We start from the raw sequence: 56,752 nt of genomic DNA, 5'->3' as shown, positions 1-56,752 counted from the left end.
ATCGTCCCGTGGTCGCTCGAGCCGTGGAATCCGGATTCGACCGACGAACTTAAGAATCGTAATCGTGTATTATTGGGTGAAATGGACAATACTAATCTCTATCCGGCGGAGGTCGCTCGACGTATCGACGAGGACGATGCGAAGGATCTCTTCGTTCTCGACGTCAGGAGCGAAGACGACTACGAAGAGCGGCGGATCGACGGGAGCACGAACATCCCGGTCTACGACGAACTGCTGGAATACGACTACTCGACGCTCGAGGAGCACCTGGACGAGCTCCCGAAAGACACGGAGATCGCGGTCGTCTGCGTCGCCGGCGTCACGTCGGCGCGGGCCGCGGAGTTCCTCCGCGAGCACGGATTCGACGCGAAGTCGGTCGACGACGGGATGAACGGCTGGGGTCGCGTCGACCGCTAGCACCGACCTCGAGGAGAGCGCGGCTTTCGACGGCGTCGTTCAGATCGTCCGACCCGACCTACGACTGGAGTCGTAGGCTCGTCCGTGGAACTCTGGTTTTAGCCAAAATTTGGCCGATGAACGGTGTAATACTGCAATTTCGCGACACTGAGTACTAAACCAGTTCCCACTGAGTTCGATCGAAGTTGATTCCGCTGGACGCACGGATTCTCGAGCCTCCATTCAGTCGAGCGACGCTGAACGCGCGTCTCGTCGCACACTGAGCCTCCGCTCGACTGCCCAGACGAGTACCGCGCACAGTCCGGAAACGAGCGCCGGCCAGCGGTCGGAACTCATGTAGAGCCCGCCCGACGGCAGTCGGTACTCGGTTAGCGGCCAGAACACAGCGTAGGAGTATCCCGTCGGCGTCATGAGCGCCAGATCGAGGACGTGGTGTGAGGCCGCACCGATCGCGACGAGCACGATTATGTCTCGCCGGTACTCGGGTGCGAACAGGAGCGATCCGAAGAGCGTCACGACGATCGTCCCACCGAGAACGTGTAGCGGCGCCCACGAGAAGGGGATGCCGAGCAGGTACCCGACGAACTCGTCCGGGAGCACGAGGTCGATCTTCGTGAAGTCGGGCGAGAGCGCGCCGACCATCACGAGCGTTACGTGCGCTCGTCGCAGCCGCTCGTATCGAATCGAGAGGAGCGTTCCGATGACGTACCCGACGATGACGTGCGTGAGGACGTCAGTCACCGCGATCACCACCGCTTGCGTCCCCTCGAGTCCCGGGGAGCACGTCTCGGAGCGAAAGCGGACCGTCCCGTCGGACGAACGCGAGCCGGCTCCAATCGAACCGCCAGTCGCGGACGAACCGGCTGACGACCCACAATCCGCCGACGAACGAGACGAGGAGCATGTACCTCGTCCCGGCCGCGTCGCCGACCGTCGTTCGGTCGACGACGAGGGTCGACTCGTCCTCGAGGGTACCGAACGCGGTCACGTGATCGCCCCGCTCGAGAGACACGTCCGAGTTCTGGAGCCCCTCGTTCGCGTTTACGAGGGTGAACCTGCCGTAGCCGCTGGCGCGAGTCGCGATAACGACGGGGTCCGTGTCGACGACTCGACCGCCGAGGGCGACCTGCTCGCCCACGTAGGCGTCACGGTTCGGTGTCACCTCGACTTCGTTCGGATGACCGCTCTCCATCAGGTCGGAGGGAACCGCGCCCGCCCACAACACGAGTCCGGCCAGAACGGCGAGGAGGACGGCACCTGCGGCGAAGCGACCGCGTTGGCCGAAAGGTTCCTGCATGCATCTCTAGGGACGTCCCGAGTGGCAAGAATACCTTTCGTATTCGTGACTGTCACCGATCGGGTTCGGTCAGCGTGTTCGGGAAGGGTTCGGAATCAATCGGCAGGGACGAGTCGACGAACGATAGCTCTCCGAGTTCACGGACCTCACCGGCGTGCCGGTCGTCCTCAACACCTCGTTCAACGATCACGCCGAACCGGTCGTTCGGACGCCGACCCAAGCGATCGAGGACTTCTATGGGATGGGTCTCGACGTGCTCGTCCTCGAGGAGTTCGTGATAGAGGTTCAGTAGCCTATCAGGGCGCCGACGTTGCCGACGTCGGTCGCGAAAACGAGCGCCGCTGTTTAACACTGGCGTCGTCCGGATCGATCCGGGTGGGGTCGATAGGCAACGTCATCGTGTACAGTATTGGGTCCATCTCGAAAATCGCTTCCGGATTCCGACGTCGACACCTCGCGGCGCACGGGTCGTCAATGAGCCGTGACCGTGGCGACTCGATCCCGTCCAGTCCTGCGAGAGCCACTCGAGGAACGAGACTTGCAGCGCGCCGTGACTGTCCCGGACCGGTGGTGTATCGGGTACTCTCTTTAGCGTCGACGCGGTCGGTTTCGGACGGGGACAGCACAGCGATGAACGACGACCAGTCGACTGCGGCGGTACTCGGCGGCTCCGTCTCCGGGCTCGCGGCGGCGACGGGACTGCTCCGAACCGCGGATCTCGATCGGGTGACCGTCTACGAACGGCAGGAGTACGACGAGAAGCGCGTCGACTGCGGCGAGGCGATCAACGATACGACGCTGATACCGCTCGCGAAGACGCCCGAAAACGGATTCGTCAACGACGTCGACGGCTTCCAGCTCCGCGTGTACGAGGGGACCGATCGATCGCACGACGTCCGGCCGCTCGCGAAATCGAACGTTCGCTGCGAGCCGGGATACGTCTGCGAGCGATCCGTCGTCGAACGGCGGTGGGCAGCGGAACTGGAGACCAGAGGCGTCGAGTTTCGGACTGGGCGATCGGTCTCGACTGACGAGTACGCCGGCATTATAGAGTCGTATGACTACGTCGTCGACGCATCGGGCCAGCCGTCCCTGACGCTCAAGGCGAACGGGGACACGCGCGAGTACACCGGTGACATGGTCGCCCTCAACGCGACGGTCGAGGGCGATTTCTCGGCGTATCGGAATCGACCGCGGATCTTCTTCGAGGGATACGTCGGCTACGCGTGGGCGTTCCCGAAATCGGATCGTCACGCGAACGTCGGCATCGGCTGGGCGGGCGACCGGCGGCCCGACGACTACTACGCCGCGCTCGAGGCCGCCGCCGAGCGGAACTCGTTTCCGGTCCCGGACCGGGCGGACGTGAATATCGCTACCATCCCGAAGGGTCCGAGCCTCGATCCCGACCGCGTCTACGATCCCGAGACGAACGTGTTTCTCGTCGGCGACGCGGCCGGGATCGCAAACCGGTATCAGGGCGAGGGGATCTGTCAGGGGATCAGATCGGCGTACCTCGCTGCGACACTGATCGCGAGCGGAGACGAGACGGCCTACCCGCGGAAGCTGTACGACCGGATGCGGTCCGAGTACCGACTCGCTCGGCTGATGCGCGGCGCGTGGGTCGAACACGAGGACCCCGCGCTCCTGGCGTCCGTCGCGGAGGCCCTCGAGGGGCTGACGATCGACGACATCACTCGCCGGCCCGCGACCGTGATGCGACGCGTCGCGGGGCGACCGTCGACCGCGCTCGAACTGGTCGCCGACGCCGGAATGCTCCGCCGGCTCTACGGTGCGTACACCGACTCGTGGGAGTACAATGCGTAAATCCGAAGCACGAACGGGAGGGATGATCCGACACGGCGGTTCGCACTCGGCGCAGATGAGCGTGAACGCGGTTTCGGCGGGCGATTCGTGGTCGATCCGGCGAAGCCGAATCTGCGGAGAGTACACGGCGGGTGGGCCCGAAGCTCCGCGAGATCTTCACGGAGGATATGACGCGCACACCTCCTCGACGACGCACAGGCGGCGTTCGACCGGTGGCCAGCGGAAATCGAACCCGGACTCGAGGAAGACGAGTTCGTGCACCGGTTGGCCGAGAACGCGCTCGAGAAACCGCCGAACTACGGGCACGCGATCGAAATCGACACGGGAACGGAGCCGCCCGAAGACGAGTCCGAGGCGACGGCACTCGAGCTGGGACCGAACAACTGTGCGGCCTGGCTCGCCGGGGGTACACAGGGCGATCTCGAGTAGTGCCGTCGGGTTGCAACCGCCGATCGGAGGGTTTTCGATGCTTTGCGTCAACCGATCCGTATGGGCGAGGCAGACGTCGTGATCGAGTGTCGCGACTGCGAGTTCCGTGAGTCGTTCGCGAATCTGGGTCGTGCGCGCGTCGCTCTCGACGACCACGAGTCGGAAGCGGGCCACTACGTCGACTGGCAGATCGGTCGCATCGCCGACGGCGTCGAACAGGCGGGAGCCGACGCCGGTATCTGTGGCATCTCCGGCCGGGAGAATCCGGATACACCGCTTCTCGAGTGGCGGCAGTCCGACGACGAGCCGTAACGATCGTCGGTGACGCTATGGGCGTTCCGGACGAGTGCTACATGACCCGACTGCTACAGCCGTGTCCTTCACGCGAGGATCGATACGCCTCGTCAGACCCGAATGACACGTTTAGGGAGTATTGTGAATATAGTACAATAGTCTAAAGGAAAGTCACGGCCATGGCAGCAGCCGACGGTGAGAGCGTTCGTCTGCGTATCGCTTCGGGAGAAGACCTTAGCCTATCCGAGGTGAACTCGTTCCCGATGATCTCTCGACGCACGTCTCGAGTAGCCGCGTCCCTGCTCGGTCTGGCCGTGCTCGCCGGAATCGGATACGCGCTCTGGTGGCGATCGCACCCGTCGCCCTGCCCGTACTCGCAGCGCCGCTGGATCGATCTCCCTCGGCCGGTCATCACGCGCTCGCGACTCCGAGATCTCCTCGATCCACGGCCCGGAGAACGGATCCTCGAACTCGGGCCGGGGACCGGGTACTACACGGGGACGATCGCGCAGGCGATCGAGCCGAACGGGACGGTCCACGCCGCCGACGTCCAGCAGGCGATGGCCGAGCACCTCCGAGCGCGGACGAGACGGCACGGCCACCGGAACGTCGAACCGATACGCGGCGATGGACGGCAACTGCCGTATCCGGACGACAGGTTCGACGCCGCGTATCTGGTCCTCGTTCTCGGCGAAATTCCGGAGCAGGAGCGGGCGCTCGCTGAACTCGAGCGAGTGCTGAAACCGGGCGGCCGACTCGTCGTCGGGGAATCGCTTCCCGACCCGCATTTCGTCACGCTCGAGACGCTCCGACGACGCGCCGAACGACAGGGATTCCAGTTCGAGGACCACGTCAGTACTCGAGTCGGATATTTCGCGCGGTTCACTGTGCCGTCCTCGGTGGAGAGAGCCGAGTGAACGGGGCGCCAGCAGTCAGAAACTGCACACATCTGATCACTGGGCTTGCGCGCTAATTGTTTCGACAGCGGGACGCGTTCGGGCAACCGAAGCTGTAGACCCTCCATAGAATTCCTATACGATCGCCCCTGGGAACGCCGATCCCTCGGATCTGCTAATCACACCTCACTTCCGTTCCTATATTGTACAATACACACAACACCTTTAAACGCTGTCGCCCCGTACGGAGACGCGATGGCAACTGATGCACACGGCAGCACTTCCGGGCAGTCAATCGACGAACCGCTCTCCGTGGAGAGCGACGACCACCTCGAGGACGTCACTGCGGAGTACGACGTCGTCCTCGTGGACTTCTACGCCGACTGGTGTGGCCCCTGTCAGATGCTCGAACCCGTCCTCGAGGGACTGGCCGATGAAACTGATGCCGTGATCGCGAAGGTCGACGTTGACGAACATCAGCAGCTCGCGAGCGCCTACGGCGTTCGCGGTGTCCCGACGCTGGTCCTCTTCGCGGACGGCGAGCAGGTCGAACAGCACACCGGCGCGCTGTCGGCGGACCGACTCCGTGACCTGATCGAGCGATACACCGAATGAAGGAGACAACTGCACGGCCACGCCCGTGCACGGCGTCGTGATCGTCGGGTCCGGTGTCGCCGGCCTGTTCCGCCCACCTCATCAAAATCTCTCCAACCACTGTCTGCCTCATTCAGACTCATCGGATTAAACAACGCTCGTGAACCAGAGCGAGAACGTAAGAGCGTTTGACCGAGGGATAGACACGGACCGGGACATGCTACGGGTCGTCTGTCGAGACGACAGTGCCGTCCCGGTCGAGTGTGACGGGGAGTTCGTCGTCGTCGTGAGTTACGTCGATTCGGAGACGGAGAGAGTCTGTAGATAGCACCGTCTCGCTCCCGGGTTCACAGTAGTCGAGTGTCCAGAACGGCGTTGTCCGGATGTCGACCCCGCGCTCGTGGTAGAAGGCCCGAACGGTGGGATGGCCGAGGACGAACAGGCCGACGGGAACGCCGTGGTGGAAACCACAGCGGTGGCACTCCCCGTGATAGTGGTAATGATCCTCGCGTGCACCGCCGTACCGGATATCGCCGTCGACGTGTCCGTAACATTCCGCACAGATTCCTCGTCGGGTCAGCGCACTCCACTGGTTCTGCAGCACGGCGACCTGTTCGACCACAGCGTCGTCCGGATGGGAGTCGAGGACACTCGGCGGCACCGATAGCGGGATAGTGTGGCTGTCGGTCCCGCAGGTGAGCCAGAGATTCCCGTCTTCGTAGACGAGTTGGACGGGATCGCTACAGTACTGGCAGTCACCGGGTGCGTCGACTGGCCCCCACTTCCAGTCGGGGTCGAAGACGCCGGAGGCGACCGTCGAGAGGATCGCCATGCCGATGCGCGAGAGACGATATCCCGCTGGCCCCTTCACGAGCAGCTCGCCCATTCGGTCGAGATGATAGTTGAAGTTCCCGTTGTCGCGGACGCCGACGGTCGTGCGGAGTTCGTTGTATTCGAGCCACGGGTCAGCCGGCGTCTCTTCGTATGCGTTCGCCAACGTTTGGAGGATGTCGATCCGAGTCGAGTTGCTCAGAAGGTCGAAGAACTCGTCCGAATCCATCGTTCAGAGCTACACTTCCGCCATCTTAAACGTTGATGACAATATTTTAAGAGCAATTCGTTGCTCGGAATACCTATCTTCCAACCGCGTGACGTTTCGAACAGATAATGACGCAACGAATGAACGAACAGCAGCGTGTGGAATTGCTGGAACAGGTGTACCAGTCCAGCGGAACCATCGGCAGTTCGATTCCGGAGACGGTCCGAATCGAAGACGAGACCGTCCCCCTCCGCGAGTTCTACTTCGAGGTCGCCGACCGGGACCACCGACAGGAGACAGAGCGCGAACGCATCCGCGAAGTGCTCTCCTATCTCCGCCGGCAGCGGTTGCAGCTGATCGGCCAGATTCGAGAGCGTGAAGTCGACTACGAGACCGGACAGTCGCTGGTCCCCAGAATTCAGAACCTCGACCGGGCCATTAACGCCTTCGAGTCGCTGGACGAGCCGTGCTTTGAAGAGCAGGTGCGACGAGAGAAAATCGAGTCAGCGCGTGAATTGGTCGACCTCATGCGGGAACTCGGCAAGCTCTGAGGGCGTCTCGAGAGCCGCTGAATCTGATCAACCGATTGTAGTGACCAGCGATTCTGTCCTGAAGCAGTGCCAAGTTCCACTTCCGAACCGACACAGACGGCATGAATCGTTACAACCAAACCCTGGAGGAATTGCTCGGTGGCGACACTGCCGACAGCCTCAGGCAATGGTCGATATAGTTGGTAGTGCGATAGGAAGAGGCGTTTGAAAGCCGATCTGAAACAGTTTCCGATCACTAATTCGTCCGAGACCGCGCATCACAGGCCCGTTAAACCCGTTGTAGTCTCGACTTCCAGTGCCTTCGACTTTGATATAGCTGAATATGGTTTATCGATGGTCGTCTTTCCCGTACACGGATTTCTATTTGCCGAATTCGACCGAATGAGATGTTCGGCAGAACACACTTGATTACTTCGATAATCAAGTGTGATCTCGCGTGGGTCCGTCCCCTCTGGGAATCTCGATCGATGATTTCGGTCGGAGACGACCTCTATGAGGTACTCGTGCGCGAATTCCGGCCGATACCAGTCGACGTCCTGCTCGAGTGGTTCGCTGGGAGTCGAAGGGCGAGAGCGCCACCTCCCGTCGGAACCGCGAGCGCTGCGTCGAGAGCGGATACTCGAGTCACTCGAGACGAATTCGTTTCGAACGGCCGTTCGATAGGTAGACAGGTGTTCATCCTCGCACCTGATGTTTACGAATGTATGGCTGTAAACCATCGGTCGAGCGAAGCGGTGGTTTCGGTCTTACGAGTTGAAACCGGTCGTTGGAGTCGACTACAAGTCGGGGAACTTGAGTTCTAGTTCGAACTCGTTGCCTGTTTCCCGCAGTCGCTGCGTCAACGCTTCCTTCGATTGTTCGTTCTTGATGCGTTCGATCGGCCCGCCGAGCGCGAGCGCTCCCAGTACCTCGTCCTCCGGCCGTATGGGAACCGCGATTCCGCAGTATCCTTCGACGTGCTCCTCCCAGTTGTAGGCATACCCTTGTTCGCGGACCTGCTCGAGTTCGGTTATCAGCTCTTCCCGATCCGTGATCGTGTGTTCGGTGAGTGCGGGCAGTCCCACCGTGTCGATAATTTCGTCGATACGCTCCTCGGAATCGTAGGCGATAATCGCCTTCCCCGCCGCGTTCGCGTGGAGGTAGATTCGTTTCCCCGACCGGCTGTCGATCGACGTCGCGTGTTCGCCGGTCGCCGTGTACACGTGATAGCCGAACCCGTTCTCCTCGGCGATGAACTGCACTTGTTCGCCGGTTTCCTCCGCGAGCGCTTTGACGAACGACTCGGACAGGCGATTTACTCTTCGTCGGTCGCGAACCCATCCTCCGACGTTGAGGAACTCCAGACCGGGATAGTACATGTCGCCGTCTCTAGTGACGTACCTCCGCTTGAGGAGGGTGTTCAGGTGGTGGTACACCGTGCTGTTCGCCAGGTCCAACGCGTCCGCGATCTCGTGGAGTTTCGCTCCGTTCTCCGCCTGGAGGTATTCCACGATGTCGAACGCTGTCTCCGTCGCCTGTACTGTTCGCCTCTCGCTAAGATCTTCGTCCATAGTCGATCTCTAGCTTCTACCGGCAAAATACTTCGGGTAATTCTCCGCAGTTATACCTATCATCCGCTCGAGTAGTTTTCATCTCAGGACGAACACGTCGGCACTACCGGCCCGAGTCGCCCGAAATTGTCCGGTTCACGATCGCCGTCGAAGCGGGGTGTATCCGATACCCGATCCCCGGACCGAAGTGCGGTTAGCGAGGAGGAAAGCGGACTGCTACACGTCTGTTGGTCCGTATCGCCCCAATATTCCACGTTGGAACACCGCGCGGCATATTTCTCGTTACTCGCGAAAAGCCGTCTCGCGGAGCCTCCGTCGACTTCTGCGAGGGACACCGTCGACGATATCCTCCGGACGACGGCATCGTCTCTCGCTAATTCGCCGTACTCGCGCCGTAGCAGCAATGTTTAACCCGCCGGGCGGAGTTGGTGGATATGGATCAGTAAGCATGACCACTCGAGTCGCTCTTCTGGGAGCCGGCGGAAAGATGGGCTGCAGGATCACCGACCGCCTCAAGGATAACGCCAGATACGACGTGCGGTACGTAGAACCGAGCGAAGAGGGCCGAGAGAGACTCGCTGAGCGAGGCGTCTCCGCGGTCGACGAATCGCAGGCGCTCGACGGCGCCGAGATCGTCGTCATGGCGGTTCCGGACGACCTCATCGGGCCGATTTCCGAAGACATCGTCCCGAAGATCGACAGCGGAACGATGGTCGTCCTCCTCGACCCCGCGGCGGCGTACGCCGACGCGCTCTCCGAGCGGGACGATATCTCCTACTTCATCACCCACCCCGCGCACCCGTCGATCATCGATGCGAGTTCGGATTTGAGCCGCGAAGATCCGGACTGGTTCGGCGGCCAGGGTCGAGAAGAACAGGACATCGTCTGCGCCCTCCATCAGGGCCCCGACGAGGACTACGAGCGCGGTGAGGCCCTCGCACGCGACATCTACGCGCCGGTCCGCCGCGCCCACGAGCTGACGACGGAGCAGATGTTCTTGCTGGAGCCAGCGCTCGTCGAAATGGTGCTCGGTTCGTGTCTGTACGCCGTCCGAGAAGCGTACGATCACGTGGTTGAACAGGGCGTTCCCGAACAGGCAGCGAGAGATTTCCTCTTCGGACACTTTCGGGTCGAGCTGGGGATCGTGTTCGGATTCACCGATTTCCCGTTCTCCGACGGCGCACAGGCGATCATCGACGAGACCGAAGAGGATATCTTCAGGTCCGACTGGAAAGACCGGGTGTTTTCCGAGGAAAAACTCGAGGAAGTCGCGTCCGAAGTGGCGTAGGAACGACGCTCGCTCGCCGTCGAGGCGACGAGCCATACCTCGAGTTCACTGATTGAAATCCGTCGCGAAAAAGCCGATGGATCAGTCCCCGATATACTTCTCGAGTATACGTATGAGAATGGGGTTATTTCCGCCGCAGAGTGTCTGATTATACTGCGTCGTCTGCGATTCTGATGAGCTCGTTGAGCTTGGCGGTTCGCTCGCCGCCGACGGCACCCGTCTTGATGTAGGGGGCGTCGGTCGCGACGGCGAGGTGTGCGATGGTCGCGTCCTCGGTCTCGCCCGAGCGGTGGGAGATGACCGAGTCGTAGCCGTGCTCCGTCGCGAGTTCGATCGCGTCGAAGGCGTCGGTTAGCGTTCCGATCTGGTTGGGCTTGATCAGGATGCTGTTGGCCGCGCCCCGATCGATCCCCTCACGGAGCCGGCCGGTGTTGGTGACGAACAGGTCGTCACCGCAGATCAGCGTCTCGTCTGCTCGCGGGCGCTGCCCGCTCGCACTGCCCGCGGCGTTCCGCGCCGCGCTGCCGACCTCGTCGGTGAGGTCGGCGAAGGCGTCGTAGTCGTCCTCGTCGAGGGGGTCCTCGACGTAGACCAGATCGTACTCGCGAACGAGGTCCGCGATGTACTCGATCTGCTCGTCGGTGTCGCGGCTCCGATCGCTGTACTCGTAGGTGCCGGAGTCGCCGTCGTACAGCTCCGCGCCGGCGACGTCGAGACCGAACTTCACTTCGAATCCGACCTCGTCCTGGACGGTCGAGACCGCTTCGTCGACGATCTCGAAGGCCTCGCTGTCGTCGATCGACGGTGCCCACGCGCCCTCGTCGCCCTTGCCGCAGGGGACGTCGCGTTCCTCGAGCAGGTCGGCGACGGTGCCGTGGACGGTGGCGTTGGCGAAGACGGCGTCCTCGACGCTGGGTGCGCCGACGGGCGCGACGAGGAACTCCTGAATGTCGGTCGCGTCGGCGGCGTGTTCGCCGCCGCCGATGACGTTCCCGAGCGGGATCGGGAAGTTCTCGCCGCGGAACGCGCCGCCGAGATGCTGGAACAGCGGCGCGCCGAGCACGTCGGCACCGGCCTTCGCGGCGGCCATCGAGATGGCGACCGCGCTGTTGGCACCGATCTCCGAGAAGTCGTCGGTCCCGTCGGCGGCGTGGAGAATGGCGTCGACCTCGCGCTGGTTCCCCGCGTCGGCCTCGCCCACGAGTCGGGGAACGACGCGTTCGCGGGCCGCGGCGATCGCCTCGCTCGGCGGTCGCTCGACGGCCTCGTACTCGCCCGTGCTGGCACCGCTCGGTGCCGCGGCGCGGCCGAAGCCACCGTTTTCGGTCACAACGTCTGCCTCAACTGTTGGATTCCCTCGGGAATCGAGGATACGCCGGAGTTGAATGTCGGCAATCACCATACTGTTCTCACTGTTACCAGTGCTCTCCAACTGTATATGTCTATTTATCGAGTATCTTCTAGGATGTCTCCACTGTATACGATGCCGCGTTCGGCGTCAAGCGTAACGGTATTTCCATCACCGATGTCCTGTACGTCCGCACCAGTAATCATCGGAATTTCTAACTCTCGTGCAACCATTGCCGGATAGCTGGTCATCGCTTGTTCGGCGCTGATAATCCCATCAATGAGGCTCGTGTCACCGGTGAACTCTCCATCAAAGTCGGCGGGCAGCGCGAGGATTGACCCGTCTGCGACATTCGAAAGGTCACCGTCCGAGAGGCGAGTGACGGAGTTAGTGACTCGACCCTCGACGATGACCCGCCCGGTCGTCAGCGCCTCGGCCGCGACGTGGACTTTGAGCATGTTCGTCGTGTTCGTTCCCTCGAGATCAGTCATCATCCCACAGAGAACGATGACGGTGTCTCCGCTTTCAGCAGCGCCGGCGTTCAGTGCCGCTTGGACTGCCTTCTCGACGACAGCATCGGCACCCTGGCCCGACACGGGCGCATACAGTGGCGTTACCCCCCATGTCAGTGCGAGTCGGCGGCGTACTTCCTGACTCGGCGTCGAGGCGACGACTGGCACGTCCGGCCGATACTTCGCCGTCTTTAGCGCTGTATAGCCGGATTCTGTCGCGGCGACGACCGCGTCTGCACCGATGTCCCGCGCCAGGAACCGCGCCGAGCGAGCCAGCGCGTCCGTCTGCGCTTCACCTGCCGCTGGGATGCGCTGCTCGAGTAACTCGGCATACTCGTCGGACTTTTCGACCTGGCGGATGATTCTGTCCATGGCATCGACGACGGCGACGGGGTGGTCGCCGATGGCGGTCTCAGCTGACAGCATCACCGCGTCGGTGCCGTCGAGGACGGCGTTCGCGACGTCCGAGGCCTCGGCGCGGGTCGGCCGCCGGGCGTGAACCATCGAGTCGAGCATCTCCGTGGCCGTGATCACCGGTGACCCCTCCTCGCGGCACTTCCGAATGATTCGTTTCTGGACCATCGGGACGTCCTCCATCGGACACTCCACACCCAGATCCCCGCGAGCGACCATCGCGCCGTAGGCAGCGTCAATGATCTCGTCCAAGTTCTCCACCGCACCGGTGCGTTCGATCTTCGCGATGATCGGAATATCGACGCCCTGCTCCTCGAGCACTTCGCTGACCTCGTAGACGTCTTCGGCGTCGCGGACGAAACTCGCCGCGACGAAGTCGACGTCCTTCTCGGCGGCCAGCTCGAGGACCTCGCGATCGGATTCGGTGACGATGTCGAGATCGAGATCAACGCCGGGGATATTCACGCCCTTCCGGCCGCCCAAATCGCCCCCGGTGTCGACCCGTGCGCGAACCGCGTTACCGTCGTTTTCCAGGACGGTCGTCTCGATGAGTCCGTCATCCAGCAGGATGCGATCGCCCGGTTCGACGGTGTCGATCGACAGTGAGAGGCCGATGGTCTCCGGAGTCGCCTCCGTTCCCTCGACGAACCGGACCTCGGAGCCGGCCTCCAGCGTCACCGTCTCACCCTCGGCCAGCGGTGCAGTCCGAATCTCCGGCCCTTGCATGTCGAGCATGACCGCAACGGATCCCGCTCGCTCCTCGTCGACCGTGCGAATGCGGTCGATTAGTTCCGCGTGATCCTCACGGGACCCATGGCTCGCGTTCAGCCGCGCAACGGACATGCCGGCTGTGACGAGTTCTCGGATCGTCTCCCCGTCGTTCGACGCAGGTCCGAGTGTGCAAACGATCTTCACATTCCTCATGGTACAGAGTAACGCAAACGCAGTATAAAAAATAGTGATTTTATTCCAGACTGTTCTCGTCGCAGTTGCCGTCCGTTCACGAGAGATCCTCCCCGACCGTCTCCGATCGCTTATTTCGGAATCCCGTAGGTATCTCTCGTCCAGTCCCGGGCACCGGAGTCGTAAGCGGGGTCAGACTCTTCGATCCCGTCGAGTTTCTCGTGGTCCGTTGCGTCGAGTTCCCAGTCGAACAGGTCGAAATTCGACCGGATGTGGTCCGGCGAACTGGACTTCGGGAGGACGACGACGTCTTTCTCGATCGCCCACCGGAGCGCGACCTGCGCGGGAGACCTGTCGTGTTTCTCGGCGACGTCTCGAACGGTTCGATGGTCGAAGGCTTTTCCTCTGCCGAACGGGGCAGCGGCCTCGACGACGACATCGGTGTCGCGACAGTACTCGAGCAGTTCCGATCGGGCGTAAAGGGGGTTGTACTCGATCTGGTTGACCGCGACGGGGACGTCGGCGATGTGCTGGACCGCCGACAGCTGGTACGCCGAGAAGTTGGAGACACCGATATTTTCCACGTATCCCTCCTCGACGAGTCGTTCCATCGCGTTCCACGTCTCCCGAACTGAGATCGCCGGATTCGGCCAGTGGATGAGATAGAGATCGAGGTATTCGACGCCGAGTCTTCGAATCGAGTCTCGACACGACTCGAGGACTGACCCGTAATTGAGGTGCTTCGGGAGGACCTTCGATGTGAGAAATACCTCGTCGCGGTCGTACTCCGCGAGTACCTCGCCGATTTCGGTTTCGTTCTCGTACCCTTCGGCGGTATCCACGTGGGTGTACCCGGTGTCCAGAGCACAGCGGACCGACTCCTTGACTGTCTCTCCGGCTAGATCCCACGTGCCAGCGCCGATTACGGGAATCTGATCGCCACTAGCCAGCCTTCTCGATGGGACGGTGGACATAGGTAATCCACACGTTGCAGTCATTTAAATCTAGTACAGCATACCGCGTTCGGAGGGCGAGAGAACTCGAATCGCGTCTATTCGTTCGCCGGCGAGAGGGACGTCATCACAGTCGATACAACTGGAGTTCTCAGTCGGTCCGGTCTATTCCGCCCTGCTGAACGACCCCGAAGTAATCGAATTCGTCGTTCCTCGTGGCGACTTGCCCTCCCTTAAGCGCGAGTTCTAGACCATCGAATTCCGTCGTCGAGTGGGCTCGGCACAGCGGTCCACCGGGTGCGACCGGTGCGATCGCCTCGAGTGCGTCGAGGTCCAGTTCTGAGATCACGTGGCTGCTCGTGTCCCCGCCGGCGACGCAGGCGCGCGTCACGCCCGATCGCTCGAGGATCTCGCGGAACATAATCCCCTGCTGGCGCCCCAGATACGATTCGAGGCTCTCCTCCGTACCGTGTTCCTCGAACGCCGCCCGCGTGGCGTCGATAGCGGGATCGTCCGGACCGCGGGCGGAGTAGAGAACGACGCTCTCGCCGTCGTCCAGTACAGCGAGGGCCTCCTCGACTGCGGCGGCCCGCGCGTCGCTCTTCTCGTCCGGGTCGACCAGACGCTCGGTGTCGATCGAAACGAGGCGGAACCCGTGTTCGTTCGCCCAGTCGATCTGCGCCGCCGTCTCTTCGGAGGCGCTACCGGACATGACGGCGATGTTGTCCGCCGGTTCCCGCTTCTCGAAGTACGTCGCGTCCCGATCGATCTCGCCGGTCTCGTCCCAGTGACTGACGAGGGCGTGATGCTCGAGGCCAGAGGAGCCGACCGCGAACAGCGGGCCCGACGCGTCGGTCGCGCGGGTCCACAGGAGGCGTCCGATCGTATCGAGGTGGTCCGTGTTCAGCGCGTCGAGGACGACGATTTCGTCCTCGCGAATCGTCTCCGTGAGTTCCGCCTCGGCGGCCTCGTAGTCGTCGAGGAACCGTTGGTCGACGCGGCCGATCGGGCGACTCGTCTGCTCTCCGAGGTGGCGCCGGAGGTCGCTCTCGTGCATCGGGGTGACCGGATGGTCGCGCATGGTCGGGTGGCGATCGATCCGGTACACCTCCCCTCCCTGTTCCGCAAAGAGGTTCGAAAACGCGACGTAGCGTCCGTGCGGGACCTCCGTTCCCTGAGACACGGGAACGAACGGCGAGTCATACACGTCTTGGGCGATGTCGATCGCGGTCCCGATGCTCCCGACCTCCGGCGAGGAATCGAACGTCGAGCAGACCTTGTAGTGGACGATCGGAGCGTCCAATTCGGCGAGCGCTTCGAAAACCGGCTGCAGTTCCGATTCCATCTCTTCCGGCGTCATCGTCCGGCTTACACCGGCGACGCCGACAGCGTCGAGGTCATCGAAGCGCTCCAGGTCCTCCGCGGTCGGGGGTGTCATGAAGAGGACGGCTCGAACGCCGTTGTCGGCCAATCCCTCTAGCGCGTCGGTCGATCCCGTGAAGTCGTCTCCGTAGAACGTCAGCAGTAGTTCGTCGTCAGTCATTGTCTCCGTAGTAGTCGATTGCCGTTCGTAGTTCTTCGTGCGTCTCTGCGTATTCTTCGAGCGGAATACCCTGCATCGCGGCCTCCCATCCTTGCTTGAGGTGAGCGACGCCCGCTCGAGGCCCGTCGGGGTGGCCGTGGATGCCCCCGCCCGCCAGGTACATGAGATCGGTGTTTCCGACGGACTCGTAGGTGTCGTGCGCCTGTCCGGCCCACTGGGCCGAGGAAAACACGGGCATCACCGTGTCGTCGTCGGACGCGATCGGCGTCTGGCACTCCGTGGCGGAAGAGACGACCGATTCGTCCGATTCCGTGAACTTGTTTCGGATGCCGCTCACGTGCAGGTGATCGACGCCGGCGAGTCGCCAGAATTTCTGCCACGCCTCGTAGCTGAAACCCAGTTGGGGACACCGGGAGAGCGCACCCCATCCGTTTCGATGCCCGTGGATCGGAAGCTCAGACTCCTCGCGGAGTTTCTGGACGCCGGCGAGACCGACGCTTCGGAGGCTCACCATGAGGCAGTTGCCGCCGGCCTCCTTCACCGCGTCGTGTCGCTCCAGCATTTCGTCGATGTCGCCGGTGACGTTACAGGCGTACATCACCGTTTTCCCGGTCTCCGCTTCGTGGCGGTGGATCGCGTCCATTACTTCCGCGATGCGGTCTTCGACTCGAGAGTAGGGCGGACTGGCGATGAGTTCGTCGTCCTTGATGAAGTCGACGCCAGCCTCGACGAGCGTCTCGACGATGTCGCCGGTCTCCTCCGGAGAGAGGCCGACGCTGGGCTTGATGATGCTTCCGATGATCGGCCGGTCCCGAACGCCGACGAGTTCGCGGGTCCCATCGATGCCGAACTGCGGTCCCGGCTGCGCGGCTGCGAACTCCTCGGGCAGGGAGAGGTCAACCAGCCGAACGCCGGACAGCTCCTTCAACACGAAGAGGTTCCCCGCGACTAACGTCATGAGATTCTGCAGCGACGTCCCGATGTTCTCGACGGGGTACGAGAGGACGACCTCCGCTCGCGTGTACGTCGGCGACTCCGCGGCGCCGGCGGGCGAAGCGGAGCCCGGAAGGGTCGGTTCGTCCACGACGTCGAGTTCGGTGATCGATTCGACCGTCGCACCGTGTCGTTCGGTGAGGCCGTCCGTTTCGGTCGAGACCTCGACGAACGTCCCGGAGGACTGCTCGTTCGCGATCGCCTCGGCCGCGTGCTCGGGTTCGTAGGGCGTTTCGATTCGGTATGTTGCGCGTATCCGTGACATGTACTCAGTTGTTAGATGGCTGATCGCTCGATCCCTGGCTCAGCGTCCGCTGGTCCGTACTTCCACCCAGGAGTCACTGCCGCTCGGACGCGCGAACGGTTTCGACGAAGCTCGAACAGCTGTCGCCGGGTTCGATTCCGAGGTCCGAGGCGACGTCGTTGACGTGGCTGAGAACGCCGCCGTCGAGGGCCGATTTCGAATCGCCGATTCGCGCCGACTCGACGTCGACGGTCGCGGCGGGAATCCCCCGTTCGTTCATCGTTCGAAGTCGGCCGATGCCGGCGTCATCTTTGCCGACGCCCGCGTCGAAGAGCGTGATTCCCGCGACGTCGGCTTGGATGTAGGAGTCGAACTCGCCGGCGAGGCGCTCGCCGTGGCTTCCGGTGACCGTGATCGCCCCCTCGTGTTCGTCGGAGATCAATCCGATCGAATCCAGGGTCCAGACCGGCACCTCGCCGTCGTCGACCCTCGCCTGGGTCATCTCGCTTCCGACGTCTTCCTGTACGGGTTCGACGCCCGCGTCGTGCATCGTCGCCGCGCACTCGAGGGCGGACTGGCCGACTTCGCAACCGCAGTCTTCGGCGACGGCGTTGACGTGGCTGATCTCGCCGCCTCGAGCCATATCCACGCCGTCGCCGATTCGCGCGCTCTGGTTGTCGATCGTCGCGGCCGGCAGACCGAGCTCCTCGAGGTAGGAGAGCGATTCGATCCCGGCGTCGTCTTTCCCCACACCGGCGTTGTTGAAGACGATCCCGGTGAGCCCGAGCTGTGCCGCGTATCGTCCCGACGAGATGCCGCCGTGGCTGCCGGCGACGATGACCGACCCTCGCGATTCCTTCGGCTGGGTGATGCTATCGACTAGTCGGATGTCTCTTGGCATCGTGGTTCATACGCCGTTCCGAAATTATAAAAATATTTGGGTAGATGAAATATTTGCTAGTTTAGCATCCCCCACCTGTGAACGTCTCGTGCGTGGAGTTACCGCGGGAAAAGTTATTTGTGACCGAGGAACGCACTCTTCGGTGTGTTCGAGCGAATCCATCACATAGCGATACTTATCGGCGGCGTCGAGAAGGAGATAGACGAGTACACGGCTGTGTTCGAGGACGACTTCGGCATGGATCGGATTCAAAAGGTCCACTTCGAGGACGACCACTGCGAGGTCGCGCTCTACTCGATCGGCGAGACCATCATCGAGTTCACGTCTCCGACCGCCGAGCGCGGGTGGCACTACGAGCACCTCCAGGAGCACGGTCCCGGCTTCTTCCACATCGCGTTCGAGGTCGACGATATCGAACGGCGCCGGGCGGAACTCGAGGTGCTGGGATACGGTTTCGTCGACGAGATCCGAGACGGGATCGACTGGAAGATCACCACGCTCGATTATCACGACACGCCGCTCCCCATGCAAATCGTCGAAGATCCGCGTCCCGTCGATGAGCGAGCGTAGCGAGCGATCTGCAGGTTCGGAACCGCTGACGCGAACTGCCACCGATTGCCGCTGACGGTGAGTAGCGCGACGGCGTGTTCTCGCGACCAGTGAACGGCCGCGTTCAGAACCGATTCAGCTTTTCCCGGCGGCTGTGACGGTCGTCAATTACACGGCTAGCCGAGCCACGATCGAGAGCCGAACGGCGGCGGAATCACCGCCGGCCGAAAAATACTGTTCTCGCCGAACCGCTTCTGCTCGAGGACGAGGCTATCGTCGGACTCCGGACACTGTTGGCGCCACCGCAGTCTCGTCAGTACCGTTCCGCGTACGGACCCGTCTTGTACTCAGCGGTGGCGCTACACAGCGTTCGTCGCGTGTGACCGGTCAACTGATCGTTAGTAGCCGCCGCCCATCGTGGTCGTGACGCCGCCGTCGACGACCATCTTCTCGCCGTTGATGAAGCTCGCGAGCGGGCTGGCGAGGTACAGCGCGGTGTCCGCCACGTCCTGTGGCTGGCCGATCCGACCGAGCGGCGTCGCTTGCTCGTGTTTCTCGGACGATTCGTTGTCGATCAGCTCGAGGTCGTCCTCCGTCATGGGCGTCTCGATCATGCTCGGGTGGATCGAGTTCACGCGAATGCCCTCGGGACCGAGTCGGTCCGCCAGCGCGTACGTCATCGATTCGACCGCGCCTTTCGACGTGGAGTACCGCACGCCGTCGCCGCGGCCGATAAACGACGTGACGCTGGACATGTTGATGATCGAGCCGCTCCGTCCCGCTTCGATCATGCTCTCGGCAGCCGCCTGAGCGCCGAAGAACACGCCTTTGACGTTGATATCCATGATCCGGTCGAAGTCCTCCTCGGTCGTCTCGAGGAACTCGTTGCTGTGCGTGATGCCGGCGTTGTTGACCATGATCGAGACGCCACCGAGCTCGTCGGCGGCGGCGATCGCTTCTCGAAGGTCCGAAACGTTGGCGACGTTGCATTCGACGTAGGCCGCTTCCTGGCCGTACTCTTGCTGAATTTTCTCGTGCGTCGGGGTACCGCCGCCGCGGGGGTCCGACTGCAGGTCGGCGACGACGACGTTCGCACCGTGCTCTGCCAGCGTCAGGCTGATCGCTCGTCCGTTACCGCTCGAGCCGCCAGTAACTACCGCTACATCATCCGCTAACCAATCGGGCATGATTCCTGTGGTAGTTGTTCACCCACCTATATAAGTGTGCCGCCGCCGCTACTGGCGGAGAAACGGTTCGGAGCACGCAACTCCGCTGCGGACGGGTACGATATTCGAGGAGAGCGATACTGGCGACCGAGCACGGACCGGCGAGTCGCGGTCGACCCGATATCTGGCACCCTGGAGCCGAGAGGATCCCGCGGAGAGCCCTCCGGGCAGCAAGTTTTTAATCGCGGGTGTCGTTTCGTGTACCTATGACGGACGATACACGGCAGTTGTTTCAGCCGGGCGAACCCGCGACGGGGAACTGGATCTCGATCGGTCATCCGGCCGTCGCTGAAATCTGTTCCGAGGGATTCGATTTCGTCGTTATCGATACGGAACACACCGACATGGGACTGGAGACGGTCGGCAATCTGCTCCGGGCAGTTCACCGCGACGCGGCGCCTATCGTCCGCGTCCCGTTGAACGACTCGGCCTGGATCAAGCGCGTCCTCGACCTCGGCGTCGCGGGGCTCATGATTCCGATGATCGAAACCGCCGAGCAGGCGGAGCGAGCCGTCGACGCGATGCGATACCCGCCGGAGGGAACCCGCGGTGTCGCGCCCGCTCGAGCGTCCGATTACGGCCGCACCTTCGAGGAGTATTTCGAAACGGCCGACGACGAGTTGGTCACGATCCTCCAGATCGAAACGGAACGTGGCGTGGAAAACGCGGCGGACATCGTCTCCGTCGACGGCGTCGACGCGGTCATCGTCGGTCACGGAGACCTCTCGGCGTCGCTCGGCGTCTTCGGTCAGTGGGAGGACGAGCGGTTCGAGTCCGCGTTGGACTCAATAGTAACGACGGCACGGAACCACGACAAGGCCGTCGGGATGTTGGCCACCGACCGCGAGAGCATCCACCGCTGGACCGATGCGGGCATCGACTTCCTGATAGCCGGCGCCGATATCGCCTACCTCTCGTCGGGTAGCGACGCGGCGCGAGCGGAGTTCGAGGACCTCGTCGATAACTGATCGAAGTCAAGTCCGGATCCTCCGGTCGCTCGGTCTGGGCGCGTTTTCGAGTGCTCTTTCTCCTCGAGCGATCGGTGCGTGACGAATTCGAGAACGCCGCGCGAGTAGGTGACTGAACCGCTGGAAGGCAAAAGAGGTGTTACGCGAGACCTAAGTAGCGAGGGACGGTGAGGACGATCGAGGGGAAGAGGATCAGCAGTACCAGGGCCCCGAGCAACGGAATGTAGTACGGGATGATCCCCTTGATGATATCCTCGATATCCAGATCGGTGACGCGTTCCAGTGCGAAGAGCACGACGCCGAACGGCGGCGAGATGAGTCCGATCATCAGGGCGACCATCATCACGATACCGAAGTGGATCGGATCGATGCCGATCTGTGGAAGTATCGGGGCGACGATCGGAACGACGATCATGATGATCGCGATGGTCTCCATGAACGTGCCGAGGATCAGGAAGAACAGGGCGAACAGGAGGAGCAGGATCGTCGGCTCCGACGAGATAGTCAGGAGCTGCTCGGTGAGAACCGTCGGCAGGCCCGAGATGGTGAGGACGAACCCGTAGATGTTTGCGAACGCGATGATGAGCGTCAGCACGGCGGTGTCCTCGAACGTGTCGCCGAGGATGGACCAGAGCTTGCTCGGATCTAAGTTTCGGTAGTAGAGCCCGCCCAGCACAACCGCGTAGATTCCGGCGACGGCGGCCGCCTCGGTCGGGGTGAACAGACCGGTCGCGATGCCGCCGATGATGATCGCCGGCGCGATGAGGCCGGGCAGCGCCCGAATGCTCGTCTCGAAGAGTTCGCGGAGGCTGAACGCCTCTACGGTCGCCGTGCCGCTCCTCAGCGCGCCGACGGTGATGAACGCCATGAGGCCGAGGCCCATCACTAGGCCGGGGAGGATCCCGGCGAGGAAGAGGGCCCCGATCGAGACCTGCGCGGTCACACCGTAGACGATGATCGGAATACTCGGCGGGATGATCGGGCCGATGGTCGAGGACGCGCCGGTGATTCCGGCCGCGGTCGGACCGTCGTACCCGCGGCTGGTCATCGCTTCGTACTCGATGGACCCGAGCCCGGCGGCGTCCGCCACTGCCGCGCCGCTCATCCCGGAGAAGATGATACTCACCACGACGTTCACGTGGCCGAGCCCGCCGGGGAGCGGACGAACGAGCGCTTCGGCGAAGTCGAAGATGTCGTCCGTCAGGCCGATCGAGTTCATCATCCGCCCCGCGAACAGGAAGAACGGAATCGCGAGCAGCGTGAAGCTGTTTAGCGAGCTGTACATCTGATTCGCGAACGTCTCGACGGTCCACGTCGGACCGACGCCGAGCAACATTACCAGCGCGGAGACTAATCCGAGTGCGAACGCGACGTGAACGCCGAACACGTACATGACTAGCAACGGCACGACGAACAGCATGGCCAGCACTAGCGGATCAGTCATCGTTGACCACCCGGACGTCCGGCTCCGTGGCTTCGCCGGTCCAGATCCGCGCCGTCTGCTCGAAGATGAACACGATGCAGAGGCCGAACACGGCGATGAGGTAGATCATCAAGTATCCGACCTTCAGCCAGCCGACCGTCGGGAGCGACTGCAACATCGTTCGCTCCAGGATGGTGAACCCGGATAGCACCACGATCGAGCACATCACGACGACCAGGACGTTCGAGAGCGTGATCATGAGGTTCCGAATCGAATCGGAGACCATCCGCAGCAGCGGTCGTACCGAGATGTGATTTTCACGTCGCATCGCGTACGGAACGCCGGTTAGCGTCATGAATACGAGCAGGTATCGAGCGACTTCAGTCGTCCAAACGCTCGGGAAACTCACCGGAACGAATCGGAAGAGTATCTGTAGCCCGACGATCACTCCCATCGTCGCCAGGGTGAGCTTCCCGAGGCCGCCCAGCAGCTGTTCTATCCTGTCCATCAGGGGACCGGCAGACATCGCGGAATTCAGGGTGACTATATCTCGTATGCTAGTCATGGTGTTCTCTATTCACGTTCATCCACGTTAGGCTAACGACTGCACGTCTTCCAGGCTCGGCTCCCAGCGGTCGCTGAAGAACGCTTCTAACTGCGGCTCCGCGGCGCTCCGGAACGCGTCTTGGTCGACATCATCACTGGAGACGACCGTTACGTCGTGCTCGTCTTGTACCATCTGGTAGAGCTCCTCCGCTTGGGACCGAGTCTCCTCGTTGCCCCACTCGATCGCTTCGTCGAGCGCCGTCTGCATCGCTTCCTGCTCGCTTTCGTCCAGACTCTGCCACCGATCCTCGTTGATCACCCAATTCTGCGTCTGGAGGAGATGATCGGTCTGCGAGAAGTGCGTTTGCACCTCGTACAGGCTGGAATCCACGAACTGTGCGATCGGTCCCTCGGAGGACGACACGACGCCCGTCTGAAGGGCCTGGTACAGTTCGTCGTACGGAACGGGCGTCGCCTGGGCGCCGATCTCTTCCCAGCTGTTGACCCACGTCTCGAACTCGGGGAGTCGCATCTTGATGCCCTCGATATCGGACGGCTCGCTCACTTCTTTGTTCGCGGTCGTTCCTCGAAGCCCGCGGAACGCCGACCCCAGGATTCGCTGGTTGGCGTCGTTTATCAGTTGATCGTTGAACCCGCCGTCGCCGTAGACGTACTCGTCCATGAGCGCCTGAAAGTGCTCCCAGTCCTCGGCGACGAACGGCGCTTCCAGGAACCCGTACTCGGTACCGTACGACTGGGTGAGCGCCGTCATCGCGACGCCGTGGCCAGCGATACTCCCGGAGGACGTGGCGCTTATGTGATCTTCCTCTCCGCCGAGGCTCACGTACTCGATGCTCAGGCTTCCGTCGGTCTCGTTCGAGACGTTCTCTCCCCATCGCTCGAGGAGTTGTACTTGCGGGTGATCTTGGTTGAACGTCGCAGCGATCTGGAAGGTGTCCCCGGACGCCCCATCGCCGATACAGCCGGCGAGAGCGCTGATACCGAGCGTTGCAGTGCCACCGATAGCTTTCAATAGCGGTCTCCGTCCTTGTTCTGCCATGGTATCCCATACTACACAAGAAGCTAATTATGCATAAAGATTGGGGGGATTACCTCGTTCTAATTCATTAGCAGGCTGATTGTACAAGCGAGTCGAACTGATCGGAGCGTATCGGGATCAGCTGCACCCCCTGCTAGCGAGGAATCAGACCTCGCATTAACGCTCGAGTGGGTAACGGAGCGTCCCCGAGTGGGTAACGAAGAGGAGCATACCATCGAATACGAGGGGTATCGATGGTCCGCTTTTCCGTGCACGCGTATAGAACGGAATAGCCAACCGGCGCTAGGAGTCACTCCCGATGAAGCGCTAGGACTCTTCGGCGAGAAACCGGCCGAATAGGTGGCGTATTGAGAGCCTCTCTAGCGACTATGACCCGAAAGAGGCCGACAGACTCGTTCGCACCATACCGGTTATTTGCCTTCGCGAGATGAGAAGCCAGACGGTGTCAGCATCGGTCAGCGACGCTCGCACATCAACCGATCTACGGGTTCACCCGAGCAGTCGATCCTGCACTCTGTCGCGATACACGCCGCGATCGGTCCCCGACCGGTGTCGAAGCGCACGAGAGATCGCTACGGACCGTACTCCGGTTCGCTCGCTAGCCCAACACGGACACGACCGGCCGGTTCGTGTTGAGAAGGATGGACTGAGCGACGCTCCCGAAGAGCATCTTCCCCGTTTGCGACCGCCGCCGGGGACCGACAACGATGTACCGCGCATCGTGGTCCTCCGCGTACTCGATGATTTCGTCCGCCGGATCCCCGATCCGTCCGATTTCCGTCGTTTCGACCGAGACGGGATGATCCTCGAGCAGGTCCGTCACTACGCCTGCAGCAACTGCGCGCAACTCCGATATCTCGACGCCCTCGTCCTTGCTGATGCCCGTGGTTTCGGCGTCGATAGCCTCTGATCGCGTCATCACGTGGATGACGTGTAGGGACTCTCCGAACTGGTCGGCTAAGGTGGCCGCCTGGTCGAGAACGGCTGGCGCTCGCTCCGAACGGTCGACTGCTGCAACGATTACCATGCTCAATTCTCACAATCCGAATTATTATAATTGTTTCTCCGCTGTGACTGCTTGAGTCCGTCTGAACGACTCACTCGGGAGGCCCGCGGTTCGCTCTCTCGAGGATTCCGAGGGTCAGTAGCTCAGTCGGAATTCGCTTCTCGCTAATCCGTTGGGGGCGGAGACGGGGATATCTACTCTCTTCACCCCTCCTCGAGGATACTTCATTGGTTTTCCCCATGATCGAAAATAGGATCTCAGTATTTTCTTTCATTGGCGGAATCCCAAGAGGGTTTCTAACCCATCTGGAGCCGCGTGGATAGAACTCTGTTTCGCATCTCGCTAAAGAGGCCGTTCGTCCCAATTTGTTCTCCCGCTAACGACGTTCAGTCGCTGTTCAGCGAATCCGGTGAGAAACGGGACGGACGAGTTCAGCGTTGCCACGCATCTCGTCCCGTGGCGAACTGAGAACAACTGGCATCGACTACGGCATACGGGCCGTTTACACCCGTACTCCTGTAATAATCCTGGCCGGCTTTCGGACAGGAGACAAGGTGGCCCGCAAACGCTATCGTTCCGATCGGTCGTTTGAGGGTCACACAGTAAGGGACAGACGCCGACGTACGGCCGGCATGTTCCCGGTTCACCTTTTCGTGCGGTGCATCCAGATGGGCTCGCAGATGAACGGAACGCGCATCGAAGATAGCAATATCGCGTCGAGGGGACGTTGGATAACCCTGCACACGATCCGTGATCCAGAACGCATTCGTGTGCCGTATTCGTCATCCGATCTCCGTGGAGTAGTTATCTTCTTCGAACACACTTGATTAGTGTGGTTTTATAAGAGTTCGCTCCATCTCTGGATCACGAACGATGAACTGGAACAGGAGGCGGGACGGTGATCGAGCGTGAGTTCCGAACCGATGCCGGTCGGTGACCCGCTCGAGGACTTCCTCCAATCGAAGTCGAAGGGCGGCGCAGACAGCGGCAACTACCGGCGGAACCTCGAGCGCTGCGTCGAGGACTTCCTCGGGTGGCTCGAAGCGGACGCGCAATCCGGCACGACGTTCGACGAGATCGACGAGCGGACGTTCCGTCGATATGCCCGCGAACTCACCACTCGCGATCTCACACCGGGGACGATCCGGACGTACTACGCGCAGGTGAGCGCGTACATCGGCTGGTGCGTTCGCGAGGGGCTCCTCGAGGCGAACTACGCGCAGCGAAACCTCGCGAAGGAGCCCCTTCCCGAGAACGACGGCCGTCGATCGGGCGATCAGCAGGCCTGGACCGACGAACACCGACTCCTGATCACGCGCCACGTCGACGAGCGCGCCCACGACGCCGCTGACGAGAAGGGGTTCGGCGCGATCAAAGCGTTCCGCGACCGAGCCCTCGTCTACATCCTCTGTTACTCCGGCGTCCGCGGCGGGGAAATCTTCGCGGATCCAAAGGACGACCGTCGGAACGGGCTCCGGTGGGGCGACGTCTCTCTCGAAGACCGGAAGATGACCGTCCTCGCAAAGAAGCAGGACTGGTCCGATCGATCGCTGACGGAGCAAGCTGTAAACCCTATGCGACGATATCGAAGATTGCTCGATCCCGCGAGCGACGAGTGGCCGGTGTTTCCGACGTTTCACCTGCCTTCGCTTTACGAAACGCTTCGGACCGAGTTGCGAGCCGAACACGGTTGGACGACGGACGAAGTCGAGACGTTCGTCGATGATCTCACGGGCCAAACCGAGGTGTTCGAAGCGCTGCGTGGCCACGACATCGCACCTCCCTCAATCAACACCGACGGCGCTCGCCGGATCATGCGCAGACTCTGTGCGGACGCGGATCTCGAACTCGAGGGAAAGCACGGGTATCTCGCTCCACACGGGGGACGTCGCGGCGCCGGGGAAGTGATGGTTCGCCAGCGCGGATTCACCGCTGCGGCTCGACTTCTGGACAACAGTGAGGAGGTCGTTCGGAAATCGTATTCGCATATCGAAGCCAAGGAGATGGCAGAAGACGCCGGCGAGGCGTTCACTGAACACGACAATTGACGTCGCAGGCCCGCGAACGCGTTCGGATTCCCACACGCTCGAGGCAGGCGATATGGAATACAGATACGGCCACCGGTCCGGCGAGACCGCGACTAGTTCGGCTTCGGTAGGACGAACAAATGGCCCGCTCTCCGATGCGACGGGAGCAGGGACGTCGCTTTCTGGCGCAGTCGCCGCCAACCTCCACCACGAGTCGGGCAAAAGAAACGCTGAATCGAGGTCACGGTGCGTCGCTTCGGACTCACTCCCGCCGGACGAACACCACCGGGCAAGGAGCCGAGAGCAGTACCTCCTGTGTCGTCGACCCGAAGATGGCTTTTCCGGCCGGCGATCGCTTGTCGCCGGCGATAACGAGGAGGTCCGCGTCAGCCGCGAGTTCGACGATGGTGTTCGCGTGCGGCCCGATGGAGGTGCTCACGTCGTACTCGAGACCCTCGGAGTCGAACCGATCGACGATGGTCCGAAACGTTCCGTGTTGATTCGCGATCCGTTCGGGAGCGATCTCGGTTTCGTCGTCCAGACCGAGACTCGTCGTGGTGTTCTCGTACTCTTCGTCCGTGAACACCTGTGCGACTTCCACGCGGGCGTTCGCCGGCTTTGCGATATCGACTACTGTCTCTGCGAGTTTCGAACCCAATCCTTCATCGCCGGGTTTACAGGCGAGAAAGACCGTTTCAAGTCCCATGTATCATTGATACAGTGAACAGGACTTAAACCTATTCCCCGCGGAAACAGGAGCGGAACGAGTGCGTCTCCGTCCGGAACGGGGAGGCGCTGGGAGCCGACGGTACGCGTCGCTGATCACGGGCACCGCCGTGACTGCGACCTGCTCGAACGGGAGGTGGACACGGAGGTCGGGCGTCCGCGTCGTCGAGGACGGTCTCGAGGCGATCCGTATCGATCTCGGCGGGGTCGCGTCCCTCCCCAATCGATCCGGCGGATGACAACCGAAACTACTCTTTACTCGGTGGGCGACGTCCGAGTATGACCACACCACTCCTCGTTCGAGCGGCGCGGGGCGAACGCACCGAACGGCCGCCGGTTTGGATGATGCGCCAGGCCGGACGGCATCTCCCGGAGTACCGGGAGATCCGAAACACGCACTCGTTCCGCGAGGCGATCGAAACGCCGGAGATCGCCGAGACGATCACGCTGCAGCCGTACGAGCGGTACGACGTCGACGGCGTCGTGATGTTCTCCGATATTCTCACGTGTCTCGAGCCGCTCGGGTTCCACTACCGCGTCGAGTCCGGCGTCGGTCCGGTCGTCGAGAACCCGGTCGACGGCCCCGACGACGTGCCGTCCACCCACCGCGACGTCGAGACGGAACTGGAGTTCGTGTCCGACCTGCTCGACCGGTTGTCCGAGTCGGTCGCCGATACGGACGCCGTTATCGGATTCGCCGGCGGTCCGTTTACGCTCGCGTCGTACGCCGTCGCCGGCGGCGTCGACCACCGGAACGGGGCGATCCGTCGGTTCCGCGCCGAACAGCCGGCCGCGTTCGAGCGCCTCCTCGAGCGGTTCGCGGACGTCGTGACGGAGTATCTTCGACTGCAGGTCGACCACGGGGCGGACGTCGTCCAGTTGTTCGACACCTACGCGAGCGTCCTCCCGCCGCAGGACTACGAGGAGTACGTGCTCCCGCTCCACCAGCGGATTCTCTCCGCGGTCGACGCGCCGACGATCCTGTTCGTCCGCGGGATGGGCGGTCGACTCGATCAGCTCCGAACGGCCGGTTCCGACGCCGTCTCGCTGGACTGGACCGTCGACATGGGGCGTGCGCGAGAGGAACTCGGGACGATTCCCGTTCAGGGCAATCTCGATCCGACGATCCTGTTCGCCGACTCCGAGACGGTCCGAAATCGGACCGCGAAGCTGATCGAGTCCGCCGGGCCGCAGGGGTACATCTGCAACCTCGGCCACGGAGTGAACAAGGAGACGCCCATCGAGTCGGTCACCGCGTTCGTCGAGACCGCGAAAAACTGGGAGTGGGACTAGACCGGTCGCTCCGAGAGCGCGAGCGGGAAACCCATTCGATCCGTGTCGTTCCATGCGAGACGCACTCCGAGAACTGCTCGGTCGAGTGCACTTCACTGCAGCTATCGTCGGGAGTTTCTCGTAACACCGACCACGATCCAACCACGTGTCCGAATCCGTCGGCGGTCCGTCCGATCGCAAAAGGACTAGTCTTCGAAGACAGAGATCGGTATCGGACGGAGTCTGAAAGCGGTTTGCGACTGGGGACGACCGCGACCACAACTAGCGATTACCGGGACGCCAGAGCGCAACGGGACTTCTACTGACACTCGCCGCTAGTAGCTACACCGTACGGCGTCCCAATGTCGAATTACCTCGACCGTACACGGCTGTATCCGTCGGTTAACTCGTTCGTGCTGAAGATGATTCAGCTCCTCGAGGAGCGTACTCTCTACAATAGGGCTATTGCGACAGTATTGTCTGCGGCGGTGGACGATGATCCATCCGCGTCCGACTACGCATCTTTCGTCTCGGTCTCGTCGGCCGACACCAGAACGACGGGGATCGAGAGGTCACGGACGAGTGCCTCGCTCGTGCTGCCTAGCAGAATCGTTTTGAACGTCGACTTGCCGCGTTCACCGAGAACGACGAGATCGATACCCTCCGCGTCGACGTAGTCCGCGATCTCTGGTTCGGGGACGCCCGTCCGGAGGCGACTGACGAACGGGACGTCCGTCGCCCGACTCTCGGCAGCGACGTCCTCGAGCACGGCTTCGCCTTCGGCGCGGAGATCCTCCTCGATCGTCGTCGGATCGACGACGCCGGTATCGTATCCGATCCGGGTTTCGATCACGTAGAGTACGTGAAGCGTCGCGTCGTACGTCTTCGCGAGGTCGATCGCGTGAACCGTGGCTTCGCGCGCACACTCGCTTCCGTCGGTCGCGAGCAAGATGTCGGAGTACATGTGCGACCGTACGTCGGATCGCCGTCCGTATAGGTCGCGGGTTCGAACGGGCCGTCTGCGAGACGATGGACGCTGGGGCCGAGACGCTGTTCGAGACCGCACGGGTGATCGCCGACGATTACGACCGCAACCGTCGTCGGCGAACCGATCCGGCACATCGTCGAGTTCGCCGAGGAGAACGACGTCGATCAGATCGTTATCAGCAGCCACGGCTGATCGGACGTCGCCGATACCGAACCCCCTTCTCGAGTCCGACGTTGCGACGGATAGCCTGCCCACCGTCTCGCCGGATCGCGTGCGACGGTAGCGGTGTCAGCGATCGATTGCGATCCGGGCAGTGCACGTCGTTCGACGGCTCTGCGTCGCGTTCCGATATCAGTTCACGAGACACTCAGATAAATCAATTCGTGTCAGACAGTAGGAATACGGTCTAGATACTTGAGGCCGTACGATGATAGTTGACTCGACGGACCACATGACCTCGTGTTCAATCACCGACGAGAACGGTATCGAGCAATGTACCTGTGAGAGAGACGCGATCATTGGACTCCTCGCGAACACCCGACGACGAGCGATCGTCTCGCTACTCGAGACGGTGGACGACGACTGGGTCCGGTTCGACCGACTGGTCGACGAGTTATCGGCCTCGGACGATAGCGTCAGCGCCGAAACGCTGGCGATCGAACTCCATCACCAGCATTTGCCACCGCTCGAGGACCAGGGAGTGATCGAGTACGACGCACACGGTGAGACGATCCGATACTACCACTGTGAACTCGTCTCAGACGTTCTCGACGTTTTCGAAACGAGTCATCCCCGCGAAGGAGAGTAACGTATTCCGGGTCGAAAAGCGTCCGTCAGGTCGAGTCCGCGGGAACGGGAACTGACACCGTCGTCGATCTCCGGAACGAGGACTACCGCGGCCCTGAGAATTGGACTGGGTCATTGCGGTGGAGCATCGCGGCTCCGATCGACCCGATCTCGAGGCGACCGGAGCGACTGCGCGGGAGATCGTTGAACTGATATGGATACTCGAGTCTGAATCATACGGTACATTTCACTTCGGGCTCCCTCGAGAGGAGCGGAATTCTTCCGCCCGTATAATCATTACATACGTATGGTTGTAATGAATACTGATAATATCCCGATATATGACGGGTGATGGATCGCTCGCATCTACCGCAGAGAAATGGATAGAAAGCGGATATGTCTCGGGATTCAATCTCGATATCTCCGAATCACGGGGTACTTCCGGACGACGCCGTAGTCGATTTCGCCGGCGCCGAGCGGGAGGTGAGTGTCACCGCGGCTCCGAGCGTCGTGGACGTGGAGGTGCGAGACGAGGTCGCCGTACTCCGAGAGAAATCGATCGACGCCCTCGTCGCCGTCTTCCATGTACGCGTGTCCGATGTCGAAACAGACGGCGGTCCCCGTTTCGTCCGCGAGATCGCCCAGCACCGAAAGCGGCAGCCCGCGCTTCTGATGGCCGACGTTCTCGACGACGAGCTCCACGCCGGCGTCGGCGGCGGCCGTTCCGATCGCGTCGAGCTGGTCGGCGAAGAGCGGTCGGAGGTCCGTATCGTGCGGATTCCGAGCCGTTCCGTGAAGCACGGCCTTCCTCGCGTCCGCTGCGCCGGCCCACTCGAGCAGCCGCGCCAGATAATCGACGATCGCGTCGTTGAGTTCGGGCACCGGCGTCGCTACGACCTGCTCGAACGGCAAGTGAACGCAGAGATCCGCGTCCGCGTCGGCGAGAATCGACTCGAGTCGGTCCGCGTCGATCTCGTTCGGATCGCTCCCTTCGCCGATCGACAGCTCCGCGAGGTCGAACCCCTCGATCGTTCGCTCCGTTCGCTCGATCGACTCGCCGACGGTGAGGCCAACGTCCATACGCACGCGTCCGCTGCCAGCGACATAGTAGCGCCGGACTCGGCGGGCCACAGTGAAACGTCGCCGTGCTCGCGCAAAGGTCGTCGCGACGAGTTCGACGGCGCATCGACGATCGACGGCAGCGAACCGGTACTCGTACTGGAACGGTGTTCGTCGAGACCGCGAAAACCGCGAGGATAGATCGGTTCCGTTCCCGGACGAAGACAGCGGGTAGCGAAACCGAGTCGCACTCAGCTGTTGCCGCCACCGTCTGCGAACGTCTCCGCGAGGCGGTTCGCTTCGCGAACGCGAGCGGGAACCCCCATTCGGGCCGTGTAGTTCGTCGCGAGGTGGATCCGCTCGGGGAGCTGCATCCGGTCGAGTGCGCTCCACGACGAATCGTACGCCGGAAACGCCGCCGGGAGCGTTTCGACGTGCAAGACGTCGGCCTCGGCGCCCAGTACGCGCTCGAACTCTCGAGTCGCGATCCGTCCGATTTCCGCGCCGTCTCGATCGAGAATCTCGCCGTCGTTCATGCCGCCGAGGAAGGCCGTGTAGACGCCGTCGCGGTCGAACAGGCTCGCGTTCCAGGACACGCCGAGGGTTCGGAGCGGTTCGCCGCGTCGAACCTGATACCCGAATCCGGTCGCGTCAGCGTCCGAGACGAGATGCACGAGCGCGAGCGGGTTGTAGGTGAGTTCGTCGAGCGCCGCCGCCGTCCGCGGGACGTGCTCTCGGAGCAGGTCCGCCGTCTGGCCCGCTGGCGTCGTCAGGACCACCTGGTCGAATCGCTCGACGTCGCCGTCGGCCGTCGTGACGGCGACCTCGTCCTCCGCTTCGCGTATCGATCGGACCGGCGTTTCGAACCGAATCCGGTCGTCGTGTGCGTCCGCGAGCGCCAGCGGGAGCTGCTGTAATCCGCCCTCGAACGAGGCCGGGGGCGGCGACTCGCTCGAGCCGAGGAGCCGTTTGGCGGCGGGCACGAGCAAGTTCCCCTCGCGTCGCTCGAGTTCGAAAATCGGCTCGAGCGCGTGTCGTGCGGGCATCTCGGCCGGGTCGGAGCCGAACGTCCCGCCGAGAATCGGACCGACGAGGTTGTCGTAGGCCTCCCGTCCGAACTTTCGGGTGAACACGTCCGCGACGGACTCGTCGGGCTTTGCATCCCCGGTCAACGGCTCCGCGAGAACGCGAAGCTTCGCGGGCCAGGAGAGGAGATCCGTTTCGAGAAACCCGCGCAGCGACCGCGGGACGCGCCGAAGTCGCCCGCCGCTGTAGACGTACAGCGGGAGCGAGTCGGCGGCCGCGACGAGGTCGCCCCGCAGCTCGACCGCGTCGACCAATTCCGCGATCGGCTCGGTGAGTCGCAGGCGCTGGGGTCCGACCTCGACGACGCGGCCATCGACGACTCGGGAGTCGATGACACCGCCTGGGTCGGCGGCGGCTTCGTAGGTGACGCTGTCGACGCCTCGTTCGGCGAGCGAATGCGTGAGCGTGAGCCCCGTAATTCCCGCTCCGACGATTCCGATACGCATCCTGCGAGTCACTCGTCCCGCGCTGCCGACTCGTTCCGTCGGGCGTTGAGGCACATCGCGGTCGGACTGTCCCGGCACGTACACGACTGGAACCCGTAGTACTCCGGATCGAAGTCGGCGACGAAGGGCTCGACGAGGTCGGCCAGGAGTTCGATGAAGCGGGAGTCGTCGTAGGGAACCGGCACCCGGAAGAACTCCGTTCCCTGCGCTTCGGCCTCCTCGCGGAGTTCGATATCGAGTTCGGAGAGCGTCTCGCTCTGTTCGTGCATGAAGCTGACGGGGTCGACGACGATGCGTTCGGCGTCGAGGTCCTCGACGACGGACTCGACGTCGGGCTCCGTCCACTCGACGTCGCGGTTCTCGTGGTTCTGGTAGCCGAGTTCGTAGCCGGGTGAGCCGAGCATTCGACCGATGATTTCCGTGTATTCCTCGACGTACTGCGCGTACCGGCTTCCCTCCTCGAGATAGTACTTCGGTGTGCCGTGGGCCGAGAACACGAGTCGGGTGTCGCTGCCCAGTTCGAGGCCGTAGCGCTCGAGCGCGTCGCGGATCGCGTCGGCGCGCACTCGCAGGTACGCCGAGTGCGTGTGCCAGCCCGTGATCTCGTGGTAGTCCGGGTCCCAGCCCTGGTCGTCGACGGCCGCAGAGAGGTCCTCGAGGGCCTGAACCGTCGTCGACGGGCCACAGAGGGGATAGAGCGGGAGTCCGATGAGCTGCGACACGCCGTCGTCGAACGCGGCCGCTGCCGCGTCCTCCACGAAGGGCTCGGTGAACTGGAACCCGTTGTACGTCGTCACGTCGTAGCCGCGGTTCGCGAGTTCGGACTCGAGCAGTCGGGCCTGCTTCTCGGCGTGAGCGTTTAACGGCGAGCCGCCGATCGCTTCGTACTCTTCGATCAACGCGGGGACGCGACGCTCTGCCAGTTCGTGGGCCCGTTCGCGGGCGGCGTCCGGCGTGGTGTCTCCTTCGATCTCCATGTTCGCGAGGAAGATCCGCTCGAGATAGTCCACGACGGCATCCCGTGCCGGTTCCGATGGTTCGCCGAAATTGAGGACAGCGATCCCAGTTGCCATAGTCGGATAGGGGTACCCAGTCGATTCAAAGGTACCGATCCGGTCCCAGTCGATGGGAATTGACAGCTACCGTTTCGGTTTCAGCTTCCATTGCATTCCCGAACCAGACCGTACTCTCCGTATCGCATGGAGTGTGATAACGAAGTTCAAATTTTATCACACACATCTGCAGTTAGTGTATCGGAGTGAGGATGAGTCCTACGCTGACAAGTATGTTTCCAGTAGTATAGAGTGACTATGCGATACCGTCTCGGTTCTCTCTCCGAGAACCTCCATCCACGTGTAAACAGACTTCACCCTTCGCGACTGAATAGCCGAGAACCGTCGAGTGCGCAGCCACGTTGAATACGACTGTATAGGGTGGAATATACCGTTTCAGGCCAGCAGTAGTAGATAGCCACAGACCGCGTCGAGTGAGAGTACGGCGTCGTTGATCGCAACGTGATTCGATCGACACTCGACGGCAGTAGCACGAGTTTCCATACCGCATTGCGTATATCAGGTATTCCGCCTGTTACCACAGCTATCAGACATAGAGATAGTCGTACTGGATAACAGCGCATGGAGTTGCCCGTCGATTCGAACTTCTCGAGGGGGACTCCAGCGACGTCGCTGGTACCATTGCTGCGACCACTGTAGCCGCGTTCGATCCGCGACGGTCTCGAGTGACTGAACACGATTCGGAAGGCGGGAGACTACGAGACGGGGAACTAAGAGAAGCGTCTTAGTTATTAATTTGAGCTAGTAATACCTCACGTAGGGCTAATAGTTACTATTTTAGTGTAGCAGTTTAATAATCCATGTGTGCCATCGAACACGAAACCGATTCCGGTGACGGTTCTGAGCGGGAGCCTCGGCGCGGGGAAAACGACGACGCTCAACCGCGTTTTGAACGCCAACAGGGAGCTGAATACCGCCGTCGTCGTCAACGATATGGGCGAAGTCAACGTCGACGCCGAACTCGTCGAGCGCGAGTCGGACCTCTCACAGAACGAGGAGGACATCATCGAACTCTCGAACGGTTGTATCTGCTGTCGTCTCCGCGGCGACATGCTCGAGGAGGTCGGTCGACTGGCGGAGACCCGAGACTTCGATTACCTGCTCGTCGAATCGTCCGGGATCAGCGAACCGATCCCGGTCGCGCAGACGTTCGCTCGAGGGTTCGAAGACGCGTCGTTCGATCCGACCGGCGTCTACGAACTCGATACGATGGTCAGCGTCGTCGACGCCTACGGCTTCTGGCAGGGGTTCGATTCGGGGCAGGCGCTCACCGACGCCGCCGTCGAGCCGCAGGGGAACCGGGTTCCGGAGGCGGCCCTGATGGACCAGATCGAGTTCTGTGACGTCCTCCTGTTGAACAAGTGCGATCTCGTTCCCGACGAGGCCCTCGACGAAATGGAGGCCGTGCTCCGCGCGCTCCAGCCGCGTGCGGATATCATCCGAACGGAGCACGGAAACGTCGATCCGGACGAGATCCTGAACACGGGTCGATTCGACTTCCAGCGCGCGAGTCAGTCGGCCGGCTGGAAACGCGAACTCCAGGGCGGACACCATCACGACGCCGCCGCTGTCGAACACGGCGTCGAATCGTTCGTCTTCGAGGCCGACAGACCGTTTCACCCGGAACGGATCTCCCACCTGCTCGCCGACCTCCCGGACGGCGTCATCCGTGCGAAGGGGTTCTTCTGGTCGGCCGGGCGAGAGGACGTCGCGATGGGGATGGACAAGGCCGGACAGTCAGTCCGGGCCGGCCCGAGCGGGACGTGGATCGCGACGCTCCCGGAAGCCGAACGGGAGCAGTACTTCGCCGCACGACCCGGTATCGAGGACGACTGGGACGAGGAGTGGGGCGACCGCGGGACCGAACTCGTGTTCATCGGCCGCGAGTTCGACGAGGCGGGCCTCATCGATCGGCTCGAGGACTGCCTCCTGACCGACGGGGAGATGGACGACGATTGGAGTCAGTACCCGGATCCCTTCGGTGTCGACGAACAGCGCGAACTGGCGCTCGCCGACGACTGAAATGGGCGACGAACCGCTTCCGGTCACCGTCCCGAGCGGCGGGCTCGGGGCCGGCGAGACGACGAGAACGATCGTGAGTGGGACGCGTACGAGAATCCGTTACGGCCGTCCTTGACTCGATCGAAGGGCTGCCTCGAGTCGCGTCGCTGTTCACGATTTCTTCGAGACTAGTCCGCCGTTCGACTGCCGTCTGATCCAGACGGTACTCGAGCGCGTTCCGCGATGCATTCGATGGGAGCGGTTCTGAGAAGCGTGACCGCGGGACTGCGCTCGTTCGCTGTCGCTCGGTATCGGATCGCATGGTATGACTGCGGCCCATATTATTAAACCCTATACTCTAAATCACAATTCTTATTATCTACTCCGATAGCTCTAGCAATACATGGCACGACAGAGCCGTCGACGATTCATCGAGTTGGGGTTCGGAGCCGCCGCAGTCGGGACGATCGCGGGGTGTGTGTCGGAGTCGACCGAGAACGCGGGGACGGTGGCTCAATCCTCGTTTTTCGTCTTCGGTGACTTCGCGAGCGCGGTCGCGGGCGACACCGCGACGGCGGAGACGCTGGTCCCCGTCGGCAAGCACGGCCACGGCTGGGAACCGGGGCCGCGGATCCAGGGAACGATCCTCGAGTCAGATCTCTTCGTCCGCGTGGCCGAGGGCTTCCAGCCCTGGGCCGACGACCTCGCGGAGAGCCTCGAGGACGACGACGCCGACGTTCGGCTCGTCAGCGCCGGCGCGAGCGTCGACCGCCTCGACGCCGGCCGGGATGACGGCGAGACGGACGAGCACGACGAACGCAATCACGAGGAGCATGCCGGTCACGACCACGAGAACGAACAGGGGGGCAACGAGAGCCGCGATCACGACCACGAGGAAGCGCACGCCGACGACGGAGGTGACCACGACCACGATCACGCCGGCGCCGATCCGCACTTCTGGCTCGATCCGACGCGCGCGATGACGGCCGTCGAGGCCATCCGCGACGGGTTCGTCGCCGTCGACGAGTCCAACGAGGACGCGTACGTCGACAACGCCGACGAGTACCGCGCCAGACTCGAGGAACTCGACGAGACGTTCCGGTCGACGCTCGCGGACGCGTCCACGGACGTCGTGCTCGTCGCCGGCCACGACGCGTACCGGTATCTCGGTCACCGCTATGACTTCGAGGTCGAGACGTTGACTGGGCTGGCACCCGACAGCCGGCCGACCCCGGCGGATATCGAGCGAGCACAAGAGATCATCGCGGAGCACGACCTCGAGTACGTCTGCGTCGACCCGCTGGAATCGCAGACGGCGGCCGAGCAACTCGTCGAGGAGACGGACGCGACGGATATCCTCCCGCTGACGCCGATTCCTGGCCAGACGCAGGCGTGGGCCGACGAGGACTGGGGGTACGTCGAGATCATGGAGAACGTCAACCTCGAGACGCTGACGGAGGCGCTCGACGCGAGATGAGCGATCAGACATCGACCGACCCCGAACCCGAGTGGTCCGGCTCGGCGGAACCGGGAGCGCCCGGTCCGTCTCGCTCCGAACTGCTGTCGGTCGTCGTCGGTCCCGCCGAGCGGCCGGTCTGTACGATCTATCCGCCGGACGTGGCCGCCCCCTACCGGACGACGACCTGGATAACGGCCCACGGGGACGCGTTCGTCGACCCGGAGGCGATGCGATGACGACCGCATCGACGACGGAACGAGACGCGACGGCGCCGGTCGTCAGCGTCGACGGCGTCACGTTCGGATACGGCGAGCGACCGGTCCTCGAGGACGTCTCGATCGACGTCGAACCGGGGTCATTTCTCGGACTGGTCGGGCCCAACGGGAGCGGCAAGAGCACGCTCATCGATCTGCTGCTCGGCCTCGAGCGCCCGGACGCGGGATCGGTGCGGCTCTTCGGCGAGCGCGCACACGAGTTCGACGCGGGCGAGCGGATCGGATACGTCGCACAGAACGCCACCGAGACGGCCCGGGACGTGCCGATAACGGTTCGCGAGGTCGTCGCGATGGGCCGGTACCCACACCGGCTCGTCGGTCGGTTCTCGAAGGCGGATCGCCGGGCGATCGACGAGGCGATAACGCGTGTCGGAATCGCGGACCTCGCGTCGCGTCGCATCGGCCGGCTCTCCGGCGGACAGCGACAGCGCGTGTTCATCGCCCGCGCGCTGGCCTCCGAGGCGGACCTCCTGATACTCGACGAACCGACCGTCGGCGTGGACGCGGAGTCGCGGGAGGCGTTCTACACGCTCCTCAGTGACCTGAACGCGTCCGGGCTGACGATCGTCCTCGTCGAACACGATATCGGCGTCGTCACGACGTACGCGACCGAGATCGCGTGTCTCAACCGCCGGCTGTACTTCGACGGCGACCCGACAGAGTTCGTCGCGACCGACGCCCTCTCGGAAGCGTACGGGACCGACCAGCACGTCGTCCACCACGATCACTGACTATGAGCGCACGAACTCTCTCCGTTCCCGAAGCGACGACAGAGAGCGCGGCGACGGTCGCGTGGCTCCTCGGCGTCGCGTTCGATCTCTTCGAGTGGCTCCTCGAGAACGTCTACGGCGCGGCGATGGACGGCCTCGCCGACCTCCTCGGCGCGTCGATGCTCAGTTACCCCTACATGCAGCGGGCGTACCTCGGTGCCGTGTGCATCGCCGTTATCGGGCCGCTCGTCGGGACGTTCCTCGTGCATCGGGAGCTCGCGATGATCGGCGACACGCTCGCCCACACCGCCTTCGCGGGCGTCGCCGTCGGGCTGTTCGTCAACGCGACGTTCTCGCTGTCGCTGTCGCCGCTGCTCACCGCCTTCGCGGTGGCAGTCGTCACGGCCCTGCTCGTCGAGTTGTTAATCGAGCGCGCCGGCGCGGACAGCGATACGTCGCTGGCGATCGTGCTGACCGGCGGCTTCGCGATGGGGAGCATTCTCATCACGGCGACGGACGGCGGGATCGCCGTCGGGATCGACGCCTACCTGTTCGGGAGTCTGGCGACCGTCTCGAAGGCGGACGTCGGACTGCTCGTCCTCATGTGCCTGCTCGTCGGCGGCGCCGTCTCGCTGGCGTACCGGCCGCTGTTGTACGTCACGTTCGACGCGACGGCCGCTCAAGCGGCGCGAATGGGCGTCCGGCGCTACAAACGCCTCACGGTCGTTCTCACGGCGTTCGTCGTCGTCAGCGCGATGCAGATCATGGGCGTCATCCTGGTCGTGGCGATGCTCGTCGTGCCGGTCGCGACCGCGGCGCTCGTCGCCCGGAGCTTCAAGCGGTCGATCCTCCTCGCGATACTCGCCGCCGAGTTCGCGGCGGTCGTCGGCGTGACGATCTCGTACGCCTACGCCATCGCCGCCGGCGGCTCGATCGTCGTCGCGGCGATCGGCGTCTACGTCGCCGCGTTGGGCTTCCGAAAATTGACGCTAGACTGGTCCGTTCCGATGCTCTCGAGACGGAGCCGCGATCGCACCGAACGGTCCAGAACAGGTATCGAAGCAGACGGTGGTGAAGAGGAGTGACCGAGGGGATCGCCCGCCGTCGACGACGGAGACGCACGTTCGGGCAGCCTGATCGATACCGAACCGGCCTCCCCCGAGTCGCCGAGACGAGTAGCGCGGTCGCAGCGAAACCTGCATCTTTACAACCAAACCTTCAGTACTTCAAACAAAGTTGTATGAACGCACCGCTCGATATCGACCGGACGACGGGTGACGGGTCCCGCTCCGGGTCGTCCTGGGTCGACCGTGTCGAGAGATGGGACGGTCCCCGGAGTCGGCCGTCCCGCCGACCGGTGTGCCGGTCGAGCGCGAGGGTATCGCCGGTGCAGCGACCGCATCGATCGCTCGAGAGCGAACGCGCGAGTGCGACGACCCGTTCGCCCCTGGCACCGAAATGATCCGCTCCCTCCTCGCTCGACTCGGCTCCCTGTCGGTCGTGATGGTCGGCGTCTCGCTGATCACGTACGGATTCGTGTTCCTCACGCCGGGGGACCCGGCGTACACGATCCTCCGAGAGCGACGGCAGAGCCCACCGTCGGCGTCCGAAGTTGCGGCCTTCCGCGCCGAACACGGACTGGACGACCCCTTTCACGTCCAGTACGTCTCGTGGCTCACCGACGCGGTACAGGGGGATCTCGGGACCTCGTACTACCAGTCCGAACCCGTGACCTCGCTGGTGCTCGCACGGCTGCCGAACACGCTCGAGCTCGCGCTGGCGGCGACGGCCGTCTCGGTGCTGATCGCCGTTCCGGTGGGCGTGATGAGCGCCGTCCACCGGGACACGTGGATCGATCGGACCGGACAGATCGCCGCGCTGATCGGCGTCTCGATGCCGAACTTCTGGCTCGGGTACCTGCTGTTGCTCGTCTGCTCGCTGTGGCTCGGCCTGACGCCCGTCGGCGGCGCGGGGACCCTCGGTCATCTCGTGTTGCCCGCGATCACGCTCGGCACCGGGATGGCCGCGATCGTCACGCGGCTCGTCCGGACGTCGATGCTCGAGGTCCTCGAGGCCGAGTACGTCGATACCGCGCGGTCGAAGGGCGTCCGCGAGCGGCTCGTGGTGTACAAGCACGCGCTCCGGAACGCCCTCGTCCCGGTCGTGACGATCGTCGGACTCCAGTTCGGGACCGTGATCAACGGCGCCGTGATCGTCGAAGCCGTCTTCCAGCGCCCCGGACTGGGGACCCTGCTCGTCGACGCCGTCTTCGCCAGGGACTACCCGGTCGTGCAGGGCGTCGTGCTGGTGACGGCGGCCGTGTTCGTCGTAACCAACCAGCTCGTCGACCTCGCGTACGTCGCGCTCGACCCGCGCATCGACCGCGGGCGCGGAGGTGAGCAACCGTGAGCGATCGGACCACCGGTTCGAGTCCCTCGAGCACGGATCCGGCCGGCTTCCTCGAGCGGGGGCGGCGGCTCCTCCCGCGGACGAACGCCCAGATTCGGCTGGGCGGCGCCCTCGTGGGGCTGCTCGCGGCCGTCGCCCTCGTCGGTCCAGTGGTGTCGCCGTACGATCCGACGGCGCAAGCGCTCGAGGCCCGGCTTCAGGGGCCGTCGATCGCACATCCGCTCGGTACCGACGCGCTCGGCCGCGACGTGGCGACCCGACTCGCCTACGGGGCTCGCATCTCGCTCGCGCTGGCGCTCGGGGCGACGGCCGTTCGCCTCGCGATCGGGACGGCGATCGGCCTGCTCGCCGCGACGGGCGGACGCGTCGTCGACGCCGCCCTGATGCGACTCGTCGACGTCCAGCTCGCGTTCCCCGGGCTCGTGCTCGCGCTCGTGGTCGCGGGCGTCCTCGGGCCGAGCCTGCGAAACGTCGTCGTCGCGCTCTCGATCGTCGGCTGGGCGTCGTACGCGCGGGTCGTTCGAGGGAGCGCCCTCTCGATCACGGAGCGACCGTTCGTGCAGTCCGCGAGACTCTACGGGACGCCGCGGCGCCGGCTCGTCCGCCGGCACCTGCTGCCACACGTCGCGAGCCCGGTGGCGGTCCTCGCGACGCTCAACCTCGGGACCGTCGTGCTGGCGGCCGCCGGGCTCTCCTACCTCGGTCTGGGCGCCCAGCCCCCGACGGCCGAGTGGGGCTCGATGATCGCCGACGGACGGAGTTACCTGCGATCGGCGCCGTGGCTCGTCACCGCGCCCGGCGTCGCGATCATGCTGACCGTCGTCGGCTTCAACCTGCTCGGCGACGGGCTGCGAGACGTGCTGGATCCCGACCACCTCGACGACCGCCGACGGAGGCGGACCTGACTATGACCGACCCACTCGAGATCGAGAACCTCCACGTCCGATTCCGGACCTGTTCCGAAACGGTCCACGCGGTCAGCGGCGCATCGTTCGAAATCGCACCCGGCGAAGTCGTCGGGCTGGTCGGCGAGAGCGGCTGCGGGAAGTCGGCCACCGCGCGATCGATCGTTCGCCTCGAGTCGCCGGGCGAGATCACCGACGGCAGCATTCGCTACGGCGACCGGGAGCTGACGACGGCCGACGATCGGACGCTCCGGCGGCTCCGCGGACGGGAGCTCGCAATGGTCTTTCAGGATCCCTCGACGACGCTGAACCCGGTGTACCCGGTCGGCGAACAGATCGCCGAGGCGCTGCGGGTCCACCGCGACCCGGACCGGCAACCGTTCCTCAGGGAGCTCGCGCTCGGGACGAGCTCCCGGCTCCGATCGACGGAGCTCCGGTCGGACGTCCTCGAGCTCATGGAGACCGTCGGCATCCCCCGTCCGAGCGAACGGATCGACGCCTATCCGCACCAGTTCAGCGGCGGCATGCGCCAGCGGGCGATGCTCGCGATCGCGCTCGCCCGCCGGCCGTCGGTGTTGATCGCCGACGAGCCGACGACCGCCCTGGACGCGACGACGCAGGCGGCCGTCCTCGAGCGGCTGGCCGAACTCAACGAGACGCGCGAAATGGGCATGCTGGTAATCAGTCACGACTTCGACGTCGTCTCAGCGCTGTGCGATCGGGTCGTCGTCATGTACGACGGCGTCGTCGTCGAGCGAGGGCCGGTCGACGAGCTCCGATCGAACCCCGCGCATCCGTACACGAAGGCGTTGCTCGAGTGCCTCCCGAGCCGCGCGGACCCCGGATCGCGGCTCCCCACGATCGAAGGGGTGCCGTCGGACGGTACCGCGCCGTCAGCGGGCTGTGCGTTCGCCGATCGCTGTCCGTTCGCGGTCGACGACTGTCGCGAGCGGGATCCGCCCGTCGTCTCGGTCGGCCCGGATCGAACGGTTCGATGCGGCGTGCCCGAAGCCCGCGACGCGTCGCTCGAGGCGACGGACGCTCGGCGAACGGTCGGGGAGACGGAGACCGGTGGGTCGACCGAATCGAACGCCTCGGACGCTTCGAACGCACCGCACGAACCGAACGCGCCGGACGAGTCAGACACGCCCGCAGCAGTGGCCGTCGACGGCGGGACGGCCGCCTCCCCCGCGACCGCGACGGGCGACTCGCGAGCGGTCGACGAGCCGGGAGCCGCTCCGTCGCTCGAGCCAGACGACTCGAGTCCGGACGACGAATCGAGGCGGACGAACGAGCCGATCGTCGAACTCGAGTCGGTCGCGAAGTCGTTCCGCCGTTCGGACGCGCTCGTCGACCGACTCCTCGGCACCGACGATCGGATTCCGGCCGTCAGGGGCGTCTCGCTCGAGCTTCGCCCCGGAGAGACCGTCGGCCTGGTCGGCGAGAGCGGCTGCGGCAAGTCGACGCTCGCGCGGCTGATCGCGGGCCTCGAGGTGCCCGACGAGGGGACCGTCAGTCTTCACGGCCGGCGGGTCGGCGGCGTCGACGAGCGGACGAGCGCGCAACTGGCCGAGATCGGCGTCGTGTTTCAGCATCCAGGCGCGAGCTTGAATCCGAAGCGGACGGTGGCCCAGTCGATCGCCGAACCGCTACTCGAGGCGGGATGGTCGAAGTCGCGGCGGACCGACCGCGTCGCGGAACTGCTCGCGTTGGTCGGGCTCCCGCCCGAGTGTGGAGACCGGTATCCGAATCAACTATCGGGCGGGCAGCGCCAGCGCGTCGCGATCGCGCGAGCGATCGCGCTGGACCCGTCCGTGCTCGTGGTGGACGAGCCGACGGCCGCGCTCGACGTCTCGACCCAGGCGACGATACTGAACCTGCTCGCCGACGTGCGAGACGAGCTCGGGCTCGCGACGCTGTTCGTCTCGCACGACCTCGAGGTCGTCCGCCACGTCGCGGATCGGGTCGCCGTGATGTACTGCGGGCGGCTCGTCGAGACCGGCCCCGCTCGCTCGACGCTCTCGACGCCGACGCATCCGTATACGAGTGCGCTGCTGGACGCGGTCCCGGACGATCGCGGGATACGGAACGACGGGACGGACGCGGACCGACGCGACGAAACGCTCGCCGGTGAGCCGCCGAGCCCCGCCGAGCCGCCGTCGGGCTGTGCCTTCCACCCGCGCTGTCCGCTCGCCACCGAGGACTGTTCGCGAGTCGAGCCGTCGCTGGAGCCCGCCGACGACACCGATTCACGGTCGCGCTGTCTGTACGCGGACGAGCTGGCAGCCGACGCGGATCGGTCGCGGTCGACCGGTGAGCGACGAGACGCCGACTCGAGCACGGCCGACACCGCCGAGGAATCGCGCTCTGAGACCACCGAGGACACCGACGACCTTCCAGAACGATGACACGCGACGGTCACCGCACGATGGATCGCCGAACCGCGCTGCAAACGACGCTCGGAGCCGCGACGCTCGCCGTCGCCGGCTGTCTCTCGAGCGACGCCGATACCGCCGAATTCAGAATCGGCAGCCCGTGGAAACCGACCCGGGATCCCCTCGACGGCGGGAGCATCCTTCGACGGCTCGGAATCACGGAGGCGCTGCTGGGCGTCGATCACGACGCCGAGCCGGCCCCCGAACTGGCGACCGAGTGGGAGCGACTCGACGATCGGCGGTGGGAGTTCCGGCTCCGGGAGGACGTCACGTTTCACGACGACACCGACGTCGACGCGGCGGCCGTCGTCGACTCGCTGCGCCGGACCGCCGACGCGACCGCGTTCGCGGACGTTCCGATCGAAACCATCGAGGCGGTCGACGAGACCACTGTCGCCGTGACGACGTCGACGCCGTTCGCTCCGTTGCCGGCACATCTCTCGCGCAACGAAGCGGTGATCCTCAGTCCCGACGCCGTCGACGCGGACGGGTCGGTCGCCGACCTGTACGCCACCGGCCCGTTCGCCGTCGACTCGCTGGATCCCGAGACCGAGGTTCGAACCGTCCGCAACGACGACTACTACGGGCAGTCGCCCGCCCTCGAGTCCGTCCGCTACGAGGTCGTCGCCGACGATCAGACGCGTCGGATGAAACTCGAGAGCGGCGAGCTCGAGATGGCGCGGATCCTCCCCCACGAGACGGTCGACTCGCTCGAGTCGACCGACGGAATCGACGTCTACACGCCGGCGGTGCCGCGGATACGGTTCCTCACGTTCGATACCGACTCGGAACCGTTCGACGACGACCGCGTTCGACGGGCGGTCTCCCTCGCGATCGATCGCGGCGAGATCGCCGAGTCGCTCCTCGACGGCGTCAGCGATCCCGCCGTCAGTCCGTTTTCGCCGTCGATCACGGCGTGGGCGAATCCGGATCTCGAGCCGAATCCGTACGACCCGGACCGGGCCCGGGAGCTGCTCGCCGAGGCCGGCTGGACTGGCGGCGCCGACGGGCCGCGAACCCGCGACGGGACGTCCCTCTCCGTCGAGTGTCTCACCTACGACGCCAGGAGCCTCCCGCTCATCGCCGAAGTGATGCAGGACCACCTCGCCGCCGTCGGGATCGAGTTCGACGTGACGGTCCTCGAGTACAGTGCGATGGTCGACCGAGCCGGCCGGGGCTCGTTCGACGCGTACTTCACGTCGTGGGGGACCCTCTGGTACCCCGATCCCGACCGGCTCACGCAGCTGGTCCACTCGACGGCGGCGTCGCTACACCACGGGTACGAGAACGACCGCGTCGATGCGCTGCTCGAGGAGGCGCGGGAACTCGAGGACACCGAGGCGCGGCGGGAGCGATATCACGAGGTCCAGTCGATCATCGCGGACGAAGTGCCGATCGCGGTGATAACGAACTACACGAACGTCATCGCGACCGCGACTGCCGTCCGCGGCTACGAGCCCCATCCGACGGAGTCGGCGTACGGGCTCGAGTCGGTCTCCCTGAACGGCGAGTGACTCGAGGGATCGACCGCGGTCTCGGCGGCCGTCGTTACTCGGGAACGTCGATGCCCACGATATACAGGTCCTGCTCCGGCTCCTCCCCCCAGAGGACCGGCTCCGTCAGCGATTCGTGTTCGATCTCCTCGAGGCCGTGGTCCGCGACGAAATCGACCAGCGCCTCGGGCGGGCGACCGTGATACAGCGGCAGGTCGTCGTGGATCTCGCGGTACTCCTCCCACGGCTGGGGGAAGTCCCAGTAGCCCTCGACGAGGACGATGCGCCCGCCGGGTCGGACGACTCGGCGCCACTCCCGCAGCGCGTTCGAGGGGTTCGGCAGCGTCCAGATGAGATGGCGCGCCGTCACCACGTCGTAGGCGTTATCGGGCACCGCTACCGCCTCGGCGTCCCCGGTGCGGAACTCGATCGAGCGGTCCGCCTCCCGCGCCTTCGCTCGAGCGCGCTCGAGCATTCGGGGCGACAGGTCGACGCCCGTGACGTCGTGCCCCAGTTCCGCCAGCAGCAGCGAGACCGTGCCCGTTCCACAGCCGAGGTCGAGCACGCGTCGCGACGGCTCGCCGGTCCAGGTCCGGAGCACCGACAGCCACGCCTCGCGCTGCTCGGCGTCGTGGACGCCCGAGATTCCGTCGTCGTCGTAGGCGTCGGCGCGCCCGTTCCAGTAGCGCTGGACGACGTCCTTGACGTCCTCGTCGGACTGCTCTGAGTGCGTCACGAGCGACCACCGCGGCGTACGCATCGCTTCGATACCGAGAATCGAGAACCGAGTGATCTTCGCCGGGGCATACGCCACGAACTGGCGAGCCGTGAGATATCAAGATTTCGCGTTTTCGATCGCCGTTCGTACGCTCGAGCGACCGTCTCCGATCGAAGATGTCTCGTCGAGAGACGGCGGGGAAGGAAATAGATCTCGTGGAGGTTTTTTGACTATTCCCGGAGTGGTATAAATACGATGAGTAACACGGTGGAGGCGGACGATCGGGGACGAATCGTCATCCCCAACGAGATCCGGGAGAAACACGGCGATCGCTACCGTGTCGTCGAACTCGAGGACAGGGTCGAACTGATTCCACTCAAAGATGACCCGATCGAAGGGCTCCGTGACGCTGTCGGTGACGCCTTCGACGACAAATCTGTCGAGCAGATCAAACGAGAGTCGCGTGAGGCCGCTCGAGAAGACGCCATAGACGAAGTGACCGAGTAACTATCGGTGATCTACGTCGATACGGACTTCGTTATCGCACTAGTGAAAGACGACGAATGGCTCCAGAACCGTGCCGCCGAGATCGCGATAGAAGAACACGAGTCCGAGTGACCGATCTAACGGAGACACGATCACTGGGAGAGTCTCCCGAGTACGTCGTTTCCCGGTCGGAAACCGAGGAGAGTGCTCCTCGTCAGTACGGGCCGGACGTTACTTCTTCGTTCGTGACTCCGACCCGTCCGTCGGTTGCCCGCCGTCGCTGGCCGTAGGCGCGGGCGAACTACTCGGCGCGTCGAACGAGACGTCCGGGCCGAAGTACTTCGTCCAGACCACGAGCAGACTCGGGAGGACGAGCACGCTCGCGAGGAACGCGTAGACGATCGTCATCCCGGTGATGATCCCGAACTGCTGGAGCGGCGGGAGGATGGCGAAGGCGAGCACGCCGAAGCCACCGACGGTCGTCGCGGCACTGCCGAGCAGCGCGCCGCCGGTGCCGGTGACCGTCCGGGACATCGCCTCCCAGACCGACCCGGTCCGTTCCAGCTCGAGGCTGTAGCGCTCGCTCATGTGGATGCTGTAGGCGACGCCGAGCCCGACGGTGAGGCTCGTGATCATCCCCGTCATGACGTTGAACGGGATCTCGAGCAGGTACATCGTCCCGAGGATCCACGAGACACTGAACACGACCGGGAGCAGCGTCACCGCACCGAGGGTCGCGCTTCCCTTGGTAAGCCGGTAGGCGACCATCAGGAAGGCGAAGACGGCCACGAGGGTGATCAGCAGGCTCTCGATGACCGTGTCCATCAGCTGCTCCTGAACGATGTCGAACAGGATCGTCTGACCGGTCGCGGTGGCCTCGAGGCCGTTCCCGTCGATCCCGTCCGCGATGGATCGCATCTCGGTCGTGACGTCGCTCATGGCCGCGGTGCCGCTCGTCGAAACGACCATTCGAACGGCCTCGTAGTCGCCATCCTCCGTCTGGTGGATGACCGCTCCCGCTTCATTGGGGGCGGTTTCGAACAGTTCGTCGTACACCTGTTCGACGTTCCGATCGGGCACGCCGTCGCCGTCGGTATCGGCCGCGGTGAACGTCGCGTTGAACGACTCGTTCCGGTCGGCGACCTGCCGCATCGTCCGGAGGGGACTCTGGACGTCGGCCTCGCCGCTCGAGAGGGTGACGGCGACGTCGCTGGCGGCCGTCTCGTTCTCGGCCGCCTCGAGCCGCTGTAACGTCTCCGGATCGGTCACGTTCCCCTCGACGAGGATCTGCGCCTGGGAGTCCTCCCGAACGAAGTGCTGGTTGACGAACTCGAGGTTCTCCTTCATCGAGTAGTCGCCCGGCTTGAACGGTTCGGGGAGGTCGTTCGTCCACTCCGGCGGGTCCTCGGCGATGAAGTCCTCCTGATTGAAGCTGGTGTCGACCTGCGTCGCGCCGTACGCTCCGCCAGCGCTCACGAGGACGGCGACGAGGATGATGACGAGCGGCATCCGTCGCGCCGCCGTCGAACCGGTGGAGAGGAGCTGGCTGAACCGGCCACCGCCAGTCCCGAACGCGCGCTTCTTCCGATCGTATCCGTGGTTCTCGAGGAAGCCGTCGAGTTCGACTTTCAGCGCCGGCACCAGAACGGCGAACACGAGTAGGGCGACCGTGATCCCGACCGCGCTCACGATGCCGAAGTCCTGAATCGGTGGCACCGGACTCGTCATGTTCGAGAGGAACCCGATGGCCGTCGTCGCGGTCACCAGAATGAGCGCGATGCCGACGCCGGCCAGCGCGACCCGCATCGACCCGCGAGTATCGTCGTCGCCGTACGCACCGCCCTCCTGGCGCTGCTCGCGGTGGCGCATGAAGATGTGGATCGCGTAGTCGATCGAGAGCCCGATCAGCAACACCGGGACCGCGATGAACATCTGGTTGAAGTCGATCCCGGCCCAGCCCATAAAGCCGAACGTCCAGACGAGGACGACGGCGATCCCGAACAGGCCCAGCAGGATGTCAAGCAGATCGCGGTACGCGACGATCAGGGCGACGACGACGAACAACAGCGCGAGGGGGCCGACGATCGCCAAGCTGTCGCCCATCGAGTTGTTGATCTCCTCGCCCATGATGCCGCCGCCGAAGACGATGACGTCGGATCCGTCGGCCCCGAACTCGTCGTTCGCGATGGACTGCATCGCCAGTTGCGCGTCGACGAGTTCGTCGGAGACCGTTCCACCCTGACCGCCACCGCCCTCGCTCTGGTGGGTGACCAGCAGCATCGTCGCGTTCGCGCTCGTCGATCCCGCTTCGTAGCCCGTCGGCATGAACGCCAGTCCGCTCAGCTGGCCGGACGCGTCCTCGCCCAGCACGGCACCGAGCGCGCGTTCGTACTCCGTGGCGTTCATCGACTCGAGCGCGTCGATCTGTTCTTCCAGTGTCGGGGACGAGGCGTTCTCGAGGGCCGCCCGTTGGTCCTCCAGTTCGGCGCCGAGTTCCTCCAGTCGCGCGGCCTGCGACTCGAGGTCCGCACTGCGCTGCTCGAGGGCCTCGTACTCGTCGGCGAGCACGCCCTGGGTGCCGAGCCGGTAGGCCTCTTCGGCCTGCGACTCGTCCTCGGCGTTCCGGAGCAGCTGTGCCGACTCGTTGAACGTCGCGTACTGCGTCTCGTTCAGGTCGACCGACGAGTTCTCGTCGACCGCATCGAACTGTGCGCGCGGCGATGCCGAGGGGTCCTCCCGCAGCGTCTCGAGGGCCGTACGGAGGTCCCGTTGGGTCGCGTTCAGTTCGTCGCTCCGCTGTTCCAGCGCGGCGCGTTCCTCCCGAACGGTCGCGTTCAGTTCCTCGAATTCCGCGGCCGTCGCCTCGAGTTCGCGCTGTTGGTCGCCGGTGATCGACGAGATCGCGATGAGGTTCGCCGCGCCGACCGTCGGCTGGTCGTCGACGAGCGTCCGGTTGATCGTCTCGTTCTCCCGGAACGACTGTTGCAACCGGAGCGTCTCGACCATCGACTCCTGTGCGAGGACGTTCTCACCCCTGACGATCACTTGCGCCGCCGACGTGTTCTCCTGACCGGTCGAGAAGTTCGCCTCGACGTACTCCATTTTCTGCGCTTCCTCGGTGTCGCTCTGGAACTGATCGAGCGACGAGGACTGCTCGACCATTCCGGCACCGGCGCCCGCGATAACCGTGAGCACGAGCATGACGGCGATCACGGGCCGGCTGTAGTTTGTGACCGTCTCGGCGATCCGGTCGATCCAACTCATCTACCGGATCGACCTCCGTCTCCCGCGGTATCGTTCGCAATGCTCGACGCTCTACTGGGCGAGGAGTACCCCCGGATACGGCCGGTCGGTGTCGTCTCGGTCGCCCGTCTCAGTTCCGCTGTCATGTACTGACTGAATAGTCAATTAGTACTTATATACTTTCTCTCTTCGGGCAGCCATATCACGCTTCAGTGGCTATAGATAGAGATATATCGTCGCCGTCAGAGACTGACCATTCAATCAATTTTTATAGCTGGTAGTGGTATACGGTATTCAGCATGGCGGGTATCACGGAATCGAATCGGAACCGACATCAGGTCGCCGTCGGTAAAGCGGGCGGAGCTCGGAAGCGATCACGATGACAGAACTACCACCGTTCCTCGAGGATCCGGGCGGAACTCGCGGCGCCATCATGAGCGCGACGTACACCGCGCTCTGTGAACACGGGTACAGCGAGCTCACGATCCAGCGGATCGGAGACGAGTTCTCGAAGAGCAAGTCGCTGCTGTATCACCACTACGACAGCAAGGACGACCTCCTCCTCGATTTCCTCGAGTTTATGTTGGATCAGATCGAGGGACAGATTCCCACGTATGGAGAGGGGGGCGCGGACGATCACATCGAGGGAATCGTCGACCACACGTTCGGATTCGGCGACACCGCAATGCCGACCGAGTTCACGCAAGCGGTCGTCGAACTTCGCTCACAGGCGGCCCACGACGACGACTACCGGGAGTACTTCACCCGGAGCGATCAGTTCGTCCGAAAACACGTCGCACACACGATTCGGTCGGGGATCGAACAGGGCGTGTTTCGGGAGGTCGACCCCCAGCAAACGGCGGCGCTCTTCCAAAACGTCTTCCTCGGAACGATGATGCTTCGCGTCACCAACGACGACGAGGGCGTCCTCGAAGACAGCCGTGCCGCGTTCGATCGATACGTTCGGGAGTATCTCCTCGTCGACGAGTGAAACGGCGAGCGCCGATCGGACACACGTCGGGTGGGGTCGCTTTCACGCGTTCGGACTATCGAGAACGGGGCCTGTGGTACAGTTTCGTCGACGGCTCCGGTATGGAGACGGTTCCGCCGGAGACGGACCGCTCGGGCTCAAAACACCGTCCAGAGCCCGCCGACGAATCCGGCCGTGACGACGAGACGTCCGAGACTCCCGAAAAACGTCGCGACGGCGAATTTCACGTAGTCCGTTTCGAGGACGGCGAACGCGTAGATCGAGATCGTGTCGGGAAAGAACGGGACGGACAGGGCGAGGGCCATTCCGCCGTACCCGTACTGCTTTGCGAGCTGAACGGAGCGCTTCTCCGACCATTTCAGGATATCCCACCGTGACTCGCGCAGCCATCGCGTTATCGGTCCGGCCTCTTTGACCTCCTGACCGATATGAAACGCCAGCACGCTTCCGGCGGCCTTTCCGATCGCGCTCACGAGCATGATACTCGAGAGTTGCGCCCACGACGGCAGGCCGAGATCGAGCGGCGCGACCAGCACGATCTCGCTCGGGCCGGGAAGCACGAACGCGATCAGAAACGAATAGACGAAGATAACCCCCATTCCGGGCCAGCCCGTCGCCGTCTCGACGACGGCCTCGAGTCCCCCGGCGACGGCGGCGATCAGCATCTCGAGCATGAACGACGGTTGGAGAATCGTGGCCCGGTCGGGTAAGCGTTCGGTTTGCATGTATGTCGTGGTCGGAGGACCGGTATCGATCGGTGTCCTCTACCGGTTCCGGTGGCGAAGCGTTCGGGATCCGCGTTTCGCGTCCATCGCGCGCCGAGTACTCGACGGAGAGCGATGGCATCGCGAAGACTTTTACCTCCTGACTGATTAGTCAGGACATGGGCCGATCGATATCGCAGAAACGGCCGTGGATCGCAGCGCTGCTGGCGGTGTTCCTCACTGGGTTCGGCCACCTGTACCTTCGGCGCTGGCGTCGCGCGCTCGGCTGGCTCGCCGCGTCGTTCGTCGTGTCCGCCCTGCTCGTCGATTCGGCAGCGGTCGAGGAGCTGATGGCCGGGAGCGGAAGCCCAGAGACGATGCTAGCGGTGTCACCGATGCTCTGCGTCGTGGGGCTCAGCGCCATCGACGCGTATCTGCTCGCTCGCGCTCAGAACGCGACGGATCGCTCGCCTACGGGGGACACCAGTACAGCGGTTAGCGCGGAATCGACCGACGGAGACACGATCGCCTGCCCCCACTGCGGCAGCGACCTCGATCCGGAACTCGAGTTCTGCCACTGGTGTACGAAAGCGGTCGACGTCGATGGCGACCGCCTCGAGGACTCGCCCGATCGATGAGCGGTCACCGCTCGCGGCCCGGTGGGACGGCGCGACGACCGTCCCGTCCCGAACGTCGAGCGTTCTTCTCACTCCGTTTGACTGGCCGAGTTCCGAATCGTGGCTGATATCTGAATCTAAGATCCAAATATAAGTCAAATCAAAGGCCCAGAGCAAACGTTCGTCTCGCCGTCTCGAGCGATTGCGCTTCGTCGAGTGCAACTGCTCGAGTCCGAGCGCCGTCGACAATCGTCGTGAGTGCCCGCGCCACGTGGTCGGCGTCGACGTCGTCGAACACGCCTCGGGGTTTGACCCCGAGGCACTCGGCCTACTCCGCCTGTAGAACCTATCACGGGCCACAGAGGTAGACGCTCTCTGATCACACGTGGAGACGTCCCTATTAAGGTATCGACTATAGTAGGGGAGTGCTATAACTGCTACGTCTATCATAGTTTGTACGAATCGACAATGGAAAACTCTGAGTCGAGAACAGCGAGAGAAGAGTGGGGTACTCGGTTCGGTTTCCTGATGGCCATGGTGGGTGCCATGGTCGGGGCGGGAAATATCTGGAGGATGCCCTTCACCACGGGGCAGAACGGTGGAGGAGCGTTCCTCATCGCGTACATCATTCTCTTGTACGTTGTCGCGGTTCCCGGTCTCATGGCTGAAACGATGATCGGTCGGTACACGAACAGAGGCGTTATCGGGGCGTTCGATCAGATCGTCGGAAGCAAACGTGCAGGAGGGCTCGGTCTGGTCGTTCTCCTCGTCAACATTGCGGTGATGTCGTACTATGCGCCAATCATCGGGTGGGCGCTCTACTACGCCCTCCACTCCTTCTTGATGACGTTCACCCAACCCGGATTCGAGCCCCAGGCGTTCTGGGACGGATTCATCTCGAATCCAGCGCTCGTTATCGGGTTACACACGGTGACTATGGCAGGGGTCGCCGGTGTTCTCGTTTTCGGGATCCGTCGCGGTATCGAGCGCGTGGTAAAATGGATGATTCCGCTACTCGTCTTCGCACTGGTCGCGGTTGGGGTGCGCGGTGTCACCCTTCCCGGCGGGATGGAAGGAGTCGCATTCGCCTTTACTCCCGAGTGGACGTACCTCACTCGCGGGAGTACGTGGGTCGCAGCGCTCAGTCAGGCGTTATTCTCGACGGGATTAGGATGGGGTATCGCACTCACGTACGGGAGCTATCTCAGCAGATACGACGACGTCCCGCTCGGCGGTGGTATGTTCACCGCGATCGGTAACACGAGTATCGGTCTCTTGGCCGTGTTCGCGACGTTCCCGATCGTGTTCGCGTTCGGAATCGAACCGACTGCGGGTTCTAATCTGCTGTTCATCTCGCTGGCCCAGGTGTTCCCGGAGCTACCGGGCGGAGCGGCATGGGCCGTCTTGTTCTTCGTCTCGTTCTTCTTCGCGACGTTCTCCTCTGGTCTCGGGATCACCGAGGTCGGCGTAACGACCGTCTCCGAAGAGACGCGCCTCTCGCGATCCGGTTCGGTGGTCGCGGTCTGCGGGATCATCTGGCTGCTCGGTCTCCCGAGTGCGTACTCGTCGTCGTTCCTCGATCAGATGGACTTCATGTTCGGGAGCTTCGGCTTCCCGCTATCGACGCTGGCGATCATCGCGCTCGTCGCGTGGAAGTTCGGTCCGGAGCGCGCCCGCGTCATCGATCTCAATCGCAACGCCGGCCTCTACGTTGGCCGATGGTGGAATCCGGTCGTTAAGTACGTTGTCCCCACGGTAGTCGTGTTCATTCTCGGCTACGGGGTCGTCACGAGCATCGGGACCGAAAACCAGACGCTGATGATCCTGGGTGTTGGACTCATGATAGCCCTCCTCGTCGTAAGTACGGTCGTAATGAGCGTCGTTGGAGATGTGTCGGATAGTGCTCCCGAACCTGCTTCGGAGGGAGGTGATTGAGATGGCACTCTCAACCGTCGCGTGGATAACGATGATTCTCGCGATACTCGCGCTTCCCGGCGTCGCAAGCGTCATCCTCATCAAATCACTTCGCACCGAAGAACGGAAGCTGCGGTTACTCAAAGAGCAGGGGACTATCGACAGCTACCCGCCCCGTGCGCTGCGGGAACTCCGTGAGTGGGCCCAGGCGAATCCGAACGACCCGTATGCACCGGAAGCACGAGAGCGATACAACGAGTGCGTGCGATCGCTTCGAGAAATCGACGAACCGTATTACGACTGGTCCGACGAGGAGATAGCGGAACTGGAGACGCTCGAAGAATGAGGTTCGACGGTGACTTCGACGACGTGCGTACGGACGCATCGTTTACGACGGTCGACACGCATACAGCTGGGGAACCGACACGGATCCTCCTCGACGGTCTCGATCGGTCTACCCTCGAGGGCGATCGCGTTCGCGCGAAGCGCGAGTCGTTCGCCGAGCAGTACGACTGGGTTCGAGAACTACTGATGAGAGAGCCGCGAGGTCACGACGACATGTTCGGTGCGGTCGTCGTCGAACCCCATAGGGACGAAGTCGACCTCGGCGTGTTCTTCATGGACAGCGAGGGGTACTTGGATATGTGCGGTCACGGGACGATCGGTGTCGTTTCGGCCCTCATCGAGTTGGGCCACCTCCCCAGTGAACCGACGATCCGCGTGGAGACGCCGGCGGGCGTCGTCGAAGCGAAACCACAGTACGCCGATGGGGGAGTCGAAGCGGTCACGATTCAGAACGTCGAGTCGTTCGTCTACGGCACGACGACGGTCCCCGTCTCGTTCTCGGACTCGCCGCTTCGGGTGGACGTCGTCTACGCCGGGAACTTCTTCGCGTTAGTCGATAGCGAACAACTGGACGTTTCTGTCGATACGGCTCGAATCGACGAGGTCATCGACTGGGGACTCGAAATCCGGGACGCCGTCAACGACGAACTCGAGATCGTTCACCCGTTGTCCGGCGAGCGAGGGAGGGTGGCCATCACCGAAATCTATGAGTCCTCCGACGACACCGACCGCAGCATCGTCGTCTTCGGCGGCGGACAGGTGGACCGCTCTCCGTGCGGGACCGGGACGTGTGCGAAGATGGCGCTGCTATACGAGGAGGGACGGCTTGCGGTCGACGAACCGTACATCCACGAGAGCATCGTCGGAACCCGGTTCGAGGGCCGAATCGTAGAAACGAGAGAGCAGGACGGCGTCACACTGACGGTCCCCACGATAACCGGATCTGCCCGAATCACGGGCAAGCACACCTTCGTGAAGGATCCGCGAGACCAGATATCTGGCTTCACGCTCTCCTCGAGCGACGAGTAGTTACCAGTCGTACTGGTCGAGGAGTTTCGCTTCCGCCTTTCGGAGGTGTTCGAGCAGCGTCGTCTTCGAGATGTCGAGTTCGTCCGCGAGTTCCTGCGTGGTCGTCTCCCTCGGCCACGTGTAGTAGTTGCGCTTGCGGGCCAAGTTTAACACCTCCCGTTGCCGATTCGAGAGTCGGTTCTGCTGGTGGCTGACGTCGTTTTGCGTCTTCGAGACGGACGCGATTTTGGTGACGACGATATCGGCGTCTTTCTGTTCCTCCAACGAACGAAGTCGCTCTTTTAGGTCTCCGTCTCCGGTATCGATCACCGGCCAGTACTCCCACCCGTCGTTGACTCGCACGGGCGCGTCGTGGACGAATCCGTACTCGAGTAGTGCGTCCGTCATACTGTTGTCGGGATCGTACTCGACCATGAGCTCCCGAGTCGTGTTCCCGATGTTCGATGCGTCCTTGTCGAACTCGTGTCGAGGACTCAACTCGGAGACGGAGTCGGTCAGCCGCGACTCCGTTGCTGTCTTGACGAATTCGTCGAGCTCGTCGATCCGATCGGCGTAGACGGTAAAGTGACCTTTCACAGTGTCTTGAGGGGTATTGTAGACCGTGTGTGCGATCATACCGGCCGCCGTCTTTTCGCTCACTTCGAGCGTCCAGCAGTTCGGATGCTGAATCTTTAGCGTGAGTCTCGTCGTTCCGTTCGCCTCTTTCGGAGTTGTGATAGATTTTGGCATAGACAGTTATTACTGCTATCTTCTTATAAACTCCCCGTCTATAGTCGGGAAGCGGCGT

General features: G+C 63.3%; 51 protein-coding genes and 5 pseudogenes. 31 read left to right on the top strand and 25 right to left on the bottom strand.

Translation table 11 applies throughout. From position 1 onward, the window contains the following. Positions 1-81 precede the first annotated feature (81 nt). Positions 82-472, top strand: a pseudogene (locus tag WD430_RS19515) (rhodanese-like domain-containing protein); the annotation flags it as partial. A 167-nt stretch (positions 473-639) separates the two neighbouring features. Here WD430_RS19515 and WD430_RS19510 read toward each other — a convergent pair. After that, a complete protein-coding gene (locus tag WD430_RS19510; protein WP_339106107.1) occupies positions 640-1,167 on the bottom strand; it encodes a metal-dependent hydrolase in 528 nt (175 codons plus the stop codon). Further along, positions 1,151-1,714: a hypothetical protein gene (locus WD430_RS19505; protein WP_339106106.1), complete on the bottom strand. Its 564-nt coding sequence runs from the start codon at positions 1,712-1,714 to the stop codon at positions 1,151-1,153. Before WD430_RS19505 ends, WD430_RS19510 begins: the two co-directional genes overlap by 17 nt. 127 nt (positions 1,715-1,841) lie before the next feature. On the opposite strand from WD430_RS19505, the pseudogene WD430_RS19500 reads away from it, so the two are divergent. The 6 genes and pseudogenes from WD430_RS19500 to trxA form a co-directional block, all read left to right on the top strand. After that, positions 1,842-2,006: pseudogene (locus WD430_RS19500) on the top strand (carbamoyltransferase C-terminal domain-containing protein); the annotation flags it as partial. Between the two features lie 338 nt (positions 2,007-2,344). Continuing rightward, positions 2,345-3,538, top strand: a complete 1,194-nt coding sequence (locus WD430_RS19495; RefSeq protein WP_339106105.1) for an NAD(P)/FAD-dependent oxidoreductase — start codon at positions 2,345-2,347, stop codon at positions 3,536-3,538. A 234-nt stretch (positions 3,539-3,772) separates the two neighbouring features. After that, a pseudogene (locus WD430_RS19490) lies at positions 3,773-3,967 on the top strand (hypothetical protein); the annotation flags it as partial. 60 nt (positions 3,968-4,027) lie between these two features. After that, positions 4,028-4,279 carry a hypothetical protein gene (locus WD430_RS19485; RefSeq protein ID WP_339106104.1) on the top strand — a complete coding sequence of 84 codons (252 nt, stop codon included), beginning with the start codon at positions 4,028-4,030 and terminating at the stop codon, positions 4,277-4,279. Between the two features lie 245 nt (positions 4,280-4,524). Further along, positions 4,525-5,178, top strand: a complete 654-nt coding sequence (locus tag WD430_RS19480) for a methyltransferase domain-containing protein (RefSeq protein ID WP_339106103.1) — start codon at positions 4,525-4,527, stop codon at positions 5,176-5,178. 234 nt (positions 5,179-5,412) lie between these two features. Further along, positions 5,413-5,772: a thioredoxin gene (gene trxA / locus WD430_RS19475; protein WP_339106102.1), complete on the top strand. Its 360-nt coding sequence runs from the start codon at positions 5,413-5,415 to the stop codon at positions 5,770-5,772. 199 nt (positions 5,773-5,971) lie between these two features. Here trxA and WD430_RS19470 read toward each other — a convergent pair whose 3' ends face one another. Beyond that, positions 5,972-6,811 (bottom strand): hypothetical protein, encoded by an 840-nt coding sequence (locus WD430_RS19470; protein ID WP_339106101.1) that lies wholly within the window; start codon positions 6,809-6,811, stop codon positions 5,972-5,974. Positions 6,812-6,918: 107 nt separating this feature from the next. Here WD430_RS19470 and WD430_RS19465 point away from each other — a divergent pair, with 107 nt between their 5' ends. Further along, a complete protein-coding gene (locus tag WD430_RS19465) occupies positions 6,919-7,341 on the top strand; it encodes a DUF5788 family protein (RefSeq protein WP_339106100.1) in 423 nt (140 codons plus the stop codon). Positions 7,342-8,117: 776 nt separating this feature from the next. Here WD430_RS19465 and WD430_RS19460 read toward each other — a convergent pair. Continuing rightward, the gene (locus tag WD430_RS19460) at positions 8,118-8,891 is read right to left on the bottom strand and encodes an IclR family transcriptional regulator (RefSeq protein WP_339106099.1); all 774 of its coding nucleotides are present in this window, start codon (positions 8,889-8,891) and stop codon (positions 8,118-8,120) included. A gap of 403 nt (positions 8,892-9,294) precedes the next feature. On the opposite strand from WD430_RS19460, the gene WD430_RS19455 reads away from it, so the two are divergent. Next, positions 9,295-10,179 carry a phosphogluconate dehydrogenase C-terminal domain-containing protein gene (locus WD430_RS19455; protein WP_339106165.1) on the top strand — a complete coding sequence of 295 codons (885 nt, stop codon included), beginning with the start codon at positions 9,295-9,297 and terminating at the stop codon, positions 10,177-10,179. A 148-nt stretch (positions 10,180-10,327) separates the two neighbouring features. On the opposite strand, the gene eno is transcribed toward WD430_RS19455, so the two are convergent. The 6 genes from eno to WD430_RS19425 form a co-directional block, all read right to left on the bottom strand. Next, on the bottom strand, positions 10,328-11,581 hold the full coding sequence (eno, locus tag WD430_RS19450; protein ID WP_339106098.1) for a phosphopyruvate hydratase: 1,254 nt from the start codon (positions 11,579-11,581) through the stop codon (positions 10,328-10,330). Positions 11,582-11,625: 44 nt separating this feature from the next. Further along, positions 11,626-13,377 (bottom strand): pyruvate kinase, encoded by a 1,752-nt coding sequence (gene pyk / locus WD430_RS19445; RefSeq protein WP_339106097.1) that lies wholly within the window; start codon positions 13,375-13,377, stop codon positions 11,626-11,628. A 110-nt stretch (positions 13,378-13,487) separates the two neighbouring features. Continuing rightward, on the bottom strand, positions 13,488-14,330 hold the full coding sequence (locus WD430_RS19440) for an aldo/keto reductase (protein ID WP_339106096.1): 843 nt from the start codon (positions 14,328-14,330) through the stop codon (positions 13,488-13,490). 130 nt (positions 14,331-14,460) lie between these two features. After that, positions 14,461-15,852 carry a four-carbon acid sugar kinase family protein gene (locus WD430_RS19435; RefSeq protein ID WP_339106095.1) on the bottom strand — a complete coding sequence of 464 codons (1,392 nt, stop codon included), beginning with the start codon at positions 15,850-15,852 and terminating at the stop codon, positions 14,461-14,463. Beyond that, the gene (locus tag WD430_RS19430; protein ID WP_339106094.1) at positions 15,845-17,110 is read right to left on the bottom strand and encodes a ribulose-bisphosphate carboxylase large subunit family protein; all 1,266 of its coding nucleotides are present in this window, start codon (positions 17,108-17,110) and stop codon (positions 15,845-15,847) included. The genes WD430_RS19435 and WD430_RS19430 overlap by 8 nt, the downstream gene beginning before the upstream one ends. 73 nt (positions 17,111-17,183) lie before the next feature. Then, a complete protein-coding gene (locus WD430_RS19425; protein WP_339106093.1) occupies positions 17,184-17,990 on the bottom strand; it encodes a hypothetical protein in 807 nt (268 codons plus the stop codon). A gap of 144 nt (positions 17,991-18,134) precedes the next feature. Here WD430_RS19425 and WD430_RS19420 point away from each other — a divergent pair, with 144 nt between their 5' ends. Further along, positions 18,135-18,560, top strand: a complete 426-nt coding sequence (locus WD430_RS19420; RefSeq protein ID WP_339106092.1) for a VOC family protein — start codon at positions 18,135-18,137, stop codon at positions 18,558-18,560. A gap of 377 nt (positions 18,561-18,937) precedes the next feature. Here the strand turns inward: WD430_RS19420 and WD430_RS19415 are convergent, their stop codons facing one another. Then, positions 18,938-19,726 (bottom strand): SDR family oxidoreductase, encoded by a 789-nt coding sequence (locus WD430_RS19415; protein WP_339106091.1) that lies wholly within the window; start codon positions 19,724-19,726, stop codon positions 18,938-18,940. Positions 19,727-19,971: 245 nt separating this feature from the next. Between WD430_RS19415 and WD430_RS19410 the strand changes: the two genes are divergently transcribed. Continuing rightward, positions 19,972-20,733 (top strand): aldolase/citrate lyase family protein, encoded by a 762-nt coding sequence (locus WD430_RS19410; protein WP_339106090.1) that lies wholly within the window; start codon positions 19,972-19,974, stop codon positions 20,731-20,733. A gap of 139 nt (positions 20,734-20,872) precedes the next feature. Here the strand turns inward: WD430_RS19410 and WD430_RS19405 are convergent, their stop codons facing one another. From WD430_RS19405 to WD430_RS19390, 4 genes are all read right to left on the bottom strand, one after another. Further along, entirely contained in the window at positions 20,873-22,177 is a 1,305-nt protein-coding gene (locus tag WD430_RS19405; protein ID WP_339106089.1) for a TRAP transporter large permease, read from the bottom strand. Beyond that, on the bottom strand, positions 22,170-22,721 hold the full coding sequence (locus WD430_RS19400) for a TRAP transporter small permease subunit (protein ID WP_339106088.1): 552 nt from the start codon (positions 22,719-22,721) through the stop codon (positions 22,170-22,172). Before WD430_RS19400 ends, WD430_RS19405 begins: the two co-directional genes overlap by 8 nt. A 27-nt stretch (positions 22,722-22,748) precedes the next feature. Further along, positions 22,749-23,762, bottom strand: a complete 1,014-nt coding sequence (locus WD430_RS19395; protein WP_339106087.1) for a TRAP transporter substrate-binding protein — start codon at positions 23,760-23,762, stop codon at positions 22,749-22,751. Positions 23,763-24,360: 598 nt separating this feature from the next. Beyond that, positions 24,361-24,789, bottom strand: a complete 429-nt coding sequence (locus WD430_RS19390; RefSeq protein WP_339106086.1) for a universal stress protein — start codon at positions 24,787-24,789, stop codon at positions 24,361-24,363. A gap of 902 nt (positions 24,790-25,691) precedes the next feature. On the opposite strand from WD430_RS19390, the gene WD430_RS19385 reads away from it, so the two are divergent. Beyond that, entirely contained in the window at positions 25,692-26,816 is a 1,125-nt protein-coding gene (locus WD430_RS19385) for a tyrosine-type recombinase/integrase (protein ID WP_407067156.1), read from the top strand. A gap of 241 nt (positions 26,817-27,057) precedes the next feature. On the opposite strand, the gene WD430_RS19380 is transcribed toward WD430_RS19385, so the two are convergent. Further along, a complete protein-coding gene (locus tag WD430_RS19380) occupies positions 27,058-27,501 on the bottom strand; it encodes a universal stress protein (protein ID WP_339106084.1) in 444 nt (147 codons plus the stop codon). A 299-nt stretch (positions 27,502-27,800) separates the two neighbouring features. On the opposite strand from WD430_RS19380, the gene hemE reads away from it, so the two are divergent. After that, positions 27,801-28,814: a uroporphyrinogen decarboxylase gene (hemE, locus tag WD430_RS19375; protein ID WP_339106083.1), complete on the top strand. Its 1,014-nt coding sequence runs from the start codon at positions 27,801-27,803 to the stop codon at positions 28,812-28,814. A 493-nt stretch (positions 28,815-29,307) separates the two neighbouring features. On the opposite strand, the gene WD430_RS19370 is transcribed toward hemE, so the two are convergent. Continuing rightward, positions 29,308-29,757: a universal stress protein gene (locus tag WD430_RS19370; protein ID WP_339106082.1), complete on the bottom strand. Its 450-nt coding sequence runs from the start codon at positions 29,755-29,757 to the stop codon at positions 29,308-29,310. A 117-nt stretch (positions 29,758-29,874) separates the two neighbouring features. Between WD430_RS19370 and WD430_RS22635 the strand changes: the two genes are divergently transcribed. Together WD430_RS22635 and WD430_RS19365 are read left to right on the top strand one after the other, a co-directional pair. Beyond that, positions 29,875-29,973: a universal stress protein gene (locus WD430_RS22635; RefSeq protein ID WP_407067155.1), complete on the top strand. Its 99-nt coding sequence runs from the start codon at positions 29,875-29,877 to the stop codon at positions 29,971-29,973. A 259-nt stretch (positions 29,974-30,232) separates the two neighbouring features. After that, the gene (locus WD430_RS19365) at positions 30,233-30,589 is read left to right on the top strand and encodes an ArsR family transcriptional regulator (RefSeq protein WP_339106081.1); all 357 of its coding nucleotides are present in this window, start codon (positions 30,233-30,235) and stop codon (positions 30,587-30,589) included. A gap of 386 nt (positions 30,590-30,975) precedes the next feature. Here the strand turns inward: WD430_RS19365 and WD430_RS19360 are convergent, their stop codons facing one another. The 3 genes from WD430_RS19360 to hemH all read right to left on the bottom strand — a co-directional run bounded on the left by WD430_RS19360 (position 30,976) and on the right by hemH (position 34,231). Then, positions 30,976-31,647 carry a sugar phosphate isomerase/epimerase gene (locus tag WD430_RS19360; RefSeq protein ID WP_339106080.1) on the bottom strand — a complete coding sequence of 224 codons (672 nt, stop codon included), beginning with the start codon at positions 31,645-31,647 and terminating at the stop codon, positions 30,976-30,978. A gap of 230 nt (positions 31,648-31,877) precedes the next feature. Then, positions 31,878-33,158: a protoporphyrinogen oxidase gene (gene hemG / locus WD430_RS19355; RefSeq protein ID WP_339106079.1), complete on the bottom strand. Its 1,281-nt coding sequence runs from the start codon at positions 33,156-33,158 to the stop codon at positions 31,878-31,880. Between the two features lie 8 nt (positions 33,159-33,166). After that, positions 33,167-34,231 (bottom strand): ferrochelatase, encoded by a 1,065-nt coding sequence (hemH, locus tag WD430_RS19350; RefSeq protein WP_339106078.1) that lies wholly within the window; start codon positions 34,229-34,231, stop codon positions 33,167-33,169. An 804-nt stretch (positions 34,232-35,035) separates the two neighbouring features. Here hemH and WD430_RS19345 point away from each other — a divergent pair. The 9 genes from WD430_RS19345 (at position 35,036) to WD430_RS19305 (ending at position 45,939) form a co-directional block, all read left to right on the top strand. Next, complete coding sequence (locus WD430_RS19345) at positions 35,036-36,253, top strand: GTP-binding protein (protein WP_339106077.1); 1,218 nt, start codon at positions 35,036-35,038, stop codon at positions 36,251-36,253. A 382-nt stretch (positions 36,254-36,635) separates the two neighbouring features. Beyond that, on the top strand, positions 36,636-37,709 hold the full coding sequence (locus WD430_RS19340; RefSeq protein ID WP_339106076.1) for a metal ABC transporter substrate-binding protein: 1,074 nt from the start codon (positions 36,636-36,638) through the stop codon (positions 37,707-37,709). Then, entirely contained in the window at positions 37,706-37,927 is a 222-nt protein-coding gene (locus WD430_RS19335; protein WP_339106075.1) for a hypothetical protein, read from the top strand. The genes WD430_RS19340 and WD430_RS19335 overlap by 4 nt, the downstream gene beginning before the upstream one ends. Next, on the top strand, positions 37,924-38,697 hold the full coding sequence (locus tag WD430_RS19330) for a metal ABC transporter ATP-binding protein (protein WP_339106074.1): 774 nt from the start codon (positions 37,924-37,926) through the stop codon (positions 38,695-38,697). Before WD430_RS19335 ends, WD430_RS19330 begins: the two co-directional genes overlap by 4 nt. Before the next feature lie 125 nt (positions 38,698-38,822). After that, complete coding sequence (locus WD430_RS19325) at positions 38,823-39,761, top strand: metal ABC transporter permease (RefSeq protein WP_339106164.1); 939 nt, start codon at positions 38,823-38,825, stop codon at positions 39,759-39,761. 373 nt (positions 39,762-40,134) lie between these two features. Beyond that, positions 40,135-41,085: a nickel ABC transporter permease gene (gene nikB, locus WD430_RS19320; RefSeq protein ID WP_339106163.1), complete on the top strand. Its 951-nt coding sequence runs from the start codon at positions 40,135-40,137 to the stop codon at positions 41,083-41,085. After that, entirely contained in the window at positions 41,082-41,990 is a 909-nt protein-coding gene (gene nikC / locus WD430_RS19315) for a nickel transporter permease (RefSeq protein ID WP_339106073.1), read from the top strand. The genes nikB and nikC overlap by 4 nt, the downstream gene beginning before the upstream one ends. 2 nt (positions 41,991-41,992) lie before the next feature. Beyond that, positions 41,993-44,398, top strand: a complete 2,406-nt coding sequence (locus WD430_RS19310) for a dipeptide ABC transporter ATP-binding protein (RefSeq protein ID WP_339106072.1) — start codon at positions 41,993-41,995, stop codon at positions 44,396-44,398. Then, entirely contained in the window at positions 44,395-45,939 is a 1,545-nt protein-coding gene (locus WD430_RS19305) for an ABC transporter substrate-binding protein (RefSeq protein ID WP_339106071.1), read from the top strand. The genes WD430_RS19310 and WD430_RS19305 overlap by 4 nt, the downstream gene beginning before the upstream one ends. A gap of 34 nt (positions 45,940-45,973) precedes the next feature. Here the strand turns inward: WD430_RS19305 and WD430_RS19300 are convergent, their stop codons facing one another. After that, entirely contained in the window at positions 45,974-46,654 is a 681-nt protein-coding gene (locus tag WD430_RS19300) for a class I SAM-dependent methyltransferase (RefSeq protein ID WP_339106070.1), read from the bottom strand. A gap of 237 nt (positions 46,655-46,891) precedes the next feature. Here WD430_RS19300 and WD430_RS19295 point away from each other — a divergent pair, with 237 nt between their 5' ends. Next, complete coding sequence (locus WD430_RS19295; protein WP_339106069.1) at positions 46,892-47,143, top strand: AbrB/MazE/SpoVT family DNA-binding domain-containing protein; 252 nt, start codon at positions 46,892-46,894, stop codon at positions 47,141-47,143. Positions 47,144-47,149: 6 nt separating this feature from the next. After that, a pseudogene (locus WD430_RS19290) lies at positions 47,150-47,236 on the top strand (PIN domain nuclease); the annotation flags it as partial. A 117-nt stretch (positions 47,237-47,353) separates the two neighbouring features. On the opposite strand, the gene WD430_RS19285 reads toward WD430_RS19290, so the two are convergent. Continuing rightward, entirely contained in the window at positions 47,354-50,386 is a 3,033-nt protein-coding gene (locus WD430_RS19285) for an MMPL family transporter (protein WP_339106068.1), read from the bottom strand. A 358-nt stretch (positions 50,387-50,744) separates the two neighbouring features. Here WD430_RS19285 and WD430_RS19280 point away from each other — a divergent pair, with 358 nt between their 5' ends. Next, complete coding sequence (locus WD430_RS19280; RefSeq protein WP_339106067.1) at positions 50,745-51,356, top strand: TetR/AcrR family transcriptional regulator; 612 nt, start codon at positions 50,745-50,747, stop codon at positions 51,354-51,356. A gap of 137 nt (positions 51,357-51,493) precedes the next feature. On the opposite strand, the gene WD430_RS19275 is transcribed toward WD430_RS19280, so the two are convergent. Beyond that, complete coding sequence (locus WD430_RS19275; protein ID WP_339106162.1) at positions 51,494-52,030, bottom strand: VTT domain-containing protein; 537 nt, start codon at positions 52,028-52,030, stop codon at positions 51,494-51,496. Between the two features lie 209 nt (positions 52,031-52,239). On the opposite strand from WD430_RS19275, the gene WD430_RS19270 reads away from it, so the two are divergent. Next, on the top strand, positions 52,240-52,698 hold the full coding sequence (locus WD430_RS19270; protein WP_339106066.1) for a zinc ribbon domain-containing protein: 459 nt from the start codon (positions 52,240-52,242) through the stop codon (positions 52,696-52,698). Positions 52,699-52,837: 139 nt separating this feature from the next. On the opposite strand, the pseudogene WD430_RS19265 reads toward WD430_RS19270, so the two are convergent. Then, positions 52,838-52,978 (bottom strand): annotated as a pseudogene (locus WD430_RS19265) (TetR/AcrR family transcriptional regulator); the annotation flags it as partial. Positions 52,979-53,145: 167 nt separating this feature from the next. Here WD430_RS19265 and WD430_RS19260 point away from each other — a divergent pair. From WD430_RS19260 to WD430_RS19250, 3 genes are read left to right on the top strand one after another with little or no spacing between them, the layout of a single operon-like run. After that, positions 53,146-54,612 carry a sodium-dependent transporter gene (locus WD430_RS19260; protein ID WP_339106065.1) on the top strand — a complete coding sequence of 489 codons (1,467 nt, stop codon included), beginning with the start codon at positions 53,146-53,148 and terminating at the stop codon, positions 54,610-54,612. A gap of 1 nt (position 54,613) precedes the next feature. Then, positions 54,614-54,937 carry a hypothetical protein gene (locus WD430_RS19255; RefSeq protein ID WP_339106161.1) on the top strand — a complete coding sequence of 108 codons (324 nt, stop codon included), beginning with the start codon at positions 54,614-54,616 and terminating at the stop codon, positions 54,935-54,937. Next, positions 54,934-55,965 (top strand): proline racemase family protein, encoded by a 1,032-nt coding sequence (locus WD430_RS19250; protein WP_339106064.1) that lies wholly within the window; start codon positions 54,934-54,936, stop codon positions 55,963-55,965. The genes WD430_RS19255 and WD430_RS19250 overlap by 4 nt, the downstream gene beginning before the upstream one ends. On the opposite strand, the gene WD430_RS19245 is transcribed toward WD430_RS19250, so the two are convergent. Beyond that, positions 55,966-56,694 carry a helix-turn-helix domain-containing protein gene (locus WD430_RS19245; RefSeq protein ID WP_339106063.1) on the bottom strand — a complete coding sequence of 243 codons (729 nt, stop codon included), beginning with the start codon at positions 56,692-56,694 and terminating at the stop codon, positions 55,966-55,968. Positions 56,695-56,752 lie beyond the last annotated feature (58 nt).

Source organism: Haloterrigena sp. KLK7, from assembly GCF_037914945.1.
Lineage (GTDB): Archaea > Halobacteriota > Halobacteria > Halobacteriales > Natrialbaceae > Haloterrigena > Haloterrigena salinisoli.
The sequence above is the reverse complement of the archived record's forward strand: the minus strand, read 5'-3'. Positions and strand labels throughout refer to the sequence as shown.

Excerpts from the sequence above, each read along its gene's own strand:
- WD430_RS19460 (WP_339106099.1), bottom strand. The coding sequence starts at position 8,891 with ATGGACGAAGATCTTAGCGAGAGGCGAACAGTACAGGCGACGGAGACA.
- WD430_RS19370 (WP_339106082.1), bottom strand. The coding sequence starts at position 29,757 with ATGTACTCCGACATCTTGCTCGCGACCGACGGAAGCGAGTGTGCGCGC.
- WD430_RS19495 (WP_339106105.1), top strand. The coding sequence starts at position 2,345 with ATGAACGACGACCAGTCGACTGCGGCGGTACTCGGCGGCTCCGTCTCC.
- WD430_RS19400 (WP_339106088.1), bottom strand. The coding sequence starts at position 22,721 with ATGACTAGCATACGAGATATAGTCACCCTGAATTCCGCGATGTCTGCC.
- WD430_RS19425 (WP_339106093.1), bottom strand. The coding sequence starts at position 17,990 with ATGCCAAGAGACATCCGACTAGTCGATAGCATCACCCAGCCGAAGGAA.
- WD430_RS19435 (WP_339106095.1), bottom strand. The coding sequence starts at position 15,852 with ATGACTGACGACGAACTACTGCTGACGTTCTACGGAGACGACTTCACG.
- WD430_RS19405 (WP_339106089.1), bottom strand. The coding sequence starts at position 22,177 with ATGACTGATCCGCTAGTGCTGGCCATGCTGTTCGTCGTGCCGTTGCTA.
- WD430_RS19485 (WP_339106104.1), top strand. The coding sequence starts at position 4,028 with ATGGGCGAGGCAGACGTCGTGATCGAGTGTCGCGACTGCGAGTTCCGT.
- WD430_RS19340 (WP_339106076.1), top strand. The coding sequence starts at position 36,636 with ATGGCACGACAGAGCCGTCGACGATTCATCGAGTTGGGGTTCGGAGCC.
- WD430_RS19465 (WP_339106100.1), top strand. The coding sequence starts at position 6,919 with ATGACGCAACGAATGAACGAACAGCAGCGTGTGGAATTGCTGGAACAG.
- WD430_RS19385 (WP_407067156.1), top strand. The coding sequence starts at position 25,692 with ATGCCGGTCGGTGACCCGCTCGAGGACTTCCTCCAATCGAAGTCGAAG.
- WD430_RS19455 (WP_339106165.1), top strand. The coding sequence starts at position 9,295 with ATGTTTAACCCGCCGGGCGGAGTTGGTGGATATGGATCAGTAAGCATG.
- WD430_RS19245 (WP_339106063.1), bottom strand. The coding sequence starts at position 56,694 with ATGCCAAAATCTATCACAACTCCGAAAGAGGCGAACGGAACGACGAGA.
- WD430_RS19325 (WP_339106164.1), top strand. The coding sequence starts at position 38,823 with ATGGACGGCCTCGCCGACCTCCTCGGCGCGTCGATGCTCAGTTACCCC.
- WD430_RS19280 (WP_339106067.1), top strand. The coding sequence starts at position 50,745 with ATGACAGAACTACCACCGTTCCTCGAGGATCCGGGCGGAACTCGCGGC.
- WD430_RS19305 (WP_339106071.1), top strand. The coding sequence starts at position 44,395 with ATGACACGCGACGGTCACCGCACGATGGATCGCCGAACCGCGCTGCAA.
- WD430_RS19360 (WP_339106080.1), bottom strand. The coding sequence starts at position 31,647 with ATGGACGTTGGCCTCACCGTCGGCGAGTCGATCGAGCGAACGGAGCGA.
- WD430_RS19410 (WP_339106090.1), top strand. The coding sequence starts at position 19,972 with ATGACGGACGATACACGGCAGTTGTTTCAGCCGGGCGAACCCGCGACG.
- WD430_RS19480 (WP_339106103.1), top strand. The coding sequence starts at position 4,525 with ATGATCTCTCGACGCACGTCTCGAGTAGCCGCGTCCCTGCTCGGTCTG.
- WD430_RS19415 (WP_339106091.1), bottom strand. The coding sequence starts at position 19,726 with ATGCCCGATTGGTTAGCGGATGATGTAGCGGTAGTTACTGGCGGCTCG.
- WD430_RS19330 (WP_339106074.1), top strand. The coding sequence starts at position 37,924 with ATGACGACCGCATCGACGACGGAACGAGACGCGACGGCGCCGGTCGTC.
- WD430_RS19505 (WP_339106106.1), bottom strand. The coding sequence starts at position 1,714 with ATGCAGGAACCTTTCGGCCAACGCGGTCGCTTCGCCGCAGGTGCCGTC.
- WD430_RS19310 (WP_339106072.1), top strand. The coding sequence starts at position 41,993 with ATGACCGACCCACTCGAGATCGAGAACCTCCACGTCCGATTCCGGACC.
- WD430_RS19395 (WP_339106087.1), bottom strand. The coding sequence starts at position 23,762 with ATGGCAGAACAAGGACGGAGACCGCTATTGAAAGCTATCGGTGGCACT.
- WD430_RS19295 (WP_339106069.1), top strand. The coding sequence starts at position 46,892 with ATGAGTAACACGGTGGAGGCGGACGATCGGGGACGAATCGTCATCCCC.
- trxA (WP_339106102.1), top strand. The coding sequence starts at position 5,413 with ATGGCAACTGATGCACACGGCAGCACTTCCGGGCAGTCAATCGACGAA.
- WD430_RS19430 (WP_339106094.1), bottom strand. The coding sequence starts at position 17,110 with ATGTCACGGATACGCGCAACATACCGAATCGAAACGCCCTACGAACCC.
- hemG (WP_339106079.1), bottom strand. The coding sequence starts at position 33,158 with ATGCGTATCGGAATCGTCGGAGCGGGAATTACGGGGCTCACGCTCACG.
- WD430_RS19365 (WP_339106081.1), top strand. The coding sequence starts at position 30,233 with ATGACCTCGTGTTCAATCACCGACGAGAACGGTATCGAGCAATGTACC.
- WD430_RS19335 (WP_339106075.1), top strand. The coding sequence starts at position 37,706 with ATGAGCGATCAGACATCGACCGACCCCGAACCCGAGTGGTCCGGCTCG.
- WD430_RS19440 (WP_339106096.1), bottom strand. The coding sequence starts at position 14,330 with ATGTCCACCGTCCCATCGAGAAGGCTGGCTAGTGGCGATCAGATTCCC.
- WD430_RS19255 (WP_339106161.1), top strand. The coding sequence starts at position 54,614 with ATGGCACTCTCAACCGTCGCGTGGATAACGATGATTCTCGCGATACTC.
- pyk (WP_339106097.1), bottom strand. The coding sequence starts at position 13,377 with ATGAGGAATGTGAAGATCGTTTGCACACTCGGACCTGCGTCGAACGAC.
- WD430_RS19380 (WP_339106084.1), bottom strand. The coding sequence starts at position 27,501 with ATGGGACTTGAAACGGTCTTTCTCGCCTGTAAACCCGGCGATGAAGGA.
- WD430_RS19270 (WP_339106066.1), top strand. The coding sequence starts at position 52,240 with ATGGGCCGATCGATATCGCAGAAACGGCCGTGGATCGCAGCGCTGCTG.
- WD430_RS19250 (WP_339106064.1), top strand. The coding sequence starts at position 54,934 with ATGAGGTTCGACGGTGACTTCGACGACGTGCGTACGGACGCATCGTTT.
- nikB (WP_339106163.1), top strand. The coding sequence starts at position 40,135 with ATGATCCGCTCCCTCCTCGCTCGACTCGGCTCCCTGTCGGTCGTGATG.
- WD430_RS19285 (WP_339106068.1), bottom strand. The coding sequence starts at position 50,386 with ATGAGTTGGATCGACCGGATCGCCGAGACGGTCACAAACTACAGCCGG.
- WD430_RS19470 (WP_339106101.1), bottom strand. The coding sequence starts at position 6,811 with ATGGATTCGGACGAGTTCTTCGACCTTCTGAGCAACTCGACTCGGATC.
- WD430_RS19275 (WP_339106162.1), bottom strand. The coding sequence starts at position 52,030 with ATGCTCGAGATGCTGATCGCCGCCGTCGCCGGGGGACTCGAGGCCGTC.
- WD430_RS19260 (WP_339106065.1), top strand. The coding sequence starts at position 53,146 with ATGGAAAACTCTGAGTCGAGAACAGCGAGAGAAGAGTGGGGTACTCGG.
- hemE (WP_339106083.1), top strand. The coding sequence starts at position 27,801 with ATGACCACACCACTCCTCGTTCGAGCGGCGCGGGGCGAACGCACCGAA.
- hemH (WP_339106078.1), bottom strand. The coding sequence starts at position 34,231 with ATGGCAACTGGGATCGCTGTCCTCAATTTCGGCGAACCATCGGAACCG.
- WD430_RS19390 (WP_339106086.1), bottom strand. The coding sequence starts at position 24,789 with ATGGTAATCGTTGCAGCAGTCGACCGTTCGGAGCGAGCGCCAGCCGTT.
- eno (WP_339106098.1), bottom strand. The coding sequence starts at position 11,581 with ATGGTGATTGCCGACATTCAACTCCGGCGTATCCTCGATTCCCGAGGG.